This is a genomic window from Vibrio halioticoli NBRC 102217 (assembly GCF_000496695.1).
Taxonomy (GTDB): domain Bacteria; phylum Pseudomonadota; class Gammaproteobacteria; order Enterobacterales; family Vibrionaceae; genus Vibrio; species Vibrio halioticoli.
Genome location: NZ_BAUJ01000016.1, coordinates 1 through 57,671 on the forward strand (window position 1 = coordinate 1; position 57,671 = coordinate 57,671).

Below are 57,671 nucleotides of genomic sequence, written 5' to 3' on the forward strand. Positions count from 1 at the left end.
AGTGTGATTGGTATTATTTCGCGTTGCGGTTTAATTTAATCGGTTTTTTCGCGTTGAAATATTTCAATTATTTCATCGTCAATTATGACAGTTTAGTGAAAGGCTACTGCGGGGAAGTGAGTCTATTTAGCGCGAAAAATCAGTATGAGATTTGAGCAAAATCGTTAACTTTGCTTTGCGTTATGCTAAGTGAAAATTAACATGCCTCCATTTAATTATCATTTAAATCATTGTTTTTAAAAGTAAAAATAAATATAAGCTCAGCTGTTATATCAAATCCACAACCCCGTATTTCATTCTGTCCTTGACGCTTGTGCTTATTTATAGGCTTTAAAAACTCAGCGTTATGTATTGTCCTATTTGATGAAAATTGTCATTTAGCTTTCAAAGTTCTGAAACATAAGTGTCACACAACACCCTTAAAGTGTCCCTCGTCAACTAAACAAACCCACAGCATAGTAAATGTTGTGAACGTTATTCCCATTAAGGACAAACAGATGAAAAAGACAGTAATCGGTGCAGTTGCACTTCTAGGCGCACTAACAATGACTCCTGCAGTTGCAAAAGAGACTATCTCAGCAGTTGGTTCAAGCAGCGTTACTCCTCTTATGGAAGTTTTCTCTGAAACTTACATGAAGTCGAACAATAACGTATTTATCGAAGTTCAAGGCCCTGGCTCTTCTGCAGGTGTTCGTGCTGCTAAATCTGGTACAGCAAACCTAGGTATGTCTTCTCGTGCTCTTAAAGCTTCTGAAGAAGAACCTTCTCTAAAGGAACTACCTATCGCTCATGATGGTATCGCAGTAGTTGTTAACCCTGACAACTCTGTAGAAGGTCTAACTTCTAAGCAAGTTCAAGCTATCTACAAAGGCGAAATCTCAAACTGGAAACAAGTTGGTGGCGCAGACAAGCCAATCGTAACCGTTACACGTGACACAGCTTCTGGTACTCGTGGCGCTTTCGAAGACATCATGGGTCTTAAAATGAAAGTAAACGACATTACTGTATCTGCTATCTCTCAGCGTGCTCAAGTAGCAAACGGTAACGGCGCACTTAAAACTCAAGTTGCTTCTAACCCATACGCTATCGGTTACATCTCTCTTGGTACGGTAGACAGCACGGTTCACGCTTTAGCAATCGACGGCGCAAAACCTTCTGTAGAAAACATTAAGAGTGGTTCTTACAATGTTTCTCGTCCTTTCCTAGTTCTTTACAAAGAAGCGAACACTTCTGCTGAAACTAAGAAATTCATCGAGTGGATGCAATCTGCAGCAGCACAAAAACTAGTAGCAAGCAAAGGCTACATCGCTGCTCACTAATAGAAAAAGAGTTATTTTGCTCAGCCTGTGAAGGCTGAGCTTTTTCCGCGCACCTTGTTTGCGTATTTGATTTTCCCATCGCAATTTATAGTGAATTTTTCAATGAAAAATGACAATGTTCAAGCTTCGGTTATCCCTAGCTCTTCATTAAGGGAAGACCGTGGCGTTGATTGGAGAGAACGAATCTTTCACGGATTGTTCTTATCCAGTGCCGTTATCGGTATTGTTTCTCTAGCCATCATCGCTTACTTCATCGTTAAAGAAAGTATCCCAGCATTCCAAGCCGCGGGTTTTGGCGGAATCGTCCTAGGACAAAACTGGTTACCACCTGCACTGTACGGTGTTGCAACAATGATTGTTGCCTCGCTGGTCTCTACACTCGGTGCGGTGCTATTTGGTGTTCCTGTTGGCGTATTAACCGCCATCTTCATTGCTGAAATTGCGCCTAAGCGCGTAGGTAACATAATCCGCCCTGCTATCGAATTATTGGCGGGTATTCCTTCGGTAGTGTACGGTTTCTTTGGTCTGGTGATTATCGTTCCACTTATCCAGCAGATCTTCAACGTACCTGCGGGTAACACTATCTTGGCCGGTATTATCGTACTAGGCGTAATGATTCTACCGACGGTAATTACCGTTTCTGAAACTTCTATTCGCGCTGTGCCGCGAGCTTATAAAGAAGGGTCTCTAGCGTTAGGTGCTTCAAAGATTTACACCATCTTTAAGATCCTCGTTCCAGCGGCTCGCTCTGGCATTATGACGGGTGTTATTTTGGGGATTGGTCGTGCTCTTGGCGAAACAATGGCCATCATCATGGTTATGGGTAATGCCCCAGCGATGCCTGAAGGACTATTGGATGCGGCGCGTACACTGACCGCCAACATCGCAATCGAAATGTCGTACGCAAGCGGGCTTCACGCAAATGCATTGTACGCAACCGGTGTGGTTCTGTTGATCTTCATTATGATGTTAAACGGTGCTCTTTTGTATCTTAACCGTCAGAAAGCGAGATAAGAGTAATGGATACAGTAAAACTAAAACAATCTCGTCAGCGTAAAGACAACATGCTTAACGTATTTGTATGGCTTTCTGCTGGCTTAACCGTGGGCTTCTTGTTCTGGATTATCTGGTACATTTTGTCGAATGGTTTGCAATTCGTAAACTGGGACTTCGTGACAGGCGACTACAGTCGTACTGGTGATTCTCAGGGTATTTTCCCAATGATCGTGTCAACGGTTTATATGGTTGTTGCTTCGATTTCTGTTGCAGCGCCTTTGGGTATCATGACAGCTATCTACCTGACTGAATATGCGCAAGTGGGTAGTAAGTTCGTAAAAGTGATTCGTTTTTGTACTGAATCACTGGCGGGTATCCCGTCAATTATCTTTGGTCTATTTGGTATGACCTTCTTTGTGACCATTTTAGGATTAGGCTTCTCTATCTTATCGGGTGCACTAACGTTAAGTATTTTGATTCTGCCAGTGATTATCCGTGCAACGGAAGAAGCACTGATGGCGGTTCCACACACTTTCCGTGAAGGTTCTTATGCTTTAGGCTCGTCAAAAATCTACACCATTTGGCGCTTAATCCTACCAAGCGCAATGCCAGGTATTTTGACGTCTGTTATCTTGAGTATTGGTCGCGTAATTGGTGAATCAGCGCCGGTATTTTTGACAGCAGGTATGGTGGCACGTATCCCTGATACGCTTCTTGATTCAGGCCGTACGCTAACCGTTCACCTATATAAGTTAACAACAGAGCTATTTACTATTGATGAGTGGAACCAAGCCTACGGTACGGCAACAGTGCTGATTGTGGTGGTGCTTCTGATTAATATGTTAACCAAACTTATCGCTAGCCGTTTCAACAAAGCGACTTACTAATTGTTGTTAGATAGACACAAAGAATTTAAGAGATACTGAACATGAACAAATTTAATATCGAAAACCTAGATCTTTTCTACGGCGACAATAAAGCGCTAAAAAGCATCAACTTACCAATTCCTCTTCGCCAAGTAACGGCGCTTATCGGCCCATCGGGTTGTGGTAAATCAACGCTACTACGTTGTCTAAACCGCATGAACGATTTGATTGAAGGCGTAAAAATTACCGGCCTTGTGGAAATGGACGGTCAAGATATCTATGGCAACATCGATGTCGCTGACCTGCGCATTAAAGTGGGCATGGTATTCCAAAAGCCAAACCCATTCCCGATGAGCATCTATGAAAACGTGGCTTATGGTCTGCGTGCTCAAGGCATCAAAGACAAGAAGCACATTGATAAAGTGGTTGAAAAATCACTGCGCGGTGCAGCGTTGTGGGATGAGGTGAAAGATCGTCTTAAATCACACGCATTTGGTCTATCCGGTGGTCAGCAACAACGTTTATGTATTGCGCGTACTATCGCTATGGAACCGGATGTGATTTTGATGGATGAACCTACATCTGCGCTTGACCCAATTGCGACACACAAAATCGAAGAACTAATGGAAGATCTGAAAAAGGATTACACCATTGTTATCGTGACGCACTCAATGCAGCAAGCTCGTCGTATTTCAGACCGCACTGCTTTCTTCTTGATGGGAGAGTTGGTTGAGCACGATGAAACACAAGTAATATTTAGTAACCCACGTGATGATCGCACTCAAGGTTACGTAAACGGTGATTTTGGTTAATAGCGCCGTTTAAATTTGCAAGATTAACTATAATAATAAGCGATGGACTTTTGCCCCTCAATTATTGAGGGGCCTTTTTACTCTACATAATTGCAAATTTCCAGTTATATCAACCCGGATAAGTACTCGTAATCAAATACTTATGTGGACTGATATTACGTTGTTGTCAAAGTGGTCCCGTTTGACTTGTCAGGGACCGCCTAGAGAACGATAGCGATAAGATTGACCTTCTATTCAGGTCTAAGTACACTCAATTTAGTTTCGATATGAGGTATTAATCGTGAGTGATTTAGAGAAAGAGTTAGCATCAATGGCCGAGCAAGCCGGAGATCAGCCTGAAGAGAAATTGCCTTCAATAGAAGAGCAAAAGAAAATAGCGGCAGAATTAAAAAAACTTGAAGAAGCGGGTGAGTTAACGCCAGAAATACTAGAACAGTATTTTGGTAAGTTTTATTCAGAGTCAGAGACTCCTGTTCATTAAGTGATTACGTGATTAGTGAAAACCGAGCGCTTATATAGCTCGGTTTTTTTATGCCTTAGAAAAAGGTTCGTGGCTTTGCCTGTGCTCTCGGATGACTGATCTTAGTTAATGTGAATTAAAACTGATTTTTATATGCCATATTGGTCTAAGAGCAACAAAATGGAAGATCTTATAAAGTATCAATAGCTTAGTCGTGTCTCCTTTACAGTCATTCAAGAGGTGAATGACGGAACACGTTTAGATATTGAATTACTTCAATAAAGTCCTACCTTTAATAGCAATCACCGTAATTAAGTGAACATAAATCCCATCGCTGTCTTCAAGTGTGTTAACACGCTAGAGCGATCAGTTAATTACGATGATTGGTATACATTGCCTTCAAGTGGATTAGAAAGGCGATCTCCTGATTTTAAAGCGCTATGGATACAGTCGCTTTAAAATGATAAACGGATCATCTACTTGCTGGCGAGACGTTTAGGGAGGAACTATGTCTCTTATATACGCAAGTGGCTATGTGATTACACGTTCAGAAGAATTTGCCAACGCCTCAACCGCAATACTCAATCAACACTTTTCAACTCCTAGGTTTTCTGCCTTCACTAGCGTGAACGACTGCTTTTGCTCTGCCGATAGTTTTAATGAAAGAAGTATTTATCTAATTGATACCCAAACAGTAAGTAATCCCATGCGCAGTGGAATCAATCCAGTGCATGAACAAGGCGATTGGCTAGCGGTTAACATTGATGAATCGGGATTTCAGGTTGGGGATTGGATTTTAAATGGCTTTTCTGGTGTGGTAATGAAAAAGCGTTGCTTAGAGCAATTAGCACCTGCAGTGGAAGCGGTTAGCCATGGTGAATTATGGTATAGCCGACAAGACCTCAGTAAGTTGGCTAAGGCATACGTGACCAATGAGTTTGACCCTTATATTGCAGCCGATGATTTTGCTCAGGTCCATTCGTTGACACCCAAAGAGAAAAACATCTGTTTTATGATCCTAAAAGGATTGAATAACCCGCAAATAGCGGAATCCATTAACGTGAGTGTTAATACAGTCAAAACACATGCTTCGAGTGTAATGCGTAAGTTGAATGTGCATTCCAAAGCCGAACTGATTGCCCGCGCGGTACAACAAACATCAAATTCACCCAAAAATCATCCTATGAATGGCGCGTAATTCACCATTTTGGGTGACGTGAAAAATGTTAAGCCACACTAAACTTTCCTCGCAACGTGCTTAAAAGCACAACATTAGCGAGGGACTGAAAATGAAGAATGCATTATTTGCGGCTGTATTGGGGTTAGCCATGTTTGGCTTAATTATCCCAGATGCCGATGCTGGCCGAAAACATAAAACCAAAATATGTCACGGAGGCTATCCTGGCGGAGACGATGAGCCAGGCGATCCACCAGAGACTTTTTGTGAAGTCGATTTACCCCTAGAGATTTCCGGTACGGTTCCATGTGAGTGTGAACTAGAAGTGGTAGACAGTGATATTGACGTATTTGCAGACAGTAAATCAGTGTCAGGGTTAGCGATTGGTTCGATCAGTGCATACTGTAATACCACCGATGGCTTTACAGTGACAATGACTTCTGGCAATGGTGGTCTAGCTCACAATAAATCACCAGCATTACTGCCTTACACGTTAGACGTTGCAGGAACAGCGCTTTCGTTTTCTCCTTCGGTAGGGGATCTAGAAGTAGAAGAAACCATTGCTGAAGCGGATGCATTGCAAGATGCTGCTGTGGAATTAACTGTTGATGCAACAGGGGCTTTAGAGGGTGAATACTCAGATACAGTGACTATTGAGGTAGCCGGTATTCTGTAATGGAGTTCACTTTAGTTAATCGCACTGCATGATTTAGCGCGATTAACACCAATCGTTACGATTGGTCAAATATAAGTCACGTAACCTTAAATGAGGCGAGTATCACTGTACTAGCCTCATTTTGATTCATTGGAGGAAACATGAAGGTTATATTGGGTGTGTGTTTGATGTTGCTTTGTTCGGTTCGCTATGCGTTTGCTTATCAAGTTACTCCTATGTATATGGAAATGGAGTATGTAGGCTCAAAGGCTCAGTCGAGTTACCAGGTAACCAATACTTCAAACAAAGAGGTTCGTGTTCAAGTCTCAGTGCAGCGCATAGAAATAGATCCAGAGACCAATGAAGAAACCACTTTAGAAGCCGATGAAGACTTTCTGATCTTACCCCCCCAAGCGATTGTTGCCGCAAATAGTGTGCGTCGATTTAGAGTGCGATATTTAGGCTCAGAGCAAGTGCAATCTACCCATACTTACCGAGTATTATTTGAAGAAGTTCAAACCAATGATGGTACGGTTGATGATGCGCAAGTTAAGTTCTTATTCAACTTTTCAACGGTAGTTTTTGTGTCTCCGACTGCGGAAGAGTGCTCAAATAGTTTGAGTTATAAGGTTCAATCCGATTATTTAATTTTGATTAATCAAGGAAATTGCGTTTTAAACGTAAGCCAAGCACAGCTGACATTTTCAAAAAATGGTCAACAAAAAACCATGAGTTGGAACGAGCTTGAGTTTGAGAACAAATCAAATTATTTGCTGCCAAAGGTCATTAAGAAATACAAACTATCACAAGGTAATAAAGGCAGTGCTATTGTCGAATTTTCTTTGAATTAGCGCCATTATTCTATATGAAATCTCATATAGCCTTTTTATTATTGTGGGTTAGTTTTTCTGCTTGTTCGCAGAATTGGAATTTTCCTGTGCCTTTGTATCGCGGACAAACTTTGTTATCTGAAGTGAATATCATCACCGATGGAGAAAACTTAATTGGGGTCAATGCGACTGAATTACACAGTCATTTGAAAAATCAAATCACATCAGAAGTGTCGCAACAATTGCTCACTTTTGGTAATAAAATTGTCACTCAAGAAGAGTTATACAATATTGGGATTGATCTCAGATTTGATTATTTAGATTTGAGCTTAAATTTGCATTTAAATAAAGACAATGCCAAACAAAATGACTTAAGTTTTGATATTCCCTATGAAACGCCTGTTTATACGGAGTCTGGTTTTTTTGCTTGGCACAATATCTTTAATCTCACCGCCAATTACGTGGACAGCACTCAAATTATAGACCCTGTAGATTGGCGTGTTGAATGGATAACCGCCACTAATTTTGGTGGATACAAGGGCTTAAATTTAGACGGGTCAATTTACGCTTCGCCGAGTAATTCAACGCAAAATAGCGAGATAGAAGTGTACCGCGGTGATTTACGAGCGTTTGTCGACCGCCCCAGTTATCCGCTCCGACTGACAGTTGGAGATATTCAGCCTTATACCACAGGGCATTTACCCTCAGTCACATTGGGCGGGATAGCGTTAGAAAGGTTATGGAATCGATTACAACCGAGCCGAAATATTCAAAGTGGCGGTTCGCAGGAAGTGTATTTGGTCGAGAGTGCCACTATTGCCGTTTATATAAACGATACTTTTTATGGTGATTTACGTTTAGCGCCGGGTCGATATAGCATAGATGATTTGCCGTTACGCCAAGGAAATAACGATATTCGTTTAGAGATCCGCTATCAGTCAGGGCGGCGTGAAGAAATTTCTTATAGTCAGTTTTTTAATACTCGATTATTAAAAATGGGTTTTAGTGATTATGGGATTTATACGGGGTTGTCTTCAAACGTTGATAATCGGAAATATCAATATGACCAAGAGCAATACTTAGTTCAGTCTTATTACGACTACGGTCTTACGCAGTGGTTAACGGTTGGTATCAACGGTCTTTATCATCCTTTAGGGCAAATCGGTGGTATCAGCCTAGGGTTGGGGACAGGTGCATCAAGTATCGGGTTTCGAGGAAGCGTACTTAATTACGATGATGTGGATGTGATAGGAGGGGTAGCCTCAATCGATTACTCCAGTACATTTTTGGAAGGGGTGAGTTATGGGTCTCCCAATTTTAGAGCCAGTGTTGAGTCATTCTATGATTATCGCCCAATCCCTTGGGATATCACTCGCGACTTAGAAACCGGAACCAGCGCCATTGTTGATTATACTTATCGATTTAGCTCAAATTTAAATTTAAGCCCTTCTTTTCAAATCGATTATTTGCACTCCCCAGATAGGTACGATCTGGCGGCGCAATTAGAATTGCAATGGATCTATCAAAACTTTGATATCACTCTTGGCGCAGAGTATCTCGAAGCAGGGGGGAGCACTGAGACAAGCGATACCAATTTCTATTTTGTGGTGGAGTGGGATTGGTATTCGGATAGTGGGGATTACGAAGCACTTGCGCAGTATTTTAGCCAAGGTAATCGTTCGCGGGCCAGTTTTACTAAATACAGTTCTAACAGTGTTGGCGGTTATGGCTATCAAGTTGCTGGAGAGTATAGCGATGCTTTTGAAAACTATGAGGTGCGAGCAGATTATATAGGCAACCGTTATTCAGCTGAGGTTGATGTCGAACGTTTAGTTGATAGAAATGCTGATGTGGAAACAAATGCGGTATCTGGGCGAATTTCCAGTGGTTTTACTATGGTGGATAGCCATTTATCTTGGAATAGAGGCTATCGTGGGCCGGCGGTTATCGTTAACGTTCATGATTCACTTGATGTACCGGTCTATATTAATGAATTTACAGATTCCTCCCCAGAAGCGATAGCCACCACTGGGTTAAGCAATGCCGTGCCTTTATATGGTGGTCATTCTGCCAGTTCGTTTGACGTTACTATACCGCAGGCGCCGATTGGTTATGATTATGGTTCTGGGTACTATCAAATTACGGCGGGCACTTATACTGGGCACTCTGTGGTTGTCGGCTCCGATAATACCAAAACCGTTATTGGTTCGTTAGTGGCGGCTAATGGTGATGCTATTGCGCTGAGAAACGGTGTGGTTGTTGGGCAAGGGTTGCGGCGCAGTATCTTTACCAATAAAGCAGGACGATTTGCAATTGAAAGGATGAGTGATGGTGAGTTTGAAGTGACCATTATCGGAGATCCTTCGTTTAAAGGCATATTAGTGATCGAGAATACGCAAAGTAATCTCATTTATTTATCGCCTTTGAGTTTAGAAGAGGTGAACCCATGAAGTTTTTGATTGGTCTAATAGTGGTGATGTATTCGCAATTTACTTTTGCCGAGTGCCGAGGTAGTTGGGGGATATCGACTCAAAATGTACACAGTAACGATATAGAGAGTACCCCGAAAATTCGCGTTGAAATCGAGCTCAGTGATGCATTGCGAAAGTGTGGTTTAAAAGGGTTTTTATTAAAAACCGAAGAAAATGGGCAGATACGTTTTAAACAAAAGCAAAGCAGCATGTTAGCTAATGTTACTGATGAACAAGGCAGGGCTTATAATGCTCTGAAGAATAAGCAAATATTCATTCCTATTATAGGAAATAGTGCCAGACAATCTTTTCAACTTTGGTTTGCAGATGATGGGCATCATCGCCCCGGCATTTATTCCGCAAACCTCACATTAGCGTTATTTGATGTCAAACGTTCAGCTAAAAAACGAAAAGCATCAGTGCAAATATATCCTTATTTATCGATAAACTTGTATAGCCCTTCCATCAAGAATAACACCCTAGATTTTGGCGTTTTAACCTCGGGGAGTCGCAAACGAGTAGAGCTTGGGGTGTATTCTAATACTTCATACTCCATTGAAGTTGAGTCAAAGAATGGCGCATTAATCCACAGTCAGAACGAAGGGGAAGTGATTCGTTATTCTGTTAGTTTAGATGGCAAGCCCATTCATTTTGGTTCTGCTATTCCTTTTTCACCACCATCGGCATCAGGACATAGAAAAGAAATGGAGTTTCGTGTGGGCTCTGTGGAAGGTGCTATAGCGGGCCGTTATAAAGACACAGTAACGATTACAGCAACCGCCAGACCATAAAAAGACCCCTTTAATTCCTATCTGATGCAGAAATTAAAGGGGTCTTAGTGGGGTTCTAGCTTTCGTTGGCTTTAAGGCTTTATTACATACAGTCTGTAAACTTATGCCTCAGGAATACTCGCGCCAACTTCTTGATGTAAACGGCGGCAAGCGCGTCCATCATCGTGGAATAGGTGACAGCGTTTAGGATCAATGCCGATGGCGTAGTGATCGCCAGGCTCAACTTCTAAGGTATCAGGTTGTCTAAAGTTGATATCAGTATCTGCGCTTTCCACCGACAAGTACACTTGCGTTTCTTGCCCAAGTTTTTCAACTATGGTCACTTCACCTTCAATGGTTGCTTCTGAAGAATCAGACATTAATAAGTGCTCTGGGCGGATGCCTAATGACATACGTTCACCGACGATGACCGTGGTACCATCGACAGGAATATTAAACGCCACTTTGTTTTCTAGCTCAACTTTGACATGCGTTGAAGAAGCTTCGATAGCGTGCACACTAATGAAATTCATTTTAGGTGAGCCGATAAATCCAGCCACAAAGCGGTTTTGTGGGTAATGGTATAAATCTAGTGGTCGGCCAACTTGAGAAACATGGCCTCCGTCTAATACCACGATTTTATCGGCCATGGTCATAGCTTCAACCTGATCGTGGGTTACGTAGATCATGGTACAACCTAATTGACGTTGTAACTTAGTGATTTCACTGCGCATTTGCACACGCAATGCCGCATCAAGGTTAGATAACGGTTCATCCAATAAGAAGACTTCAGGTTGTGATACTAAAGTACGACCAATTGCTACACGTTGGCGTTGACCGCCTGATAGCGCTTTCGGTTGTCGGTCTAAAAGATGTGTCAGTTGTAGAATATCAGCGGCGTGCTTAACGCGTTTTTCTGTTTCGGCTTTGTCTGCTTTTGCCAGCTTCATACCAAAAGACATGTTGTCGTATAAATTCAGGTGCGGGTAAAGAGCGTAAGACTGAAACACCATACCAACGCCACGTTTAGAAGGCTCAACATCATTCATTCGTTGTTCGCCGATGTACAGATCGCCTGACGTAATGTCTTCTAGGCCGGCAATACAACGTAACAGAGTTGATTTACCACAACCTGATGGACCAACGAACACGACAAATTCGCCTTCGTGAATATCTAGGTCGACGTTTTTAGAGATCTCTACGTCACCGTAGGATTTACATACATTTTTTAGCGTGACACTGGTCATTTGAGTGGATCCTCAATATTAATTTTACCCATTAGCACTCATTTATGGTTATTGATTATTCCATGAGCACTAAAATAGAAATTCAGAAGTAATTGTTCAATATATTCTTTAGAGAACAGGAAAGAAAAAAGGTGATGAACACAAAACACGAAGATTAATGACTCACCCTAAGAGTCAATAACTTCAGCCTGTTTTGGTCACATCACCTGACCATCTCCAATTCTAGCTAATATCCCCCGCATCTTAGTCTCCGTGTTCCCCGTAATGATGTTCATTGCGCACGTCAATTAAGTTACTACTAGCCAGGTTTGAAATGTAATCCCAACAAACAAGTTAGAAAAGGGTTCTTACCATCCATATCTCGGATGTTGTTAGTTTGTGCAATTTGGTGGTGTCATACATCCTCCCGAACGGCTTTTTTGTGGGGGGAGTAGCAGGGGAGGAGGGGTAAATCACCCCCTATTGAATAAACGGATCAACCTCTCTTTTATTCGGGTATTTCTGTTGATTTTAATCACATTTATAGACTTTATGTGATTCGCGTCACTGTTACTAAGAGAGCTCGATCACGAAAATGCGTTCATTTATATAGGGCGTAGTAGTCAGGATGATGATGATTCATAGCGACTAGCGGATGATAGATGCTGAAATTTGGCTTTCAGGAATAACTTTGATAGCCCTACACATATAATAAAAAGGATTACACACATGAAAAAAGCTCTAAGTACAGTGGCACTTGGAACACTTGTTGCGCTTGGTTCTTTTGGTGCTCACGCAGCAATTCAAGAAGGTCAACTGACTATCTGGATCAACGGCGATAAAGGTTATAACGGACTGGCTGAAGTGGGTAAACGCTTTGAAGAAGATACAGGCATTAAAGTGACTGTAGCTCACCCTGATGGCTTAGAGTCTCGCTTCCCTCAAGTGGCTGCAACTGGTGACGGTCCAGACATTATTTTTTGGGCACACGATCGCTTCGGTGGTTACGCAGAAGCCGGTTTACTAGCTGAAATTAAACCATCTAAAGAAATCAAAGACGGCATTGTTGATTTTGCATGGGATGCAGTGAACTTCCAAGGCAAAACCATCGGTTACCCTGTAGCTATCGAAGCTCTAGCTCTTATCTACAACAAAGATCTTGTACCTAACCCACCAAAAACTTGGGAAGAAGTAGCGGCTCTTGATGCTAAGCTAGCAAAAGATGGCAAAAAAGCGATCATGTGGAACCTAAAAGAACCTTACTTCACATGGCCACTAATGGCCGCTGACGGTGGTTACGCATTCAAACATACTGATGCTGGTTATGATGTTAAAAACGTAGGCATTGATAACGCTGGCGTTAAAGACGCAATGAACTTCATCAAGTCATTAGTAGATAGCAAAGTGATCTCTGCGGACATGGATTACTCTATTGCGGATTCTTCTTTTGCTAAAGGTGATGTTGCACTTACCATCAATGGTCCTTGGGCATGGGGCGGTTATGACAACAAAGTGAACTATGGCGTAACGACGCTACCGACGTTCAAAGGTCAGGCTTCTTCACCGTTTGTTGGTGTATTAACGGCTGGTATTAGCACTGCGTCACCAAACAAAGATCTTGCGGTTGAGTTCCTTGAGAACTACTTGCTGACTAACGAAGGCTTACGTGACGTAAATAACGATAAGCCACTGGGCGCGGTTGCACTAAAATCGTTCCAAAAAGAATTAGCTGCTGATCCGCGCATTGCTGCAACAATGGCAAGTGCTGAACACGGTGAAATCATGCCGAACATTCCGCAAATGAACACTTACTGGAGTTCAGCGAAAAACGCCATCATCAATGTTGTCGATGGTCGTCAATCGGTAGATGCGGCTCTAGAAGACGCTAAAAAACAAATGCTTAAGTAAACCCTTTAAGGAGGGGGTAACCCCTCCTTACTTTTCTCTATTTATTATTCGCTAGTAGGTTCTTTTTATGCAGACAGTTCAATCTTCTGGTTCTGTTGAGACTCCTTCCGTTGCCGGAAATACTAAATCAGTATTGAAATGGGCAACCCTTGGCTTAGTCGGAATTGTAAACGGTTATGCAACCGTCTTGATGTATTCTCGTGGAGAAGTAGCTTTTGCTATTCTCACACTGATTTTAACGGCGTTAGCGCTATATATCTTCGGTAGTAAGAAAACCTACGCACATCGCTATATTTATCCTGGTATTGCGGGAATGATTTTATTCATTCTTTTCCCGCTGGCTTATACCGTTAACTTGGCATTCACTAACTACAGCGCGAAGAACCAACTGACACTCGACCGTGCGCAAACGGTTCTGGTTAATCGCACTTTCCAAAGTGGTGACAGCTATCCATTTCAACTGCTCAAAACCGCTGGTGGCCATATTATTGCGCTGCAAGACGGTGAGCATACTCTAGTTACGCGAGAATTTAGCTTAACTAAAGATGTGACCAGTAAAGATCTACAACTCACCGCCATTGATGCGAACTCAGTTCAAGGTACTAAAGAGCCAATTAAAAGCATTATTAAAGCTCGCCCGATATTGAGTAACATTGATCTGATTAAGCCCAACGGTGAAGCTGTCCGTATGAGTGGGTTGCGTAAATTTGCTGGTGTCGAACCGCTGTTTACGTTGCAAGCCGACGGTCAAACTATGCTCAACAACGAAACCGGTGAAACCTTCATGCCCAATATGGACGTGGGTTTTTATCAACCGGTAGATGCCAATGGAGAATTTGTTGGTGATACAGTTTCGCCTGGCTTTATTGTTGGAATAGGCACTGGCAACTTCGAGCGTGTTTGGAAAGACGATGGTATCAAAGAGCCATTTATCTCGATATTCATCTGGACCGTAGTGTTCTCAGTATTAACGATTATTTTTACTCTTGTGATCGGCTTGGTATTGGCGAGCGTAGTGCAGTGGGAAGAACTGAAAGGACGTGCTATTTATCGCGTGTTGCTCATCTTACCTTATGCGGTGCCGGCGTTTATTTCCATATTGATATTTAAAGGTTTGTTTAACCAAAGTTTTGGTGAAATAAACTTGGTGCTCAGTCAGCTGTTTGGTATTTCGCCAAATTGGTTCTCTGACCCGTTCTTAGCCAAAACCATGGTGTTGATTGTGAACACTTGGCTCGGTTTCCCGTACATGATGATTTTGTGTATGGGGCTATTAAAAGCTATTCCTGATGATTTGTATGAAGCTTCTGCAATTGATGGTGCAGGTCCATTTAAGAACTTTTTCCACATCACAGTGCCTTTGATGATTAAACCAATGACGCCGCTATTGATTGCCAGCTTTGCGTTTAACTTCAATAACTTTGTCATGATTCAGCTATTGACTAATGGTGGTCCAAACATGATAGGTACCTCAGAGCCGGCCGGTTATACCGACTTGTTGGTGAGCTACACCTACCGTATCGCCTTCGAGGGCAGTGGTGGTCAAGACTTTGGTCTAGCAAGTGCTATCGCAACGCTTATCTTCCTATTGGTGGGTGGTATGGCACTACTTAACCTTCGTTTCACTAAGCTATCTCAAGATTAAGGAGCAATAACAATGGCTATGGTACAAGGCAAAAACCTTAAATACCGTGTTTGGGCAACGCATATTGCTCTGTGGATCTTCTTGTCGTTGATTATCTTCCCTTTGTTGATGGTTATCGCCATTTCATTTCGAGAAGGTAACTTTGCAACAGGTAGCTTGATTCCTGATAATCCTTCTTTAGAGCATTGGAAGTTAGCGCTTGGTTTATCTGTGACCCACGCTGATGGTAGCGTGACACCGCCACCGTTCCCTGTGTTGTTATGGTTATGGAACTCAGTGAAAGTTGCAGGCATTACTTCAATTTTGATTGTGGCGCTGTCTACCACCGCAGCATATGCGTTTGCTCGCATGCGCTTTAAAGGCAAAAACACCATCTTAAAAGCGATGATGATTTTCCAAATGTTCCCTGCGGTGTTGGCGTTGGTGGCTATCTATGCACTGTTTGATAAATTAGGTCAGTACATTCCATTCTTGGGGCTAAATACCCATGGTGGCCTTATCTTCTCGTACCTTGGTGGTATAGCGCTGCACGTTTGGACCATTAAAGGTTACTTTGAAACGATTGATAATTCGTTGGAAGAGGCGGCAGCTCTGGATGGCGCAACCCCTTGGCAAGCGTTCCGTTTGGTATTGTTACCTCTGTCTGTGCCAATTTTGGCAGTGGTGTTTATCCTATCTTTCATCGGCGTTGTGGGTGAAGTGCCAGTGGCATCATTGCTACTTTCGGATGTGAACTCATACACGCTAGCGGTAGGCATGCAACAATATCTTTACCCGCAAAACTACTTATGGGGCGATTTTGCTGCAGCCGCTGTATTGTCAGCATTGCCGATTACGATTGTGTTCTTATTGGCACAGCGTTGGTTGGTTGGCGGCTTAACTTCCGGTGGTGTGAAAGGCTAAGCGGATTTATTGCTTACTCGAAAATGAAAAAGGAAGCTGCAAAGCTTCCTTTTTTAATGGCTTAAATATTTTCAATATTGGATGGTGCATGCCCTAAGTGCCGCATCAGTACGTATACGCTTTCCTGATGCAGAGCGACTTTTCTAAATAAGTGAGAGAAGACAGGATCGCCCCCAAAGCATTCATTGATGTAGTGATCAATGCGTTCATTCGAATAGCCTTCAACGTACATGGTTCTTACCCATTGATACTCGACGGCTTTTTTATCCTTTATGACATCAATTCCTAGTTTTATCTCGTGCATGTTATCTCTTAACTTATGTCTTTTTATAGAAGCGATCCGTGAGGCATGATCTTGTAATAATGTGATTCAAGGGCTTTATGTTTGGTTGTCTAAGTTTTAGAATCCAATGCGTTAATCCCTTACTCCTATGCTGATGGCAGATTTAAACAGAGTTAAATGAAAATATGATTACAGTTAAGTTTCATTCTTATGTATTCATATGAATATTTAACTATGAATCACAATTCATTATTTTTTGACGAAAAACACACTAAATAATAAGTCGGATTGGGAGAGGGATCGCAGGCTTGTTGAAGAAGAACATAAGCAATTTGATTGTGAATCAAAAACTTAAGCAATGTAGTTAAACACTGTATTGCTGTTTGTGGTATATGCAATCAAAGATTGACAAAACTCTGTTATAAAAATAGATATAGCTTGTTAGAATACGCGCAGCGAAAGCCTTGTTTAGATGCATATGGCTTAGAACACAGATTGGTTAAGTCACATGTTAAATATTTTGAAAGTCGCACTGATAGGCTCTGTATTGATGGCGGGAGTCGCAAACGCAGATTCATATACTAAACATGACTTAAAACATAGCGCCAAGCTGTACAAAGTAAGCGAAGTACATTTAGACAGTCGTTGTGAGCACTCTCAATTTAACCTGCCTAAATCTCTGGTGGTAAAACCCGGTGCGCTCAATGATGTCATCATTCAATCTAGCGTACAGTTTCATCGAGGTATTCAAGACCCTTACCTATATGAATCTGATTATGTCTATAACCAAGTAAAAAGTAAGCTGTTACTGAGTACTCATTGGTTATGTGAAATCAAACAAAATAGAACAAACCCTCGATTGTGGTTGGTTCCGTCTGTTGTTCGAACTTCAGGAAGTGGCGCATTTTATTATTTGGATGTAAATCAAAAGCATCAAGGCCACTATTCTATCGCTCAAGAGTTGTTCTTAGGTGATCGCATCGAAATTGAATCTTTAGTTTATAAACAGAATACGGTCGAGCTTAGTTTTAAACAACACAGCCTCAGCCAATCTATGGCAGAAAAACCTAACCAATTGATTACGAGAAGATTTACGCTTTCTGACAGTCGACTTTTTGAACGCAAGAATTGAACTTTTTTGTGTAGAGTGGCTCAAACATTTACTAACAGCCAGCACTGGAAAGAGTATACGACTGCCATTAAATCTATTCATCAATATTGAGTTAAGTTAATTAACGAATGCGAGCTCATTTAAGCTCATCAATTTTTACAATGAACAGGCTAGAATTTACATAAGATTCTATGGGTTATAGCGTGTTCAATTATATTTTCAGTAGGTACTTCGGTGTTAAAGCTAAATCAACTTAATCAACAATCTCGGTCCAGAATCAAAAAGGGAGGGTTGATTTTTCTTTTAGTGTTAGTGGTAAGTCTGGTGTTGTCTCACAACACAGATGAGCGAAAATTTGTACCGCTAAATATCCAAAGCACTGCCGCCCCAGCTCCCGAGACGAAAGTTGAACATAACGCTTACGCGTCTATCCCTACTTATAGCTACACCATTAAAAATGGTGACAACCTCAGTGTGATTTTCTCTAAGCTAGGCATCTCTTATGCAAGTTTATTGAGCATAATGGAAGAAGATCTTAACCATCTAGCATTAGATACCCTAAGCCCTGGTAACCAACTGCTATTTTGGGTAAATGACAAATCCGGTGTATTGGAAAAAATGCAGCTGAAATTTAACCCCGCTGATAGAGTGCAATATTCTCGAGTTAAAAATGGTGCTTATGCTTTTAAAGATATTTCAGTTAAAGGCCAATGGGATACCACTGCATTAGTGGGTACGGTTTATGGCAGTTTTTCTAAATCAGCGCATAAACTAGGCTTGAGCATTAATGAAATTCGCACCATTACGACCTTAATGAAAGACAAGCTGAATTTTGCTCGTGAACTGCGTGCGGGTGACAAATTTTCTGTGGTGCATAAAGTGCAAACAGTCGATGGAGTCGAAACTGGCAGTCGCGAAATTGAAGCCGTTAAAATATTTAATCGTGGCCGCACTATTAGTGCATTTCTTCATACTGATGGTCAGTTTTATGATGAAAATGGCGAAAGTCTGCAACGTGCTTTTATGCGCTACCCAGAAGCCAACCACCACGTGACGTCACCGTTTAATCCAAAACGACGCCACCCTGTAACGGGAAGATTATCTCCTCATAATGGTACAGACTTCCGTGCACCTGTTGGCACTCCTGTATTGGCTACGGGTGATGGTAAAGTGATCATGATTCGTAACCATCCATATGCGGGTAAGTACGTTGTGTTAGAGCACGGCTCTATCTATAAAACACGATATTTGCACCTTAGCCGTATATTGGTGAAAAAAGGGCAACAAGTTAAACGCGGTGAGCGCATTGCATTGTCTGGCGCTACTGGACGTATTACAGGGCCACACCTTCATTATGAACTATTGATCCGTAATCGCCCTGTTGATCCGATTACCGCAAAAATCCCAATGGCAGAATCTGTGCCGAAAAATGAGATGACTAAGTTTGCTGCGCGTCGTGATAATTTGATTCAGATGATGAAAGAAGAGGAAGTATTGCTTGCGAGTCAGCATGATTCACAGAATAATAAGCCTCAAGAGTCTCTTTAATTTAGGTATAGTAAATGAACCAAAGCGAATTTACCCAACTGGTAATGCTTGCAAGTCAATGTGACGATCTTCCACAAGCTTTGCAACTACTGCAAGAGTGCGAGTATGAAGAAGTGTCCGAAGTGGCTTTATCTTTAAAAGGACAGTTTGCGGTTGCTGAAGTAGAAGGCGAACAACGTGTTTATCATGTAACGACTCAGCAAGAAGGTGATGATCTGCAAGAGTTTGTAGAACATGTCATGAATACTGATGAACATGTGATTCGTTTTGTTGCTTGGTTCTTTGATGCCTACTTTGACGTAAAGCAGAGCGATACGTACAAAATGGCCGGTAAAACTTACCAGCAGCCAAAAAGAAAATAAGCAGACGCTATATTAAATCGTCATAGTTAAAAATCCGCCTCTTGAAAGTTGAAGTGGCGGATTTTTTTGTTTTAGAAGTGACAGGGATTAATCACTGCCTGTTCGCGCTGGAATATCGACCACATTATCCGGCAGTACAGTATTACTTGCACTGGGTAGCCATTTCTCTAGGTTATCAGCGCCCCCAATATATTGCCCATCCATCCAGATTTGCGGAACAGTGACGGGTGTTTTTTGTCCGATGTGAGCTTTAACCTCTGGGATCATTCGATATAGGGCGGCGCTGTCTTTTACTACATCAAAATAGGTGTATGAGATCCCGGCTTTATCCAGTAATGCTTTCGCTTTGACGCAGTAAGGGCAGGTGGCTTTGCCAAAAACGATGTTGCCCTTTAAATCGTCTTGTTTGGTCCAGTGAGCGATGACCGATTGTACCAACACGCCTCGGTTTAATGCTTCGCCTTGGCTGATCACTTTACCTTCAACTACTAGAATGGGTGCATGCCATGCGCCCATTTTTAAAGGCTCCCACCAATGCGATAGCCAATCTTTTACTTCGAGCTCAATAGGCACGTCTTTGAGTTCATTGTCGAAGGTATCTTTGAGAATGTCTTTAGTGAGAGTACATTCGCCACAAGGGATATTGACTTTAAAAGGGCCCCAACTGCCTCCCCAACGATACAGGGTGATTTTAATGGGTTTGCTCATGCTACTGTTCCTTTTGTAAATCTATTAATAAAGTAGAACATAGTTCATCAAAAAAACTTTCATCTATTGTGTAATTTATACAAAAAATTGGCATGAACAGTTTGTCAGCCATAAACAAAAAGACCGAGCACAAGGCTCGGTCAATAGCATATTCAGTTTGTCTAATCAGAAGATTAGGCGTTAACCAATATTAGAAATCGTAACGGATACCCGCTTGGATTTGGTCGTCGTCACCTTCAACTTGCTCAAACTTGTAGCCAGCGTAAGTGCGAAGGTTGCCGTTGAACTTGTAAACCGCTTCGATTGCTGCGTTATCAACAGTTGCGTCGTCAACACTTTCAACGTCTTGGTAGTTGTATACTGCTGCGAATGTCCACTTGTCTAGCTTGTAAACTGCAGAAACTTCAAATGCGTTTACGTCTTCGTCAGCTACAGAACCTAGTGCGTAGAAACCGCCTAGAGTGAAATCTGCAATTGAGTACTCAGCTGCAAAGTTGATTTGGCTGTCGTCATCGTTGCCGTTTGCTTGAGCAACGTAACCAAGACCTAGCGCTAGACCGAAGTCAAAAGAGTACATAGCTGCTGCGCCGTAGCTGTCAGCGTCTTTTTCGTCGTTTGCTAGGTAGTTAGCTTGGATGTCAAAACCGCCGAACTCACCAGCGTATAGGAAGTTGTTTGTACGCTTGTCTTTGTTACCAGAAACGATGTCAGCTGCGTCTGCGCCAAATGTTGCCATTACATCAGTAACGTCAGTTAGCATAACTTGAGCTGTGTCTTGCTTACCGTAAGAGAACTCACCGATGTTAGTGCCGATACCTGCGAAAACGTAGCGGTTAGTGATGTCTGCATCAGTATCAAATTGAGCTTCATACTTACCAAAACCGTAAAAATCTTCGTTGATTTGAGTTTTGCCAACGATGTTTAGACGAGCACGAGACTTATCTTCGAAAGTGCTGTTAGTCGTAGATTCGTTGTTGTCAGAAATGTTGAAACGAGCTTCCGCACGACCGCCAATTTTTAGCTCAGAAGCATCATCTTTGTATACAGTTGCCGCTGCTGCAGAACCTGAAGCCATTAAAGCTAGAATCGCGGTAGTTAGTGCTGCCTTTTTCATTTTGAAATTTCCTATTTTATAAAGTTTGAGTTGTTACTCAGGAGTTATTTTTTCGAGCTGATGCCCGTTTGATTTGCCGCTAATTTAGATTCGGAATATGAATGTCTAATGACTCAAATATGAATGAGCAGTGACGCTTTGATGACGAAATGATGAATTGAATGATTATTAACCACTTGATTTATAAGGAATTTTAAGGCGTGAGAATTGTTTTTAAATGTGAATAGCTATTTGTAAGCTATTGAAAAATAGTTATTAAGTAGTATTTATTGGTAGGGGTGTTTTTCGGAAATTGAGGAGCTTTAGCGAAGCAAAATAGAAAATAGTGGGATTTCCTTTGTGCCAAAATAGATTGAGAGCTAGCTCTAATTATTAATAGAAAATGTGATCTAGATCGGCTGTGGTGTGTTCGATATTTAAGCAATATATAAAAATAAAGATGTGCTTATTCAATTGTGAGCGTATAGGTGAAAGCTTATATTTGTAGTGGTTTCATCAAGTAATGAGCAACAGCGGTTGATATTGCAGATCAGAAAACCGCAATCTTGTGTATCTCTTTACGGTTAGACCCTTTAAACTTGGGCTCAGTTACCGAGTTTCACTTGCAATTAGCGTGTCTACCCTTTAGGGTCATCAACCTTGCAATACCTGCCAACCCTTAATCTACAAAAGGAATCTCCCTTGAGCGACAATAAATTTTCTAAGTTACCTTTATCTCAGCCATTGCTTGATAATTTGGCGTCGATGGAGTATTCCGAGATGACCCCAATTCAGGCACAAAGTTTACCGCTAATGCTAAACGGTAAAGATGTGATTGGTCAGGGTAAAACAGGTTCAGGTAAAACAGCTGCATTTGGTTTGAGCTTACTGACTAACCTTAACGTGAAGCGATTTCGTGTTCAGTCTTTAGTATTGTGTCCAACGCGCGAGCTGGCTGACCAAGTAGCCAAAGAGATCCGTAGATTAGCGCGCACCATCCACAATATTAAAGTATTGACTCTTTGTGGTGGCGTTCCTATGGGGCCGCAAATTGGTTCACTTGAACACGGCGCTCATATTTTGGTGGGGACACCGGGCCGTATTTTGGATCACCTAGAAAGAGGGCGCATCAACCTAGCTGAGCTGAATACCTTAGTATTAGATGAAGCCGACCGCATGCTAGACATGGGTTTCCAAGATGCCCTAGACGCTATCATCGCAGAAGCGCCAAAACAGCGCCAAACCTTGCTATTTAGCGCCACTTTCCCTGAAAAAATTCAACAAGTGGCTTCTCGCATCATGCAAGATCCGCAGCTAGTTAAAGTTGAATCAACCCATGATAAAAGCAGTATTACTCAACACTTTTATAAAGTAGAAAACAATGATCAACGCCTGAAAGCGCTGGAAACCATTCTGTTAGCGTATCAACCTGAGTCTGCAGTGGTTTTTTGTAACACTAAGCGTGAAGTTCAAGAAGTGGCAGATGAGTTGCATTACAAAGGCTTTAGCGTTATCGATTTACACGGCGACCTTGAGCAAAGAGAACGCAACCAAACTTTGGTTCAGTTTTCTAACAAAAGCGTATCTATCCTAGTGGCCACCGATGTTGCCGCTCGTGGATTAGACGTAGAAAACCTAGATGCGGTTGTTAACTACCAGCTATCACGCGATCCAGAAGTTCACGTACACCGCATTGGCCGTACCGGTCGTGCCGGCAGCAAGGGTGTAGCCTGCAGTCTGTTTAGTGAAAATGAATACCACCGCGTGGCGCTTATCGATGAGTACATGAACACAGAGATCTCTGCGGAACCATTACCAAAAGCGACGGCTACAGCCTCAGTGCAACCAAGCATGGTGACCATTGAAATCTCTGGCGGCAAAAAACAAAAAGTAAGAGCAGGCGATATCTTAGGTGCTCTCACCAGTGGCGACGGTATCGACGGCAAAAAGGTAGGTAAAATCAACCTATTCGACATGCGCTCATACGTAGCAGTAGATAAATCAATAGCAAAAATCGCCCACAAAAAACTAGAAAACGGCAAAATGAAAGGCCGCAAATTCCGCGCCAGAATCCTTTCCTAGCTGCGGGGTCAGGTCTTGAAATTTGCACCGCTGTTTGTCGGTGGTGTTAGGTCATAGATTGAATACCTAAATAGAACGTCTGATGTTTTCATCAGGCGTTTTTTTTGACATGGATTTGAGAAAAGCGGGGTCAGGTCTTGAAATTTGCATCACTGTTAGGTGATGGCAATGAATTAAATGCTATGTGGATTGGCGATTAGGTTACAGTGATCGAGGAGGGGAAAGATGAATGTGTAAATTAAAAAAGCCTCAACAATGGTCAACCAATTGTTGAGGCTTAACAATAATGTGTTTAACTTTTCTTATTACTTAGCAAAGTTTTGCGTTAAGAAGTCAATTCCAGTTACTTTATTTTGAGTCACTTGCTTAAATGATAGACCGGTAGTCATTACCCAATCAGCCATTTCATTTTGACAATGTCCAGCATGTCCAGCGAAACTATTTGCACCGGCGTTGTTGAACGTAGGGCTTACAGGGTTTGCATCTTTCACTGCTGTATAACCATAAACCGCCTTAAGTGTGCCAGAGAATGGGCTTGCACCTTGCGGGGTTACAGAGAATGCATTTTGTGTTTGACCATGTTGTTCAAAGTGACCTTGCTTATTGTTGCTTTTCTGAAGGTTGGTATTATCCATTGCGAAGTTATATACCGTATCACTCCATGCTACTGGAGAAGTTGCTGGTTGCATTCCTGCAGGGAAACTTGGCAAGTGTGCTTCACAGTATCGCTTAACAGAACGAGCACAGTTGACAGCGATCATCGTCTGAACTTTTTGGCTATTCAGGTCTAAACCTTTTGGAATATTCACAATACGACACCATTTAGCACTGGCAATTCCACTCCCCGGTTGGCCACCAAACACTGTGCCGGCAAGTAATTTTGAGTTATCTAATGTATTGTAATCAACCATACTTGCAGGAATGTGTTGGTACTTAATACGTTCATCATCTAGTTTCAAAAAGTCATTTCCAGCACTTTCCGCCCCTGCTTGCCATTGTGCTAACCATGCTTTACCAAAGGCCTGCTCAACGCCACTTTCTATACTTGTTAGTAATAGTTGATTTCCAGCAAGCGTTTTTTGGCTAAGCAGATCTTCAACACTTCCTGAATCGAAGATAAAGCTAGGATTTAGATGCGCATTCTTAAAATTATAAGAGATGATCTTTGTGTTGCTAGCTTTACAGCCCGATTGATATTGGTACTCAGTCAATGTGCCATTAATTGTCATACCTTGGCTATCAACGTCAACAGTCATAGGTGTTGAACCGTAGCAGTGCCATTCTTCTTGCTGTGTAGTTGGTGCCCCTGTTGCTGATAATGTCACGACGCGTGATGCATCAAAAGTAAGACTGGTTTGGCTACCTTTTGTGGGTAGCTTGGCAAATGCACCAGGCTTAAGGGTCATGCTAAGACCTTGAGTGATACCAGGGTTAATATTTTGTATTGTGATTTTGCTTTGTGTTGAAAGAGCGAACAGGCTATCCAATGCATTATATAAAGGGGAGTTATGACTAAAATCAAAACCATTTTGTGTATCGATATAATTATTTAATTGGCTTTTCTCATTAGCCGATAACTTAGGAACAAGTTTATCAGCGTTAATATCATTATTGCTATTACACGCACTCAGCATTAATAGACTTGATACAATAGCCGTTGTTTTGAATAGATTCATAAACACTCCATAATTTGTGAATTTAGCCTAAGTAGTACATTAATATTCCACTAGTCTGTAATCCGTTGCAGCAAAGCTATCTTCGGCAAGGAATCATTTAGGCTGATAATATGCGCTGAATTATAAATGAAACCAAGAATATGGGAGCCGTTGAAGCTATGTTCTCATATTTGATGATCGTCACAATACAACATGAAAAGATGCACTTAAAGTGACTGTTAGTGTGGGTTGGTATGCAAATTTCAAGACCTGACCCCGCACATAACAGACTTAATTGATTGAATGCACATTGAATTATGAGTTGTACTCTATTTTTGTGAAGTGATTTTTCATCGAGATTAGTGGATGTCCTTATAGGTACAATTATAGTTAAGATTTTATATGTAAGAGTTTTAGTGATAATGATTTTATTTTGGTTATGTAGTTGGATTTTTCTTTCTTTATACTGTGGTATATATGCTTCAAGAAAAGGGAGATCAGGTTTAGGGTTTTTTCTTATAGCGTTACTTTTTTCACCAATTATTAGTTTTATTTTGGCTCTAATTTTTTCTCCAACCCAGAGTAAAGTTGAAGAACAAGCCATGAGTTCAGGGGAATTACGTAAGTGCCCAATGTGTGCGGAGTCAATTAAATCAGAAGCTATAATTTGTAAACATTGTGGTTCTAAAATTGATACTGATGAGGAGTTTTTTGATGAGAATGAAGAATCAGGATATCAGTATCAAATCATGGTGAACGGTGAAGATATTATAGCCTTTGATGTGAGTAAATCAGGTACGCCGGATAATATAGACAGAGCGAAAGCGAAAGGCTTTAAAGAAAGAGGCGTCGTGTTTGCAGATAATGCGATAGAAGCCATCAAAATATATTCTGAATCTTAAAATTAAAGTGTGATGCAACGGTATTAGCAGTAAGAATTGATTCTTAGCCAAAATACGTTAAATCCGACTTTAAATAATCACCAAACATCATAGAAGGGAGTTAAATCCCTTCTATCTATTAATACCAATAATTAGGCGAACGCTGCTTTACTCGCTTCAAGAGTACGCTTTAACGAATCGGTAAATCGAGTTCTTTTGGCTACGGTTAATCGGCCGGCATAATAAAGCTCAATCAATACACCGCTGTCGCAAATATCACATTGGCTTTCGCAATGCATCTGCTCTAAAAACATTTCCATTTTGTAGGGGGATAACTGAAATCTTTCTATTTCATCGCCCCTATTGCAATTATAAATAATAACTTCCATCTTCACTCCTTGAAGAATTGCAATGATTTCCTGTGATTACTATGGCTCATATTGAGAAGTTTTTTATAGATTGAAATCACATACTTACGTTTAATGAGCGTATGTTTGATCGCGATCAATGTACGAAACTAAATGCACTAATTGTTTGTGAAGAATATCAATGTTTTCGTTGTGGATTTTTGTTGATGCAGAGAGTATTTAATTAAGAAGTAGCTGCTGATTACTAGGATAGGTAGGTAGAATCCAAATGCTCGTAACAAAATAGGCCCGCCGAAGCGAGCCTATCAATTTTAATGTGCAATCCGGCTTAAGCCGTAGCAAGTTGCAAAGATTTCTCTTCAGAAATAGGGCGCGTAACCAGAGACAGCACTACACAGATTGCCATCATTACCGCAGAGATGGTGTAAGCAATAGTGTAACCTTCGCCATGCGTCATAGAGAAGCCGACCACCGCTGCGCCAATCGCACCGCCAATGCCCCATGCTGTATACAATACGCCATAGTTAGTACCGTAGTTTTTCAGACCGTAATATTCCGCTGTAATCGATGGGAATACCGCAAGCAGTGTACCGTAGCCAACTGCCGCAATTGCGGTGCCTAAAATAAGCGCTGCTTCTGATTTGAAGGTCGCAAACAAAGCCATGTTGATGCCTTGCAGTGCAAAAGCGATAAATAGAGTACGCAGACCGCCAATCTTGTCAGATAAAATGCCCGCGCCAATACGACCGCCAGAGTTAAAGATAGCCAAGATAGAGGCTAGGTAAACCGCATTAGGCAGGTTAGCTTGCACGCTAGCGATAGTGGTGATGTTACCAATGATCATAAGACCAGTTGCAGAAGCAAATGCGTACATGATCCACAGTGAGTAAAACTGCGGTGTTTTCAGCATCACTTTCCATGAAATATCACTATTTTGCTTAATCGCGATAGGCGCTTTACCCGCTTTTACTTTAGGCGCTTGTGGTACATAGTCCGCCGGAGGGTTGGTAATAGTTGCCGCGAGAGGTACCGCGATAACCAGTACTGCAATGCCTAAAATTAGAAAACTCTGGTCGATGCCGTAATTGGTGATAAGAGCCGATGTTAGAGGCGCAAGATAAACCGCCGCAAGACCAAAACCTGCCGCTATCAAGCCATTCACTAAGCCTTTTTTCGATGAGTGGAACCACTTCATTGCTGCAGGCGAAAGACACGCATAACCAAAGCCGATGCCTGCACCTGCAACCACACCAAAGGTCATGCTTAGCATCGCTGGGGTAGTAGCAAAGCTTGAACCCATCATGCCTAAACCAGTAAGCGTTGCGCCAAGCATTAGAATCGTTCGTGGGCCCATTCTATCTTGCAAAATACCTGCGACTAAAAGAGCAATGGAGAAAGTTATTGTCGCAATGGCATAAGGTTGTGATGCATCTGCTGCGTTCCAGCCGTGATCGGTAACTAGAGCTTTGTTGAAGATACTCCAAGCATAAAGGATGCCTAAACAAAGGTTGATACAGAATCCTGCTATTAGGATGCGCATCGCTTTATCGATCTTTTTCATCGTTTTTTCTCAGTGCCATTTTGGCTAGGTAAGTTAGGTTAATTATTGGAAACGTTCAAAAATACTTTAGTTTTATCAACATTTCTAAGTGCGAGTTGCGCGAATTGTACACAAGTTATTTTTGATTTAAATCTCTTTTTACCAAAAATGGAAAATAATTTTGCAGTGTATTTGTGGGTGTTTTGATTTGGAGGAAAATTGAAAGATTTGCTTACGTTTTATCGAGCAATCGTTTGCTCTGGAACTTGTGTTTCACCCCAAATGTGAGGTAGGAAACATTTATAGAAAATAGTTTTCGATAACCATTTATTAACAATCAGTGTGATTTATTTAGCATTTTAAGGCGTTTTAAATAAAAACAAGGATTTCTTGATTTACAACAATGTTACCATGTTAATAACTTGTGAAAATGACGTGGATTTCAATGATTTATATGAAACAGCATTAAAAATTAACGATTGCAATCGTGTAGTTTTCCGTCAGAATGCAATGAAAACTTAGATTCCAAATATGAAAGGTCACTTTACTAAGCTTTAGTGAGGTTCTATATGAAAATATTTTTACTACTCTTTATTTCTGTTTCGGCGGGTGCCGCTTCTGCTGAACACTTAACATCATTTTTATATGGATTGAGCACTGCATCTCTGGCAGTGGGCGTCTGTTTTTGGTTGGCATTTCGTTCGTCTCGCTGGCCACAACTGGCGGTATTTTTGTTGTTGATGGGGATGTTATGCAAACTGACCATAACGGTGGTGTCTACCATTATGGGGGTTAAAGCAGGCCTTATTACTTCTCCGCTGATCTTCTCACTTTCATATTTGTTTTTTGCAATTGCAACAACCTACGTCTACTTCTATTTTAAGGATAAAAGTACTAATCGTAAGTTGGGCCTAGGACAGCAATAACAAAGTCTTAATTGCAGACACAATTACAATATAAGCCACAATTTTAGAACCGCTATCGCTTAATAAGCTATAGCGGTTTTTTGATCACTTAATTGCTGAGATTGGTATTATTAATTATCGCCATTGCAAAACGAGGCAACTAATGAGCATCAATACTTTATATTCCGCCGAGCAAATTAAACGAAGCGAAGCCAGTGCAGCAGAGCTTGCTGGAATAACGCTGTACGAATTAATGGAACGTGCAGGGCAGGCCGCGTTTGAACGTGTGCAGGTGATGCTTCCCGATTTAGGCAAAATATTGGTGTGTTGCGGCTCTGGCAATAACGGCGGAGACGGCTTTGTTGTGGCGCGCTTAGCACTAGAGTCGGGCTATGAGGTCGATGTTTTTCAACCAACTTATTGCACTTCCCAAAATCCCGACACTCAATCTGACGCTTATAAAGCCAAACAGAAGTGGTCTTTGCGCAGCCAAAGTATTCTTAACACCATCGAAAGTAATGACAGATACGATCTTATTGTGGATGGTTTGCTCGGTACTGGTCTTGTCAATAAGGTCAGGGATAACCTTGCCTTCGATATCATCCGCATTAATGCGCTTAACGTCCCTATATTGAGTTTAGATATTCCATCAGGGCTACAGGCCAATACTGGTGAGATCTTAGGTAGTGCAATAAAAGCGACTGAAACCATTACCTTTGTCGGCAATAAACTCGGATTAGTAACCGGTAAGGCGCGCAATGTGGTCGGCAATTTATACGTAGCTGACTTAGGTGTTTCGCCTCAATTTTCCCATTTAGAGTCAAGCCACACGACCATTTTTGCGAAGCCGCAAGCACAAGCACTTATTCCACAAAGGGAAGCATCTGCTCATAAAGGTAACTGCGGTCGCGCTTTGTTAGTTGGAGGTAATCAAGGAATGAGCGGCGCTATTATTATGGCCGCGCAAGCCTGCGCTCGAACTGGAGCAGGCCTAATTAATGTAATGACTCATGCCGATTCCATTATGCCTTTATTAGTGCGTCAGCCTGAGATCATGTCAATGGCCATCACAAATAAAAACCAACATGCAATAGATGAGCTCATTAGCCATAGCGCACTTGCGAGTAGCAGTGTGATAGCCATTGGCCCGGGATTAGGGACAGACCTTTGGTCAAAGACCTTATTTAATTGGGCGATGGCACAAAACAAACCCAAAATCATCGATGCTGATGGACTTAACTTGCTAGCCAGTAGCGCCGAACCATTTGAATTACACGATTGTGTCTTAACGCCGCACCCAGGTGAAGCGGCGCGTTTATTAGGCGTTACCGTCGCAGACATAGAAAAAGACCGATACGCAGCGGTTAATCAGTTGCAGGCAAAATTTCAATGCGTGGTACTTCTTAAAGGTGCGGGCACATTAATATGCGATGGAAAAAACACGCAGGTGATTACTGCAGGTAATTCGGGCATGGCAAGTGGTGGCATGGGAGATGTATTAACAGGCGTTATTGCTGGATTGGTGTGCCAAGGGTTGCATGCAATGCAAGCGGCTTGCTTAGGTGCGTGGCTGCATTCTACGGCGGCGGATAATAAGGCTAAAAAAGAGGGGACCATAGGGATGCTTGCGTCAGATTTATTGCCTGAAATTCGTACGTTAATAAACCAAAATTAGAATTAACATCAGAAATTTAAGAAAAAGTAGCAAAATAAGCAGAAAAGTCAGCTATAAAACGTGCAATTTCAATAAGGAAAATACGGATTTTACTTCACTTTAGTGATTCAGGTCACGCTATAACAGAGCGCATAATGTAACTAAAAGTATCTGGGAATAAGTTAAGGAATATAGGTTGTTGATTTAAAAGAATAAACGAATTTAGGAAGGGCGCAGATTTGCAAGTTTCAAGATAGTAGCACAAATAAAAACAAAAAATCAGTCTTGCGACAATTTAATCTGAACCTATAATGCTGAAAACCGGAGCGTCTGCCAACGCTCCGGTTTTTTTGTGTCCGAAGAATGGTCAACGCTTCTGCCAAAGCACGACCTGCATTGTAATTGGCACGTCATTTATAAGAATCAAGGAAATGCACAATGCGTATCGAACAAGAACTTAAGTTAGGCTTTAAAGATGTACTGTTTCGCCCTAAGCGCTCAACACTAAAAAGTCGTTCCCAAGTAAATTTAACCCGCGATTTTACATTCAAGCATAGTGGTCGTCAATGGTCTGGTGTACCTGTTATCGCCGCCAACATGGATTCTGTTGCAACATTCGAAATGGCCGCCGCATTAGCCGAGCACGACGTAATGACAGCCGTACACAAACACTACACAGTAGAGCAGTGGGCAGATTTCGTTAAAAACGCAGACAGCAAAACACTGAAAAATGTGTTTGTATCAACCGGCACTTCAGAAGCCGAGTTTGAGAAAACTAAACAAATTATGGCACTGTCAGAAGAACTTATTTTCATCTGTGTTGATATCGCCAACGGCTACTCAGAACACCTTGTCGAATACGTAGAAAAAGTGCGCGCCGAATTCCCAACTAAAGTCATTTCAGCAGGCAACGTTGTCACCGGCGACATGTGTGAAGAGCTAATCCTTGCCGGCGCAGACATCGTAAAAGTCGGCATCGGCCCAGGCAGCGTATGCACCACTCGCGTTAAAACAGGCGTAGGCTACCCACAACTTTCAGCCATCATCGAATGTGGCGATTCAGCCCACGGCCTTGGCGGCATGATCATCGGCGATGGCGGCTGTGCCTGCGCTGGAGACGTATCAAAAGCCTTCGGCGGCGGCGCAGACTTCGTCATGCTAGGCGGCATGCTAGCCGGCCACGAAGAATCAGGCGGCGAAGCCATAGAAAAAGACGGCAAGCAATACATGAAGTTCTACGGCATGTCATCAGAATCAGCCATGGCGAAACACTCAGGTGGCGTAGCAAAATATCGCGCAGCAGAAGGCAAAACCGTACTATTGCCATACCGTGGCAGCGTTCATCACACTATCTCTGACATCTTAGGTGGCGTACGTTCTACATGTACTTATGTGGGGGCGGCGAAGCTGAAGGAATTGACTAAACGTACTACGTTTATTCGCGTGCAAGAGCAAGAGAATAATGTGTTTGGGAAAGAGTAAATCTCAGATATCTCGGAGAGTGTTAAAACAACTATAAATTGGTTGTTTTAACCGGATATTCCGAATTAAAGGGAGCACTCCAATGGTTAGCTTGAGCGCTATTGTTGTTGATCCGTCCTGATATAGGTTATTAAAACGCTCGATGCATTTCATTGGGTGTTTTATATTATAAAGCTGTATGTGGTCTCATCTAAGTCTCTTTGTCCTCTATTTTCATTGATGCACTTTGTTAAAGTATTTTGGTAGCAGTCATACCCATAGGTTATAGGGGAGGTTAAGCGGTGCTTCTTATGACTATCTTGTTATTTCTTTTGGTAGTGAGATTTTTAGGTTTCATTGGACAAGCTTTAGAATCTAATCTGAGCAGAGAAAACATGGAAAGTGTGATAGTAAAGATATCTGTCATGAAGAAAGTATTTTCCTAATTTCACGCTCTTCACTAGGCAACTCAAGTCTCTAATCGATTTGTACTTAAGGGCAGTCAATTGATTTGAGCGACAAACCACAAATTTAAGAGAATAGAACTGAATTTTGCTAAAATTAAGAGTAAGCTAGTTGAATCTATGAACAGTGAAATACAAGAAGAATCTGAACTTTTTAGTGAGTTTGAAATAATTGAGCCGGATATAGCTGGTCAGTCAGACAATAAATTGATAAAACAGATTGAGGACAAGCTTAATGTAGGTGATTTCCAACAGTATTTACCTAGTTTAGATGTAGATTTAAATTTGTGTCATTCTCGTGAAGAGTTTGTTGTTTTGCCATTGTATAGCATGGCCCGTGGTAAGAATGTGCCGGAACGTTCTGGGTTAAATCAATGGAATGCAAGGGGGCGATCTCGCCATCCGGATGAAGTTTATATACCCATACCTATGGCAGTTCATAAAAAAAATCCAAGTTTTTTTCCTGAACGTGATGATCCTTTTGATTTAGTGTTACCGAATGGTGAGGTTCTATGCGCTAAAGTATGCCAGCAAGGGCGTAAAGCTTTAATGTCAGATCCAAACCGAGCTCTAGGTAATTGGATTTTGCGAGATCTTTTGAATCTTCAAAAATATGAGTTATTGACCTTGACTCAACTAATCAAGGCAGGTTTTGATAGTGTAAAAGTAGCAAAAATAGGAGAATTGTTTTATTTATATCCTAACATACCTTTGTAATTTTCTTTTTATGTTTACAAATAAATGAAATTTATGTGTGTAATTGTTATGTTTTTTTGCAGTAGTATGTAAAATGCTTGTTGGTGGCGTAAAGTGATAACAAAGAAAGAGTAGTGTCATTGTATTATTTAAACTTAGTTTTAATTAATGTTTACTATTAGAATAGCTATTAATGATATGTGTAAAAATGTGAAATTTGAGGGTTCAATCCAGAAAGAGAAAAATACATTTAGGTTAGTTGATGTCCCGGTTTCACTTCGAGGTTTTGCTAGTTTAATTTCTGAATACCATCAGTTTAATATAAATCTCTTAGAAACTATCGAACCGAATCAGTTTTCTGTTTCCGATCAAGCGCGATTAGAACGTTTGAAAACAAGTATTTTAAAGCAAACTCTACATAAAAACTCAATTAACGGGAAGAAGACTTCACAATGTAATAATATGGATGAGTCAGCCTTTAGCTCGTATGTTAAAAAATTAAATGAGCAGACAGTCAAGACTTCCACTCCCTTATTGTCCATGAAGTTTCCTATTGAGTTGGCTGATGCGGTCTGTATTCTCACAAAGCATTATCCAACGCTTTCTGCCGGGGCTTTGCGTGGGTTGGAAACTAAAGTTATAAAACGGCCTGAACTTACTGCGATAAGAAATTTTTGTCATAAATGTATTAAAAGGTCCAAGGAAACGAAAGTAAGCTCATCGACTACATGTAACAATACTAAATCTGGTAAGTATTATATCAATCGGAATAGAAAAGCCCCTCTTCCTGTTGTTCAAGAAAGAAATGATGTCCGATGTGAAACAAGCCAAGCTGTGTTCAATTCATATTTATATAAACTAAGAGAGCAACAAATATTTGTTAATACAAAACTAATAAATATTAGTTTCCCTAATGAGTTAATAGTTTCGGTAGGAGTACTATTAAAAGCATACCCTGCTATTATAGTCGAAGAAATAATTGAAATAAGAACTTGTTTAATTAAACAAAGTGAACTAAAAGCTATTAAAGCATTTTGTCGTAAATGTTTAAAAAACTCGTCGTTACGTGTTGCTAGTGAAGTTGACTCTAATTTGGCTATTAATAAAAGAAAATCAAAATCAGGAAGTATTAAAGACAAAATCAGTAAAAAAAGTAATAACAAAAATGTTTTTGTTGATGGTGATGATTTTGCTGAAAAACGAATATACACACATCCAGTAATTTATTATTCGACGCTCTTTGATGAGGTGCTTGTTCCTAGTGAGTTGAATGCTATTAAAGACAAGACAGAGCTCTGCTTGAGCTTACAGGCAACTATCGGTGACTTTTTGGCAGCAGACTCTGCTTCATTTCGGTATGTATCTAAAGAATCTGTAAATAGACTAAAACTGTTTTATCAATCGTGCTTATACAAAGAAGATCATGAAAACCTCCCCCTATCTACGGTAGTTAAAACTAAAGTGAGTAGCGAGTTTGCTGATAGTACTATCGATATGAATCAATGTAATACTAGTATTGTAGAAGTCAATTTCCCTGAGTATCTGACTGAAGTAAAAGAGGCCTTAGTATCAGCTTTCCCAGAGGGATTGACTATTAAAGATTGTTTAAACTTAAATGAACTGAAATCAAGATTGAGGATAAAAAACCAAACATTTCCTTTTATTAGCCTAACTGCTTTTGCCTCGCATATCAATAAGCGCTTTGATTCTAATAGTATTGAAAGCACTGTCGGTAGCGGACCTGAGGAATCGTTAAAGCATGATGTTGAACGTAAGCGAGAAAATATTGAAATTATGGATCTTGGAGAGAAGATTGTTCACATTACTCGTAAAGGAAAAACTCTACGAGGCTGGGCTAGATTTGACATAGATAAAGAGGAAGCTTTTTCAGTTGATAAATATACATTTTACAAAAACGGTGGATGGTTTATTAGAGAAAAACATGAAGACATTCTAATTAACTTTTTGCGTCGTCGGCAACAAGTTTTTACCGAGTTTGATATTGATGATATTGCTGTACAAGAGAAAACTGAAGAATCAGCATCTGAAATACAAACTGTTGAAAAATTGAATTCTACTCAGAGTAGAATTGGTGAATTCTCTGGTGATAATCTCCCGGAAATTAGTTTAGAGTAAACGTTATGGAACAAGATAACTATGAAATAATCCCACCTAACGCTGCGATTTTATTGCAGTCTCTGCGAGGCATGGGTTATACAACTGAAACTGCAATAGCAGATGTTGTTGATAACAGCATTACTTCTGGTGCGGGAAATATTGATATAAATCTATACTGGGATAGCGATAAATCTTATCTAACTATCCTAGATGATGGGTGTGGGATGGATTATGATCGGCTATTACAAGCAATGCGTCTTGGTGACAAAACCTCAAAAAGTAGACGTTTAGACGATCTGGGTAGGTTTGGCCTTGGAATGAAAACAGCGTCATTTTCCCCAATGCCGAAGCTTAACTGTATCATCTAAAATGAATAAGAATGATTTTAACTGCTTACGTTGGGACCTTGACGAATTGAGCAATAGATCTGATGGTGCATGGGTTTTATTAAGAGGGTGTATCTCTGGTGATGAAGATAAGCAAAAACAATTAAAAAAACAAAGGCAAGGAACACTTGTTGTTTGGGATAAACTGGACAAGTTGTTTTCAACAGATATGAGTGAGCAACGTCTTTTTGAGATATTAGATGTTCTTGAAGATCACCTTTCAATGGTGTTTCATTTATTTATTGAAGAAGACGGGCTCAATCTTACGTTGAATGGGAAAAGGATTAAAGCCAGAGATCCATTCTTGACTGGCCATCCAGCTAAGATATTTGATTCATCTTCTCAAAAGCTTCCTTTCGCACAGGGTGAGAGATTGAATGTCCATGTTTTACCTGACTTTGAGCAATTGGATGAATCAGAGATTAAATCATTGGAGGGGACTAAGGGATTACTTGCTCAGCAAGGTTTTTATATCTATCGCAATCGACGTATTTTAGTTGCTGGAGATTGGCTGGGGCTATTTCGTCGTGATCCGAAAAATAATGCTGTACGCATTAAAGTTGAAATTACGAGTAGTCAAGATGATACTTGGCAGATTGATATTCTTAAATCTAAGGCTACCGCGCCACCTCATTTAAGAGGTATTTTGAGCACTTATGCAAAAAATGCGATACAGCGTCTCGATGTAGTAAACCCAAAGCGAATTAGGCGATCTCAGAGTGAAAATAAAGAGGGGGACCTTTGGCACATTAAAGAAAACGGTGATTTTAAAATCAATCGTTTATATCCCGTTATATCTGTTCTATTAGATAATTCTGACATCAAAAAAGAACTTGAAGTCTGCTTAAGGCTTTTAGAGGGGAACCCCCCTGTGCGGGAAATTTGGGCGGATGATCCAGAACCAAAGAGACATAGCGAGTATGAACAAGAACGGTTGATTCCGATGTTACAAACCGTCTATCAACAAATGATTACAGGCATGAACATGAGCAAAAACGAAGCTATTCGTCGTCTAAAAATTACCGAGCCGTTTAAATATCACATAAACTTAATTGACGAATTGGAGCTTTAAATATGAATTCAATTCAGCAGAACTTACTGACCGTTGCTCAAGTTTTTTTGAATATGGCTACGGAGCAAGGTATCGAAATAACACCGGACTTAATCGCTCAAAACGTTGATATAGCATCAGCAAATATGCCTGCTATAAATCGTGAAGATAAAGAGACTGTCATAAACGAACTTATTCGTAGGTCTTCGGCTTGGATGGAGAAAGATAAGGTTATTTCTGATGAAACTAATCATGTCGCTTGGTTAAATACCGAGCGTAAAAATGATTGGCGATATTGGCCTCGTTACAAGCAATTGATTTCTGAGAAGCTACCCGATGCGGCTGTTTCTGGCCTAGATGAGTCAACTGATAACATTTTAGGCTTGCTTGAAGATCCTAAGCGTACAGGGAACTGGGATCGAAGAGGTATGGTTGTTGGGCATGTTCAATCAGGCAAAACTGGGCATTACACTGGGCTTATTAACAAAGGTGCTGATGCAGGATACAAAATTATCATTGTGCTCGCTGGCCTTCATAACAATCTTCGGGCACAGACTCAAATGCGCTTAGATGAAGGTTTTCTGGGGTATGAAACGAGTCCAGAAACAATAGACAAGAGACGTTTAATAGGAGTTGGGCGAATAGATACTGATTCAAGTATCCGGCCTAATACAGCTACTCATAGACTGGAAAATGGAGACTTTAATAAACGTACGAGTAGTAATTTGAATGTTGCTCCAGAGGAGCGACCGTGGTTATTTGTTATCAAGAAAAATAAGTCGGTACTCGAAGGTTTACTTGAGTGGATTCAGAAAAATGTCGCTTATAATGTCAACTATAACGCCAAGAAACCAGTGCTTAATTCGGTACACAATTTACCACTACTATTAATTGATGATGAAGCCGATAATGCATCGATTGATACAAATGATGTGGATTCTGAAGATTTAGAGCACAACCCAACAGCAATTAATAGTGGGATTCGAAAGATCTTAAATTCTTTTGATAAAAGTGCCTACGTTGCGTACACAGCGACTCCCTTTGCTAATGTATTCATTAATGAAAAAAGCAAGACGAAACTTGAAGGGGAAGATTTATTCCCATCTGCGTTTATTGTGAACCTTTCGGCACCTTCTAACTATATGGGACCGGATAAGATTTTTTTTGATGAAACAAAAGAAGAAAATAAAAATAAAAGGAATATTAGGCGTGTAGTTAATGATCATTATGATTTTTCTTTAAAAGATGGTTGGTTGCCACCCTCTCATAAGTCACATCATCAGATAGATGATTATTTACCTATATCTTTAAAAGAAGCAATACATAGCTTTATTTTGACAACGGCTTTGAGAGATATTAGAGGACAAGGTGATAAGCATGCATCAATGCTTGTTCATGTAACTAGATTTACAAATGTTCAAAATCAAGTAAAGGAACTTATAGTTAAGCATATCAAACATATAAGACAAAATGTTGAGCGTAAGTTAGGGAGCCACAGAGATATCTTTAATGAATTTAAAAACGTTTATAATACGGAATTCTGTGAATCAAATGATTTTGGCCGAATTGGGTGGGTAGAATTAGAGAATGCCATTACAAAATCAGTCCTTGATATTCAGGTTAAGGAAATCAATGGTACAGCTAAAGATGCATTGGATTATTCAGATTCAAATATCCCACAAAAGGTTATAGCGATTGGTGGTGATAAGCTTGCCCGAGGCTTAACTTTGGAAGGGCTCACGACTAGCTATTTTCTGAGAAGTTCAAAAATGTATGACACTTTAATGCAGATGGGGCGCTGGTTCGGATATCGCGATGGCTTTGATGATATTTGTAGGATTTATACCACTGAAGAGTTGATTGAATGGTATGAACATATAGCAACAGCTGCCACAGAACTACGTGAAGAATTTGATTTAATGGCTAGACAAGGTTCAACACCTAAAGATTTTGGTCTTAAAGTATGCTCTCATCCCACGTTACTTGTTACATCGCGGTTAAAGATGAGAAGCTCAGAGACCCTGCGTTTGTCGTTCAGTGGCACAACAGCAGAGACTGTGACCTACTTTAAACATAACATATCAAATATAAAGTCAAACTTTGATGCTTTTAATCAGCTCGTTGGCAACTTGAATTTGTCTCGAGCAAGTAACTTGTTATTGCCTAATAACCTGAGTCGTTCAAGTGGGAAGTTTTGGTCAGATGTCGATTACAAGTATGTAACAGAATTTCTTAGTGCTTACAAAACTCACCCTGATGCTGTGAAAATTGATAGTCGTATTATGACTAAATTTATTCAAGATGTGGTAAGTACTCATGATGAATTGAATTCTTGGGACGTAGCTTTGATTGGGGGCAATGGAGAAAAGTTCAAAAATATAAATGGTATGAGCTATATAGTGCGTACCAAAAACCGTGCGGTTCAACCTGATTCAGATAAGATTGATATAGGTTCAGTGACGTCTGGCAGCTTTGAACTTTATGGGTTGAGTGACGATGACTATAAATTTGCGATGGAGCAAACAATGCTCGCTTTTAAAGACGCACAGGGTACGGATCCTGACTTTGAAAAGAAAATGCCGAAAGAGCCTAAAGGTATACATATACGGCAGGCTAAAGGACGACGTAAAGATGCCAAAGGACTTTTGTTGTTGTACGGATTTGTACATGAGGACGATGTTAGTAATATAGATATGCCTCAAATTGGTTTTGCAATAAGTTTTCCTACAAGTCAAAGTAATATAAAAGGGACAGAATATCGTGTTAATAACATTTATCAGGATAATGAGTTTTGACCAAAGACTACGGACTAAAACGTGCATGGCAAGTACATGCAAAAACAAATATTGAACTAGATGCGGTTTGCTATCGTTCAATTTTGATACATAGTTCTGGGGAAACTAAGTATTATGCGACAATGCAGTTTCCTGAGAAACTTGAAGCACTTAGCATTCAATTACCTCGATTCTCGAAATTTAAAGAAATTGACGCCAAGGGATTTGCAGTAGAACGAGTAGAGTCTGATGTGGGAGAAACTATTTCTATTGTTCGTAAAAGTTCGGGAAACTCAGATATCTTCCATAAGATTTGCTTAGACTTACTTGAATTGTTAAATACGTTTCATGAGAAGATAACTGATACTTATATCTTAAATCGTATCCATAGTTGGGTACAGTTTATGGATAAGTCTAGACTAAGTATGTCAAAGTCGGCTGAGTTAGGTTTATATGGTGAGGTTGCGATTGTTCGCACTTTACTTGAGTCTGGTGTTCCAGGAAAAGACATTTTGCAGGCTTGGGTTGGCCCTGAAAGGGGGTTGCATGATTTTGTTTTTCCTAAGATAGAAATAGAAGTAAAAACTACAGCTAAGGAATCATCTAGCTGTAAGATCAGCTCACTTGATCAACTTGATAATAGTTCGAACTCCAATTTATTTTTAAGTTTAGTCAAGTTGGTAGAATCACCAGATGGCTTAATTCTTCCTGACTATGTGGAGGATACGAAAAAGTTGTTTGGATCTAACGAAGATAAATTATCGTTTGAAGCTAAGCTCATGCTTGTTGGGTTCCACTCAAACCTAAACAAAGAGTTTGAGACCCAATATTCTATTTCTGGAGCATTCAACTATTTGGTGGATGACGAATTTCCAAGGCTCACACCTGCAAAGGTTCCTATAGCTATTACGCATGTGAGCTATGATGTTAACCTAGAAGACACGAAACAAAATTCAGAACTTTATGATCAAATTCGGGATATGATATGGAATTAATAGAATTTCTAGATAAGTTACGCCAAGATATCAAAGATCAATTTCAAAGTCAGCTGACAGGCGATCCATTCAATGCACCTTATGAAGAAGCTATTTTCGTAAAAACAATGGTAGAACATATGGCTGAAGTTGGAATGACTTACGATTCTCCTCAGTTTTTAAATTATAAAGCTAAAATTGGCAATGCAAACATTCGTGTTAGCGCTTATTCCTTTTCCGAAGATAATGAAGAATTGGATGTTTTTGTTAGCCTCTATCAAGAGGTGTCAGAAATAACGCCTCTGAATAATACTGAAATTACAAAATCTCTTCAGAATTGTTATAAGTTTTTAACTTTAGCGGCTACTGGAAAGTTAGAAGGAAAGTTGCCTGCTAATTCGGATGTATTACGCTTTTCTGAAATTATTAAGCAGAAATTCTATAGGTTAGATCAAATTAGAATCTATTTAATCACTGACTGCGTTGCTAAAAATAGAGAGTTTAAACCTAAAGAGCATGATGGAAAAACAATTAAGCTAGAAGTCATGGATTTAGAACGCCTCTTCAATCATTGGCAGTCGGGTAAGCCAAGAGATGAGCTAATAGTCAACTTTACGCAAGCGTGGAATGAGCCTCTGCCCTGCGTATGGGTTCCGGGGCAAGCAACAGATTATGATTATGCGATGACTGCCATCCCAGGTGATGTACTTAGGTATCTATATGAAAGATACGGGGCTCGTATATTGGAAGCCAACGTGCGTTCTTTTCTAAATCAAACAGGTAAGGTTAATAAAGGGATTCGAGATACACTTCGCTCCAACCCTGAGCATTTCATGGCATATAACAATGGCATTGTGATAGTAGCAGATGAAATTAGTATCGAAGCAGGTTCAACTGGGATTCCTGGTATAGGAATGCTCAAAGGTATGCAAATTGTAAATGGTGGGCAAACTACAGCTTCTATATTTTTCACAAAGAAAAAGTTTAAAGATACAGATCTTACTAATGTTAGAGTGCCTGCGAAGATCATAGTATTGAATAAAGCGAACGATAATGATGAACAAGAACTAGTTGCTAATATTGCAAAATATGCAAATAGCCAAAATGCTGTTAGTCAATCTGATTTGGCTGCAAATAGCCCATTCCATCTAGCTCTTGAAAAACTATCAAATTCAACATATTTGGAAGACGGCATGAGTCGCTGGTTTTATGAGCGTTCACGTGGGAGCTATAACGTAATGCTGGAACGAGAAGGTAAAACACCTGCAGGCATTAAAAAGCTTAAGAGATTAATTCCTCCAGCACAGAAGATTACCAAAACTGATATGGTTAAGTATGTTATGACTTGGGATATGAAACCTGACTGGGTTAGTAAAGGTGGTCAAACAGCATTTTCAGAATTTATGAAGGACTACAGCCCGAAGCAAGGAGAGTCACTTAAAGAGCCAGATCAAACTAACTATAAAGAAATGATTGCTAAAGCTATCCTATTCAAAGAAACGACTAAGCTAACTAGGCCTTTGTTTAATGGTTATTGGGCGAATATAAATACCTATACCTTAGCGTGCTTGTCGAAGCATTATGGGCAAAATATAGATTTACAAATGATTTGGAAAAATCAAGCTTCATCTGAAGGACTCAAGTCATTAATCAAAAAGTATGCTGAGCAAGTCAATTTTTATTTGTTGAAAACTGGAGGTAATAAAAATATCGCTCAATGGGCAAAGCAATCAGATTGTAAAGAAACTATACTTTCCAGTGTAAAAAAAGTAACTAATACTGGTTTTATTCCGGAACTGTCTTAGTTCAACTAGATTTGATACTTCAATTTTAAAGTAAACGCTCAATAAACCAGTGAAGCTCTATTGAGCTTCACTGGTTTATTGAGCGTTTACGTAACCCGAATAACCGGATAAAAATGCTTGTGTAACCATCTCCCTAAACTAGAACTCTTCCGTTTAATGGTCTTCAAATTATAAAATAAGTTATACGAGTTTTGGTGAATGAAGTTATTGATGGGAAGTAAATTATATAAATAAGCTGATGAAGAGTGTATAATTAAGTTTTACAAAGTTATTTGTTTGATATTGATATTTATTAATTGCAGGTATCAGGAGTAAATGTGGCAGATATTATTTGGAATAAGTTTTCAAAAGAAGAAAGAGACGAGTATATTCAATATTTGAAAATCTTTGGAGCTTTGAGCGGTTTATTTAAAGACATCAAAGAAGGGAAAAATTCTCGCAAACCATATTTATATTATAGAAATCAGGAACAGTTGTTCATAAAAGTTTTTACTGTTCATGATTTAACAAGAAAAGATAGCGCTTTTGATGCATTTGCGGAATGGGAAAATGACAGAGTAGGAATCGGACTTAAAACTTGGATACATTCAGCCGACGATACATATCAAAAAGTAGCTGAATTCAATAGACTCGCTCCAAAAATTATATCTCCATTAATCGAGAGTGGCGAGCCTGAAGAAGTTATAAAGAAGGTCGCAGAGTTTAGAAATGAACGAATAATGCTAGACAAACGTTTATATAGGACAAATAGAGATATATATCATTATATTACTCGAGATGATAATGTCATGAATATCGTAGAGTCTTCATACGAATTAATTGATATCGGGAGCATCGAGCTTATTAAGAATGACAAGAAATCCTATGAATTTAAAGATAAGAATAATAGATACAAATTTTACGTAAGTAAAAGTGTACTTCAGAAAAAGTTTGATGCTTCACAAGGTGAAATCATACATAGTATTGATATCAAACAGTTTGATGATCCTTTTGAACTAATTAAGCTGATTCAGCTTCCTGATATTCCTATTGATCATAAGAATCCTAAGACTCTTATGATAGCTGAAACTAAGAAAGAGTATCTTACTAAACAACCTATGATTGCTTCCTTAGAAGAAATATACCTTCCCCTTTATATTGATAGTAAAGAAGACAGATATGTATCTTGTCGTTCAGGAATAAATATAAGGCACTCTAAACCTAAAAATAAAAATACAGATAAACCTCGTCCTGAATTTGAAGTCGAGATTAGAGTTAGCCGTTGGATACATCATATTTTTCCTGAGTTTTTTGGTTTAGATTGGAGTGATAATGAGTCACTAAGAAAATCAATACAAGACAGTGATTTTGACTTGGCTCTTCCAGACGGAAGAATATTAAGAGGAAGAATAAAGCAAGGTAAAGGGAAAAGTCTGCAGACCAAACCACAGGGTGCACTGGGTGAATGGATACTAAAAGATGTACTGGGGTTAAAAAATAGAGAAGTAGCAACTTTGGAATTACTAGATGAACTTGGTATAGATAGTTTAAAGGTTACAAAAGAGAACAATAAGTGTTTTAGGATAACAGTCGCTGAAACAGGAGCTTATGAAAAATTTAAGTTGGATAATGCAAAGAACATAGAAAAATCCGGACTTAAAGGCAATCAGAAACCAAAGTTCAGGAAACAATTGGTAGAGGAGCTTGAGATAGCAGACGATGAAGGTTAATACGGGTATAGATATGAACCGAGGCTGTACCAGATTCTGTGTAATTACCATATTAGTTAATGTGTTTTTGGAGACGATCCTCGAACTCGATAATAAACCGACTCATAGCCTGACGCCAGTTTGAATGGGCATCATCTGTATTAGGTCAGACTAGATCTGACACTTCAATTTGAAAAATTGAGAGTTACCCACTTTGATTAAAGTACTTGAAATTTCAATAGCTACTGTGCGCAGTATCAACAAGGTTAAGTATTCAATCAGCATAATTACTCTTGCTACTACAGCCTCAATTGGTAAGATGTGTCTAGTATGTATGAATGTCCAGTAATCTATATACTAATATAGAAGTACTTATCCTATGGGTGGTCGCACAGTACGGACAAATAGACGATGAATTCAAAGAATAACGATGAACATAAAAGCAAGTATATTTCACCAGATAGAAGAAACGATCAAGCCACTGGCTAGTAAACATGTTCCCGAAGGGACAGAAGTTCGAGCGGTTGTTGAACAATGGCTCCACGCTATAGCCACTGACAGCCAACTTTTCGCAGACCTCAGTCTTGCAACCCCTTCGGAGATAAAAGAAGAGTTACTCTCATTACTAAAACTAGAGGGATTATTCAGTACCAGAGATAAATTTTTCAATGACACTTTCCTACACCTTCCACTTAAAATAAAGAAAGACTTTAACTTTCGTTTTATCGATCTATTTGCAGGAATTGGTGGGGTTCGTTTAGGTTTTCAAAATGCAGGTGGAGCATGCGTCTTTTCGTCAGAGTTCGATAAAAACGCTCAAAAAACTTATGCTCTGAACCATGGAGATTTTCCATTTGGAGACATAACACAGATAGATCCAATGATGATACCCGATCATGATGTTTTACTGGGTGGCTTTCCGTGTCAAGCCTTCTCTGTAGCAGGTTATCGCCAAGGTTTTGATGATGAAAAAGGCCGCGGTAATTTATTCTTTTACATCTATGAAATTTTAAAAGCGAAAAAACCTAAAGCATTTCTATTAGAGAATGTAAAAAACCTACAGGGGCACGATAAAGGCAAAACCTTCGGAATTATAAAAGAAAGCCTAAAAGATCTTGGGTACTCTGTGAAGTTTAAGGTTATGAACTCAATGGAGTATGGGAACGTTCCTCAAACACGTGAACGTATTTACATTATTGGGTTTAAAGGCGAGAGTGAATGGGAATCCAAGACTGACAGTTTAACTAAACAGTTCACTTGGCCTGAAAAAACATCACTTAATATCAGCATTAGAGATATTTTAGAAAAAGATGTAGGTGAAATATTTTATTATGAGAAATACGCCTGTCATGAAATTCTAGAACAAAAGATGACAAGAAAAGATACTGTTTATCAATGGAGGCGACATTATGTTAGGGAAAATAAGAGTAATGTTTGCCCTACTTTAACCGCTAACATGGGAACTGGCGGGCACAATGTTCCCTTAGTACTTGATGATAATGATCGTATAAGAAAGCTCACACCTAGAGAATGTTCATTTGTCCAGGGCTTTCCTGCTGAATTTCTTCTCCCTGAAGGAGTTACCAATAGCCATCTTTACAAACAATTTGGGAACTCAGTTACTGTACCGGTTGTTGAGAAAATAGCCAAGGAAATCGCACGTCTAATTTAGGAAAAACTATAGTGGTCAAGTTAAATTGGCCACGGTTTGATAAGTTTGCCAGTAGAGTCGTTCCGACTTATTTGGTGTGAGACCGCCAGAGGCTGTACCAGATTCTGTGTAATTTTAGCGAGGGGCACCCATGTTTGTGCCCCAACTCACATTAATACCCGGCTAGTTATCTACGTAAGCGGTTAATTAACCCCACGTACCAAGCTAACTGATTGTCTGCCATAGTATCTCTTTCTAAGGAGGTACTATGAATCAACAAGATAAACGGGCGTATTGGACAGCCATTCTTGAGCAGCAACAGCGCAGCGGCTCAAGTATCAAACAGTATTGCATTGATAACAGTATTAGCTATCAAACCTTTTACTATTGGGCGAAAAAACTAAACCAGCCAGAGCCTCAAACTGAAGTACAGCCGATTGTCGTTACTGAGCCTGCTACAGATAGCTCGACGTATGTGATCTTAACCTTTGGCAATGATGCCATCGGGTAAAGTTTTTCTCATATCGGGTGTGACTGATATGCGTAAGTCTATCGATGGCCTCTCACTCATCGTCGCCGAGACCCTTGAGATGAATCCGTTCAGTGAGTCTTGGTTTATCTTTTGTAATCGAACCCGAGACAAACTGAAAATCCTATTTTGGGACACCAATGGATTTTGGGTCTATTACCGCCGCTTAGAAAAAGGCACCTTCAAATGGCCCAAACCAAGTTATGATGGGGCGATCCATATCAGCAAGCAACAATTAAGTTGGCTACTTTCAGGGCTAACGTTAAATCATGCCAAAGCTCATCGACCTTTATTTAGTCTAGAAGTGTGACCGCTGATATTGATGATCATTTTGCACTTGAACGATCTTTTTTCGCTGTCACACTTAGGGTCTTGATTTAATCTGAGCCCTGATATGACCGACCTTCCTGACGATATTGAACAATTAAAAGCGATGTTGCTTGACCTTCATCAGAAGAATGAAGCTAAAGATAAGTTACTGGCTGCAAAACAGGAAGAAGTTGCAGAGCTCAAGACTAAAGTTCAACTCTTAATCGAGCAACTTAACCTGAACAAATCAAAACGCTTCTCTGCACAGAGTGAAAAAACGCCAAAAGGCACATTTAACGAGGCAGAGCAGCAAAATACCGTATCTAAATCAAAAGCTGATGACGGAAAAAAGAGACGAGGCCGCAAACCTCTTCCTAAAGAGCTCGAAAGAGAAGTTCATAAACATGAGCTCAATGCTCCTTATTGTGACTGCTGTAACGAACCTTTACACCCATGCGGTGTTGAAACGTCGGAAGAGCTAAAAATCATTCCACAAAAGGTCAGCGTTATTCGACACGAGCGAACAAAATATGCTTGTCGACAATGTGAGAAAACGCAGACTAAGACAAAGATCGTTACTGCACCAAAACCAGCTAGTATGATCCCGAAAAGTATCGGTTGTGCCGATGCATTCTCCGCTGTCGTGACGGCAAAATACGTCAATGCACTACCACTCTATCGCCAAGTAGATATTCTCAATCGTTCGGGTATCGATATTAGTCGGGCAACCCTGGCTAACTGGTGTGTTCAGCTTGGCTGTAAAGTCCAAATCATCATTGATGCAATGAAAGAAGAGCTTCTGAAAGAGAAGCTTATCTGCGCAGATGAGACAACGGTTCAAGTGCTACGAGAAGAAGATAAAAAAGCGCAGTCCAAGTCATACATGTGGGTCTACCGCAGTGGTGAGTTCGTTAATAATCCCGTGGTCATATACGATTATCAGTCAAGTCGCAGAGCTCAATGTGTGCAAGACTTTTTGACTGGGTACAGAGGTTATCTGCTGTCCGATGGCTACAGTGCTTACGACAAACTTGAAGATGTCACTCAAGCCGCTTGCATGGCACATGTGCGCAGAAAGTTCACCGAGGCTCAGAAAGCTTCACCGTCTAAAAAAGCTGGCAAAGCAGAAAAGGCACTGAACTTTATCGGCAAATTATACGGTATTGAAAAGAACGCCAAAGAACTGGATGCCCAATCACGTTACCAACTACGACAACAAGAAGCCAAACCCATTTTGGATGAGTTCAAGCAATGGCTTGATGCTCAAAATGTTTTGCCTAAAGGGTTGCTTGGGAAAGCGATCTCTTACACTCAAAACCAATGGTCGAAGTTACTCACGTATCTCGAAGATGGTGATATCAGTATCGAAAATAATGTGACTGAACGTGATATAAGACCGTTCACGACGGGTCGAAAAAACTCTTATGACCTTTTTCAAGTTTTTCGGCAAAACCTCTCTCTCCTCTGTGAGACGAGGCGTAGTTTCAGAGTAGGTATTGCTTGAAAGTGAATTAGCAATAACTTGGATTATACATACTCTTATTCGGGGATCTTTAGCTCCAACATGGTTTTCGTAATGAGTTTACCTCTATCTGGCTGCTAGTATCTAACCAAGTGGTCGACTTAAATTTTTGACGAGGGTTACTCACCTGAGCTTCTTCACTTCCAAGCAAATTTTAAACTCTCTGATTTCGAGTGGTGACAGCAATGTCCCACATGAATCCAAGTAACTCTCTCGCAACAGCAGTAATTGCTATTTGTGACTTTTTCCCTTTAGCTACCAAGCTTCGGTAACGGAAACATAACCGCTGCTGAGCTTTCCAAGAGATATCTTTGGCTTCTTGGCAAACACTATTTGGTCGATTTGCGATTAACCAACTACCGACTTTAGCATTGTTTCTATAAGCCCATGCTGCCTCATATAAAAGCCGTCTTAACTCAACATTTCCAGCTTTAGTGATCCCTGCTTTACGAGTCACACTACCACTTGAGTGTTCTCCAGGTATTAGGCCAAGGAATGCCATTATTTGTTTCGGATTACTAAATCGGGAGAAATCACCCAGTTCAGCCACAACGGAGATTGCAATCGTACGTCCGACACCTTTTAGAGCTTGAAGTTGATTAACCAAGTTATACAGTGACCAGTTAGGAAGCAACCTATCAATTTCTTGGTCTAATTGCTCAATACGATTTTCGATTTGTTCCAAGCTTTGTCGATAGTGTTCATAAGCTATTTGTTGAGAAGCTAAGGGGAAAGATTGATTTGCTAGCCATACACGATGGCGCACAGTCCACATTTTCTTTTCATACTTTTTACCTGTTCTCAGAAGAATGCTTTGGATTCGTTGCTTGGCAACTTTAGTATCTTTCTTTGCACAACTTCTGGCTCTCACAAGATCACGCATAGCTTCATGTGTTATGTCAGGTACCCAGACATCAACTAACTCACCCGCTCTCAACAACCTAGCTAAAGCGACCGCATCACGATGATCGTTCTTGATCTTGTTGGTTGATATCTTAGGTATTCTAGAAGGAGCCACAACTGTACACTCTATGTTCATGCTAAGTAGCAATCGATATAGACCATAGCCTGTTGGGCCTGCTTCGTAGCAGACAAGGATTGAACCGTGAAGCTTGATGAGCTTCTTCATTAGACGAATAACGGCCTCTTTTGCTGAAGAGATATTCCCATAAAATCGAATTTCTCCCTGCCGTTCTGGACTTGCGATCGCAACAGCAATTGTATCCTTATGCACATCAAGCCCAATATAAGCAGAATAGTTGACGGATTCCATATTGATGACCTCCAAAAACGCACCAGTAGTGAATCTAAGTATATAAGGTCATACCATCTGGATGTTCTCCACTTCGGTAGGCGGAGCAATTGCAAGTGCAAACTTGTATAGCTTGGTGATGACTTGTCGCGCCAATGACATGAACCCATATTACTACTTCCAGCACCTTTTTACTGAGCTACCCAAGCGAAGTCCTACCGATGATATGTCGGATCTAATGCCGTGGAACGTGCAGATCAGTGAAGCTCAATAGAGCTTCACTGATTTATTGAGCGTTTACGTTTTATCCCAGTACAATACTTTGATTTTATCGCGCTGTTTGTTGGTGAACAGGAACAGTGCACCACTCCCCAAAGATAAGTCGGTGTCACTTTCAATAATCGCAGCGAGGCCGTTAATGGACTTTCTAAAATCGACACTCTCACGATACAGGTAAACCTCTGGTGCGCTGAGCATACGTTTCATGATAACGCACCGATAAGCTCTGCGAGATAGGCCACTGGCGTGCCTTGCGGAATGCTCAGCTCAACATCATTGACAAGCAGTGTCATGTTAGCCGTTGCAATTTGAGCTTGATACTTCGTCGTCATTTCGACGACTTCAGCTCTCACGAAGCCTTGATAAACCTCAGTTTTGTTGAGTTGTTTACGTTTGGCATAAAACGTTGAAGGATTGACTTCCTTGAGCTTACAAAATGCAAGTGTAGACAATGAGCTCGATTCAGATTGCTCGATAAGCGTTTGCCATTCTTGGGTGGTGCGTCGTATACCCATTTCAAATCTCCTCATGGTTGGAGACTTGATCTTATTATTCGTTCTAGGCGATTAGAATGCGGGGTTTATGACTCGCTTACTATGAATGAGTGTTTTTTGTAAATATAAAACAAAACGCACATTACATTTGATTCATATAAATATATATAAATCTTGACTAATTATGAGGCAAAGGGTGTTGTAGCCTTATATTTTCTAAATCATAGTGGTACAATTTAATACTTGAATATTTTGCATTTATTCAATTGTAAGCTTTTTATTACGCTATTCGAGTTTCTAATCGCTATGTCTTTGATTAAACCTAAGTATAGGTAGTTAAGACAGCACTAATAAAAGTCTTTATTTAGAAATGTTAGTGTGTCGAGTGGATTTGTAGTAATACATTGTGCCGGCACACATTTATAATACAGGTAATAAGTAGTTTAATTATCAACCTATTTACGTTTAGTAACTTATAAGAGCGAATAGCTATGAAAATATGCAGTTGGTTTGTTATTGCCTTAACTGTTTCTATATTGTTTACAGGATGTTCAAGTGAAATTCATAGTCAGTCAGAAGTCCCAAAAGAACCAACAGTAGCTCCTATAGTAAAACCGAATCCTGCAACGAATTCAGAGAATTCTAAAAAGAGCTCTATTGCATCAGCTAAGAAAACACTTACCAAGCAAAGTGCTCATAAAGTCGCAAAGACGATCCCTCACGAGCCAAATAAAAAATCGCATAAGCATCCTAAGGCTGCTGATAAGGCGATAGCTAAAAATACTCCGGTGCAAAAACATATAGCGCCACCGTTGCCTGAGAAAATGCCGCCAATTATGGCGCCAAAAAAAATTGGTCATCCTTTAGCTAATAGTACCAAGATAATTTTTATGCTAGGGCAAGATAACAAAGGTTATTACCTATACGGTGAAGGGAAGATTACAGAGGGTACTTACGACAAGTTCTTACGTTATGTCGCTTATTACAAAGGGAAGGGTATAGCTTTAAATCGCCTGATGATACATAGCCCTGGTGGTTTGATGAATGAGGCGATTAAAATTGGTACTTATATGCAAGAGAACAAGTGGGGATCTGCTAGTGATCAATATATGAAGTGTTATTCCGCATGCGGAATTATTTATGCTTCTGGGGTGTTTAAACAAATTGAACCAGGGGCAGAAATTGGGTTTCACCGACCATATAACCCGAGCAAACCTGATACAGAAAGTTTTAAAAAGCATGTGTATAAGGTTTACAAACCTTACTGGGAATATATTGGTGGTAGCTCAAAACTATATGATGAATTTATGCACAATTATGATCGTAATCAGATGTTGATTTTGACCGAAAGTAATATTAATAAATATATGAAAGTTGAAAGAATGTAATGAAAAATATTGGTTTTGATGACATCGAATTTAAATTGGTAACACTATTCATTTTTGGCATGGGCCTCCTCATTGTTTGGTTTAATGTTATGGGTTATGAAATCCTATTTCCGAACAGGGATTACCCAATTAATCCATTTACTGTATTACTGTTTATTACCGAATCAGCTGTACTTATTTGGACTTCGTCGGTAATCAAGAATTGGTACTCAACAAGTCGAATTTTAAAGGTCGCCTTATTCGTACTTGTGCCTGCATTTTGGTTACTATGTTATACCGGAATCAATAGTTATCTTAACAGTCTGGCTACAAATGATGTCAAAATTGTTTTAACTGCTGAACATGATAATGAGACTAGACAGAATCAAATTGAAGATATATCTCGAGATATTAAAGATTTTAATACCGAATTGATTGCCCTTCGCGCTAGAAACGTAAATATTGACCATAAAATTGAAAGTGACACAAAAGAGCTATCAGCGATCAGTATTCAAGATAGTGAAAGGCGAAAAACAGCTAGAGATTGTAGCCAAAGCCCTGATTGTGCTGCTGCAATTGCTAATTTCAAAAAACAGATCGACTCGTTAAATCGCAATATTGAAACTTCGCAAAAAGATAAAGAAGCGAATAGTGACAATATACGTAAGTTGGAATCAGATATTTTTAACTCGCGATCGACAATGAATAGCTTGCGAAGTGAGATTGCGAAAGTTAACAACACCCATTCCGGAACCAAAACAGATTATGATCAAAAGAAACAGATGTATGTATCGATCGTAAACAAAGTCAGTTCTTGGTTTGGGGTGAAATTTGACGACCCATTTGGTGCATTTATTAGTTTTATATCAGCTTTAATATACCCTGTTTATTTCATCCTAAATTTACTGAAATCACTGAGTACTCCAGAGCATAAAGAAAGAAGAAAACACAGTTTGCTACTGAAGCGAGAGCGCCGTGATATTCGAGATATTGCGTTGGCAAAATTACTCAAATATATGCGTGTTTGGGCTAGTAGGCGCACCAAAATTATTGAAGTAGAAAAAATAGTAGAAGTACCTGTTGAGGTTGAAAAAGAAGTCGAACGTACAATTGAAGTGGAAAAAATTGTAGAAGTAGAGATCGAGAAAGAAGTAGAACGGATTGTTGAGGTTGAAAAGATTGTTGAAGTAGAAATTGAGAAATTTGTCGAAGTTCCAGTCAAGGTTGAAGTTCCGGTTTATGTTGACCGAATTCAAAAGGTCAGTGAGCCGATGATAGTGAAAGAACCACAGATCATCATCCATGAACGAATTGTCCCAATTCCTGAGAATATTACCAGTGATGAACTAGAGGAACTACTCAATGCGCAGTCTAGATCTGAGCAAACTACAAGAGTCGAATCGCCAGAATTGGCTTAGATTACAACGGTTAAAAGAACATCAACGAAAGCTTGATGAAGCTAGATATAGAAAAGAACTACTTCAAGAGCAGCTAGAAGCTGAAAAAATTGCGGCCGAAATTGCAGGAGAAAAAGCGGATACTCATGTTCATGAGGGGACTATATCTCCGGAGCAATTGAATACGCTAAAAGGAAAGCAAGTTCATTCTCAAATAGTAAAAGAAGAAGTGACAGCTCAACTCGCGAGAGAGCGTGCGAATGCTGAGATTTATGAGTTAAGAAAATCGCAACGAATCCAGCAAGAAAGGGATTCGAGACGACTTAAACATCAACGTAGTAGGTGGCTGCAAAGTGCTTTGAATACAATTCTAAAGCTCATCCTTATTATTATTTTGATTTCTTTGGCTGTACTCGGTCTATACCGGATGTATCGATGGGTAACAGAAGCGCCATTGATCAAAGAGGTGGAAAAACGCGTGGAAGTGCCGGTAGAAAAACGTGTAGAGGTTCCAGTTGAAAAAGTGGTTGAGAAAAAGGTCGAAGTTATCCCCGATGAATGTACTCAAATCAGACGCAATGGAAAAATCTATATAGACTGCGATGGAGTTAAAGTCGATGGTGCAAATACGCTCGGGAATGAGAAACTAAGTCGTATGCCAGAGTTGTTACAGGAATAAAAATTAGGTTATGTACGATAGTGAACAATCATTCAAAGCTATATTTATAGAATATGATGGGGATCTTGCTAAAGATTTTAAGGTAGAACATGGAATTACTATAGATCATCGTATTTGGGGATTTGGCATGCTTATAGACGTTAAGTCTAGAGAGTATGGGGGCTGGTACCTAAACGTAAAGTTCTCTAATCACTATAAAATGATCTTGTCTGATACTATCTCTAGTTATTTTGTTAAGAGTATGGCTATAAATCGAGAGTATCTCAGTATATACAAAAATAATGCTTTATCCGAAGTCGAGGTAGTGACTGAATCTATCGTAGCGCCTAAAAACCTTAATATGATTGAAGATGAGGCGCTAAAGCGATTTGCTCAAGCGGAGGCTTTACCAGATTCTGTGTAATTTTAGCGAGGGGCACCCATGTTTGTGCCCCAACTCACATTAATACCCGGCTAGTTACCTACAATATCTCATACTGATACTCATCCACAGACCTCCAAAATCATGCTTAAATTTTATAAATCACCCACCTAACTCTCACAAAAATAACAACTTACACAACTCTTACATTCCATTGATGAAATCAATACATGCTTTTTTGCATAGCAAATTATTATGTATTGGTAGAATCTAAAAGGACGTTGAAATGAGAATTCATCGCAAGTTATTCATTCAGTTTTTCACTCTTATATATATGTTGGTTTTTGCTGGTGGTGTGTTTGCCGCTACGGTTACGAATGTGACGGAAGGCAAGATAAATGGCAAGACTAGCATTGTAGTTAGTTTGAAGGGGGCGTTGTCGCATCCTCTTGATTTACCTGTGGTTAAAGATAAGAAGCGGGTTCATCGTGCTTGGGTTTTGTCCGAAGACCGCACTTTTCAGTCATTGTCTATTGATGACTTTGGCGTTGGGGAGTATTCGGTGTCGTTGGCGGGATTTGACCGAGAGGATCTAAGTTCGCTTGAGACGATCAATATTTATGAGGCGTCTCCTTCGGTGCGGGTTTTGGGGCAGGGGCCTTTTATTAATGCTACTGGCGATCGCGCGATTCCTATTGAAAGTGTGAATGCGACGGGTGTGCTTGCGTCTATTTATCGTGTGGATGATACGCCTAAGTTGTTTGCGGATTATTTTTACTCTCAAACGCTAAGTAATTGGTCGGCGCAGCGTCTTAGAAAGAATTTTACTCATCAAACGGATTTGAGCTTTAAGCTACCGGCTGCCAAAGAAAATGCCTCTACGGTGACTAATTTGAAGTTGCCGGATAATTTGGCGAACGGTTGGTACATTATTGCGATTAAGCCATCTAACTCTTTTGATAGTCCTGATATTTTTCATGTGTTGCTGTCAGATATTGGCGTGCAAGCGAAAGTGTTTGATAAAAAAGTGTCGTTGCAAGCGGTTGATCTTGCTACTCATAAACCGTTGCAATCGGCCAAAGTGAGCATTGTGGGGCAAGATGGTGTTCGTGATACTGCCTATTTAAAGGATGGTTTCGTACAGTTTGATTACGGCGAGCGTTCTAGTGAAGATGTGTTTGTGGTGCAAAGCGGCGCGAGTGTTGCGGTATTGCCAATGAAAGAGGTGCCGCTGGATCTTTCTGACTTTAAAGTGGATGGTCAGCAGTCTAAATCGTTGAATGGTTACATGTTCTCTAACCGAGATTTGTTTAAACCGGGTGAGGAGGTACCGCTTAATATTGTATTGCGTAAAGAGTCAGGTGAAATAACGGCGCTGAATTCTCTGTTTATGGAGGTGATTGCGCCTGACGGAAAAGTGATACTGTCACGTAATATTGAGGAATCACAAAAAGGCTTCTTTAACTATCGCTTTACCATTCCTGCTTCCGCAAAACTGGGTAAATGGAGCGTGGTAGTACGTTCGACTCGTCAATCAAAAGCGGTGATCGGCAGTTTTAATTTTAACGTGCAAGAATTTGTTCCTGAACGGATGGATTTGACGGTGTCTGTTCCTCATTTAGTTATGGCTGGTGAGCCAATAAAAGGGCTGGCGAGTGGGCGTTATTTGTTTGGACAAGTGGCGGATGGCAATCGCTTAACCATCAGTTCAACACTGCGTTCTATTGCTTCTTTCCCGGGCAAATACGCTCATTATTTGGTGGGTAAGCAAAAATACATTTCAAGCTCGAATGCGCCAGATGATATTGATTTAAAACTGGATAAACAGGGTAAGGCGCATTTTTCTCTTAGTGCGATTTCTAAAGACGCATTAGACGGTCCTGCAATGTTAACGACTAATAATCAGTTGTTTGAAACGGGCGGCGCAACCACTACGCGCGTTAATAAATTACTGGTATCAAATGGAAAATCCATTGTCGGTTTAAAACCTAACTCCGAGGATTTTGGCTATTTCACAGAGGCTAAATTCAGTCTGTTGCTGCTTGATGATAAGGGTGAGAACACTTTGTCAGGTGATGTCCGTATTAAGGTTGAACGCAACCGAGGTGGCTATTACTGGGTGTTTAACCAAAGCTCTGGTTGGGATTTGCGTCGTGACGATAACTGGCGCGTGACAGAATCTAAAGTGATGCATGTTAATGCTCAACACAATGAGCTTGTGGTGCCTGTAGAGTGGGGCGATTATCGCATTACCGCGGTAGCGCCAAGTGGCCAAGAAACCGTGTATTCGTTGTATGCAGGTTGGGAAGATGGCGATACGCAAATTCCAGTTAAGCCTGATCAACTGTCAATGAAATTGGATAAAGAAAGCTACTTAGCTGGCGATTACATCAATGTGCAAGTGGCGTCGCCAAGGGCTGGGTTGGTATCGTTAGAATTGGTGGCAGATAAAACCTATTTGCACAAAACGGTGCAAGTAAAAGGTAAACAAAATATTCGTTTACGATTGCCGAGCAATATTGATCGTCACGATCTATATCTGATTGGTTCGCTAGTTAATTCTGATAAGGCGTATGTGCGTCGCTCGTTAGCGGTTGCTCCGGTAAAACTGTTCCGTGATCATCGAAAACTGGCTGTGTCTATTCAAGCGCCGGAAAGATTGGAACCTTTTACAACTCAAACAGTTAAAGTCAAAGTGGATAATGCTGCCAACCTTAAAGATGCATACGTAGTGCTAACCGTTGCCGACAAAGGAATCATCAATATGTCCCACTATAAAGTGGCCGATATATTCAATTGGTTCTACGGACAAAAACGTTTAGGGGCGGATATTATTGATTTGTACTCCCGACAATTTGAGTCTCGTCCTTCACCATTTATTCGTCACCGTTATGGTGGTGATGAAGGGATTAATTCCAGTAAACCGCTTAATAATTTGGTGGAAAGCAAAACCTTTAACCAGGTATTGCCAGCAGTGAAATTAAACCAAAGAGGTGAAGCGAATATTCAGCTACAAATACCCGATTACAACGGCGAAGTGCAAATGGTCGCGACAGTTTTTGCTGGGGCTAAATTTGGACAAAAAGTGCAGGATTTGACGGTAAGTGCGCCAATTGTCGCCGAACTTTCAGTACCTAGATTCTTTGCCACTAACAATCAAAGCCAAGTGATGGTAGAGGCGTCAAACCAAACCAAAGAAATGCAGAAAGTGACGCTTAGCTTGCGTGCCGACGATGGTATTCGATTAGTTGGACAAAGCGCGAAAGTGTTAGAGCTTGCACCACAACAAAAAGCGCACTTTGCGGTGCAGGTAGATGTTGGTAATAAAGTGACCATGACTAACCTGGCTTTATCAGTGAACAGCCGCACTTATCAGATTGAGCGAAATTGGCGCGTTCCAGTGCGTTCGCCGTCACCGTATGTGACTAAAAAGACCACCAGAACGTTAGCGGCAGGGGATTTTGTCAATATCACGCGTGCCCAGTGGCAAGGTGTGTTACCTAAAGATCATGGCATTAGCACAGTTTCGTTTAGCCGAGTGCCAGAGATAGAGCCAACCGCTTTTGTACAAGGTTTGTTTAACTACCCTTATGGTTGTGTAGAGCAAACCACCAGTACTGGCTACCCTTGGTTGCTTGATGATGCCTCACTAGTGCCACTGAAAAAAGAGGTGTTAGAGGAGCGAAGTGACGTTGATATGCTGCAAAAAGCGGTGTTGCGCTTGGCTGATTATCAAAATGGCAAAGGTGGGTTTGGCTTGTGGGGATCGTATTCGCAAGAAGAACCTTGGCTGACAAGTTATGTGGCAAGCTTCCTGTTTACGGTGAATGAGCGTTACCCAAATCTGGTCAGTAACTCAGTGTTGGATAAAATCACTAGACGCATGCGTCAGTATATTTACGGTGACCTTAACCAAGAGGTTGGAATCAATGATCAAGCGTATGCCGCTTATGTGTTAACTCAAGCAGGGAAACTGTCATTCTCTGATGCTAAGACGTATTTAAAAGAGGTGCCTGTATTTAATAGCCTCAGTAATGCTTATCTTGGGGCTGTGTTCTATCGCCTTGGAGATATGCGCAGTAGCCGAGACTACTTTAGACAAGCTGAATACGCTATTGAGCTACATGATGATAATTACTACGATTCGTCGTTATCGGCGCGCGCTAAAATTGTGTCGCTAGTCAGT

47 protein-coding genes and 2 pseudogenes (1 of these 49 running past the window's edge) are annotated in these 57,671 nt (G+C 40.4%); 39 read left to right on the forward strand and 10 right to left on the reverse strand.

Annotation, left to right across the window (positions count from 1 at the left end):
- The first annotated feature begins 497 nt into the window (after nucleotides 1-497).
- From VHA01S_RS06295 to VHA01S_RS06340, 10 genes are all read left to right on the forward strand, one after another.
- Nucleotides 498-1,319 (forward strand): phosphate ABC transporter substrate-binding protein, encoded by an 822-nt coding sequence (locus VHA01S_RS06295; protein ID WP_023403515.1) that lies wholly within the window; start codon nucleotides 498-500, stop codon nucleotides 1,317-1,319.
- Between the two features lie 102 nt (nucleotides 1,320-1,421).
- Nucleotides 1,422-2,333 (forward strand): phosphate ABC transporter permease subunit PstC, encoded by a 912-nt coding sequence (pstC, locus tag VHA01S_RS06300; protein WP_023403516.1) that lies wholly within the window; start codon nucleotides 1,422-1,424, stop codon nucleotides 2,331-2,333.
- Nucleotides 2,334-2,338: 5 nt separating this feature from the next.
- Nucleotides 2,339-3,202, forward strand: a complete 864-nt coding sequence (gene pstA / locus VHA01S_RS06305; protein WP_023403517.1) for a phosphate ABC transporter permease PstA — start codon at nucleotides 2,339-2,341, stop codon at nucleotides 3,200-3,202.
- A gap of 41 nt (nucleotides 3,203-3,243) precedes the next feature.
- Nucleotides 3,244-3,993: a phosphate ABC transporter ATP-binding protein PstB gene (gene pstB / locus VHA01S_RS06310; RefSeq protein ID WP_023403518.1), complete on the forward strand. Its 750-nt coding sequence runs from the start codon at nucleotides 3,244-3,246 to the stop codon at nucleotides 3,991-3,993.
- A 280-nt stretch (nucleotides 3,994-4,273) separates the two neighbouring features.
- Complete coding sequence (locus VHA01S_RS06315; RefSeq protein ID WP_023403519.1) at nucleotides 4,274-4,474, forward strand: hypothetical protein; 201 nt, start codon at nucleotides 4,274-4,276, stop codon at nucleotides 4,472-4,474.
- A gap of 487 nt (nucleotides 4,475-4,961) precedes the next feature.
- Nucleotides 4,962-5,651 carry a helix-turn-helix transcriptional regulator gene (locus tag VHA01S_RS06320; RefSeq protein ID WP_023403520.1) on the forward strand — a complete coding sequence of 230 codons (690 nt, stop codon included), beginning with the start codon at nucleotides 4,962-4,964 and terminating at the stop codon, nucleotides 5,649-5,651.
- 91 nt (nucleotides 5,652-5,742) lie between these two features.
- The gene (locus VHA01S_RS06325) at nucleotides 5,743-6,306 is read left to right on the forward strand and encodes a hypothetical protein (protein WP_023403521.1); all 564 of its coding nucleotides are present in this window, start codon (nucleotides 5,743-5,745) and stop codon (nucleotides 6,304-6,306) included.
- 140 nt (nucleotides 6,307-6,446) lie between these two features.
- The gene (locus VHA01S_RS06330) at nucleotides 6,447-7,136 is read left to right on the forward strand and encodes a fimbrial biogenesis chaperone (RefSeq protein ID WP_023403522.1); all 690 of its coding nucleotides are present in this window, start codon (nucleotides 6,447-6,449) and stop codon (nucleotides 7,134-7,136) included.
- Between the two features lie 86 nt (nucleotides 7,137-7,222).
- Nucleotides 7,223-9,565 carry a fimbria/pilus outer membrane usher protein gene (locus VHA01S_RS06335; protein ID WP_023403523.1) on the forward strand — a complete coding sequence of 781 codons (2,343 nt, stop codon included), beginning with the start codon at nucleotides 7,223-7,225 and terminating at the stop codon, nucleotides 9,563-9,565.
- Nucleotides 9,562-10,377, forward strand: coding sequence for a hypothetical protein (locus VHA01S_RS06340; protein ID WP_023403524.1), 816 nt, complete (start codon nucleotides 9,562-9,564; stop codon nucleotides 10,375-10,377). The genes VHA01S_RS06335 and VHA01S_RS06340 overlap by 4 nt, the downstream gene beginning before the upstream one ends.
- 101 nt (nucleotides 10,378-10,478) lie before the next feature.
- On the opposite strand, the gene malK is transcribed toward VHA01S_RS06340, so the two are convergent.
- Complete coding sequence (gene malK, locus VHA01S_RS06345; protein WP_023403525.1) at nucleotides 10,479-11,603, reverse strand: maltose/maltodextrin ABC transporter ATP-binding protein MalK; 1,125 nt, start codon at nucleotides 11,601-11,603, stop codon at nucleotides 10,479-10,481.
- A 708-nt stretch (nucleotides 11,604-12,311) separates the two neighbouring features.
- On the opposite strand from malK, the gene malE reads away from it, so the two are divergent.
- The 3 genes from malE to malG all read left to right on the forward strand — a co-directional run bounded on the left by malE (nucleotide 12,312) and on the right by malG (nucleotide 16,038).
- Nucleotides 12,312-13,490, forward strand: a complete 1,179-nt coding sequence (gene malE, locus VHA01S_RS06350; RefSeq protein WP_023403526.1) for a maltose/maltodextrin ABC transporter substrate-binding protein MalE — start codon at nucleotides 12,312-12,314, stop codon at nucleotides 13,488-13,490.
- A gap of 67 nt (nucleotides 13,491-13,557) precedes the next feature.
- Entirely contained in the window at nucleotides 13,558-15,135 is a 1,578-nt protein-coding gene (malF, locus tag VHA01S_RS06355) for a maltose ABC transporter permease MalF (RefSeq protein ID WP_023403527.1), read from the forward strand.
- Between the two features lie 12 nt (nucleotides 15,136-15,147).
- The gene (gene malG, locus VHA01S_RS06360) at nucleotides 15,148-16,038 is read left to right on the forward strand and encodes a maltose ABC transporter permease MalG (RefSeq protein ID WP_023403528.1); all 891 of its coding nucleotides are present in this window, start codon (nucleotides 15,148-15,150) and stop codon (nucleotides 16,036-16,038) included.
- 61 nt (nucleotides 16,039-16,099) lie between these two features.
- Here malG and VHA01S_RS06365 read toward each other — a convergent pair whose 3' ends face one another.
- The gene (locus tag VHA01S_RS06365; RefSeq protein ID WP_023403529.1) at nucleotides 16,100-16,342 is read right to left on the reverse strand and encodes a hypothetical protein; all 243 of its coding nucleotides are present in this window, start codon (nucleotides 16,340-16,342) and stop codon (nucleotides 16,100-16,102) included.
- Between the two features lie 487 nt (nucleotides 16,343-16,829).
- Here VHA01S_RS06365 and VHA01S_RS06370 point away from each other — a divergent pair, with 487 nt between their 5' ends.
- The 3 genes from VHA01S_RS06370 (at nucleotide 16,830) to VHA01S_RS06380 (ending at nucleotide 19,342) form a co-directional block, all read left to right on the forward strand.
- The gene (locus tag VHA01S_RS06370) at nucleotides 16,830-17,453 is read left to right on the forward strand and encodes a hypothetical protein (RefSeq protein ID WP_023403530.1); all 624 of its coding nucleotides are present in this window, start codon (nucleotides 16,830-16,832) and stop codon (nucleotides 17,451-17,453) included.
- A gap of 213 nt (nucleotides 17,454-17,666) precedes the next feature.
- Entirely contained in the window at nucleotides 17,667-18,980 is a 1,314-nt protein-coding gene (locus VHA01S_RS06375; RefSeq protein WP_174375516.1) for a peptidoglycan DD-metalloendopeptidase family protein, read from the forward strand.
- 14 nt (nucleotides 18,981-18,994) lie between these two features.
- Nucleotides 18,995-19,342, forward strand: coding sequence for a hypothetical protein (locus VHA01S_RS06380; protein WP_023403532.1), 348 nt, complete (start codon nucleotides 18,995-18,997; stop codon nucleotides 19,340-19,342).
- A gap of 87 nt (nucleotides 19,343-19,429) precedes the next feature.
- Here VHA01S_RS06380 and VHA01S_RS06385 read toward each other — a convergent pair whose 3' ends face one another.
- Both VHA01S_RS06385 and VHA01S_RS06390 read right to left on the reverse strand, forming a co-directional pair.
- Nucleotides 19,430-20,050, reverse strand: a complete 621-nt coding sequence (locus VHA01S_RS06385; RefSeq protein ID WP_023403533.1) for a glutaredoxin domain-containing protein — start codon at nucleotides 20,048-20,050, stop codon at nucleotides 19,430-19,432.
- Between the two features lie 190 nt (nucleotides 20,051-20,240).
- On the reverse strand, nucleotides 20,241-21,164 hold the full coding sequence (locus VHA01S_RS06390) for a porin (protein ID WP_023403534.1): 924 nt from the start codon (nucleotides 21,162-21,164) through the stop codon (nucleotides 20,241-20,243).
- 681 nt (nucleotides 21,165-21,845) lie between these two features.
- Here VHA01S_RS06390 and dbpA point away from each other — a divergent pair.
- On the forward strand, nucleotides 21,846-23,225 hold the full coding sequence (gene dbpA / locus VHA01S_RS06395; RefSeq protein ID WP_023403535.1) for an ATP-dependent RNA helicase DbpA: 1,380 nt from the start codon (nucleotides 21,846-21,848) through the stop codon (nucleotides 23,223-23,225).
- A gap of 305 nt (nucleotides 23,226-23,530) precedes the next feature.
- Here the strand turns inward: dbpA and VHA01S_RS06400 are convergent, their stop codons facing one another.
- The gene (locus tag VHA01S_RS06400) at nucleotides 23,531-24,901 is read right to left on the reverse strand and encodes a hypothetical protein (RefSeq protein WP_023403536.1); all 1,371 of its coding nucleotides are present in this window, start codon (nucleotides 24,899-24,901) and stop codon (nucleotides 23,531-23,533) included.
- A gap of 395 nt (nucleotides 24,902-25,296) precedes the next feature.
- Here VHA01S_RS06400 and VHA01S_RS18515 point away from each other — a divergent pair, with 395 nt between their 5' ends.
- Nucleotides 25,297-25,782: a zinc ribbon domain-containing protein gene (locus tag VHA01S_RS18515; RefSeq protein WP_174375517.1), complete on the forward strand. Its 486-nt coding sequence runs from the start codon at nucleotides 25,297-25,299 to the stop codon at nucleotides 25,780-25,782.
- Between the two features lie 131 nt (nucleotides 25,783-25,913).
- Here the strand turns inward: VHA01S_RS18515 and VHA01S_RS06410 are convergent, their stop codons facing one another.
- Together VHA01S_RS06410 and VHA01S_RS06415 are read right to left on the reverse strand one after the other, a co-directional pair.
- Nucleotides 25,914-26,150 carry a hypothetical protein gene (locus VHA01S_RS06410; RefSeq protein WP_023403538.1) on the reverse strand — a complete coding sequence of 79 codons (237 nt, stop codon included), beginning with the start codon at nucleotides 26,148-26,150 and terminating at the stop codon, nucleotides 25,914-25,916.
- Nucleotides 26,151-26,457: 307 nt separating this feature from the next.
- Nucleotides 26,458-27,690, reverse strand: coding sequence for an L-lactate MFS transporter (locus tag VHA01S_RS06415; RefSeq protein ID WP_023403539.1), 1,233 nt, complete (start codon nucleotides 27,688-27,690; stop codon nucleotides 26,458-26,460).
- A gap of 548 nt (nucleotides 27,691-28,238) precedes the next feature.
- Between VHA01S_RS06415 and VHA01S_RS06420 the strand changes: the two genes are divergently transcribed.
- The 15 genes and pseudogenes from VHA01S_RS06420 to tnpC all read left to right on the forward strand — a co-directional run.
- The gene (locus VHA01S_RS06420) at nucleotides 28,239-28,595 is read left to right on the forward strand and encodes a hypothetical protein (RefSeq protein ID WP_023403540.1); all 357 of its coding nucleotides are present in this window, start codon (nucleotides 28,239-28,241) and stop codon (nucleotides 28,593-28,595) included.
- A gap of 142 nt (nucleotides 28,596-28,737) precedes the next feature.
- A complete protein-coding gene (locus tag VHA01S_RS06425; protein WP_023403541.1) occupies nucleotides 28,738-30,249 on the forward strand; it encodes a bifunctional ADP-dependent NAD(P)H-hydrate dehydratase/NAD(P)H-hydrate epimerase in 1,512 nt (503 codons plus the stop codon).
- Between the two features lie 417 nt (nucleotides 30,250-30,666).
- Nucleotides 30,667-31,710 carry a GMP reductase gene (locus tag VHA01S_RS06430; protein WP_023403542.1) on the forward strand — a complete coding sequence of 348 codons (1,044 nt, stop codon included), beginning with the start codon at nucleotides 30,667-30,669 and terminating at the stop codon, nucleotides 31,708-31,710.
- Between the two features lie 563 nt (nucleotides 31,711-32,273).
- Nucleotides 32,274-32,870: a phospholipase D-like domain-containing protein gene (locus VHA01S_RS06435; RefSeq protein WP_023403543.1), complete on the forward strand. Its 597-nt coding sequence runs from the start codon at nucleotides 32,274-32,276 to the stop codon at nucleotides 32,868-32,870.
- Between the two features lie 147 nt (nucleotides 32,871-33,017).
- Nucleotides 33,018-34,985: a hypothetical protein gene (locus VHA01S_RS06440; RefSeq protein ID WP_023403544.1), complete on the forward strand. Its 1,968-nt coding sequence runs from the start codon at nucleotides 33,018-33,020 to the stop codon at nucleotides 34,983-34,985.
- Nucleotides 34,986-34,990: 5 nt separating this feature from the next.
- Entirely contained in the window at nucleotides 34,991-35,335 is a 345-nt protein-coding gene (locus tag VHA01S_RS17800; RefSeq protein WP_023403545.1) for an ATP-binding protein, read from the forward strand.
- A 1-nt stretch (nucleotide 35,336) separates the two neighbouring features.
- On the forward strand, nucleotides 35,337-36,425 hold the full coding sequence (locus VHA01S_RS06445) for a hypothetical protein (protein WP_023403546.1): 1,089 nt from the start codon (nucleotides 35,337-35,339) through the stop codon (nucleotides 36,423-36,425).
- Nucleotides 36,426-36,427: 2 nt separating this feature from the next.
- Nucleotides 36,428-39,199 (forward strand): Z1 domain-containing protein, encoded by a 2,772-nt coding sequence (locus VHA01S_RS06450; protein WP_023403547.1) that lies wholly within the window; start codon nucleotides 36,428-36,430, stop codon nucleotides 39,197-39,199.
- Nucleotides 39,196-40,173: a PD-(D/E)XK motif protein gene (locus tag VHA01S_RS06455; protein ID WP_023403548.1), complete on the forward strand. Its 978-nt coding sequence runs from the start codon at nucleotides 39,196-39,198 to the stop codon at nucleotides 40,171-40,173. The genes VHA01S_RS06450 and VHA01S_RS06455 overlap by 4 nt, the downstream gene beginning before the upstream one ends.
- Nucleotides 40,164-41,957, forward strand: coding sequence for an AIPR family protein (locus VHA01S_RS06460; protein WP_023403549.1), 1,794 nt, complete (start codon nucleotides 40,164-40,166; stop codon nucleotides 41,955-41,957). The genes VHA01S_RS06455 and VHA01S_RS06460 overlap by 10 nt, the downstream gene beginning before the upstream one ends.
- A gap of 317 nt (nucleotides 41,958-42,274) precedes the next feature.
- Entirely contained in the window at nucleotides 42,275-43,666 is a 1,392-nt protein-coding gene (locus VHA01S_RS06465; RefSeq protein WP_023403550.1) for a type II restriction enzyme, read from the forward strand.
- 409 nt (nucleotides 43,667-44,075) lie between these two features.
- Nucleotides 44,076-45,317, forward strand: a complete 1,242-nt coding sequence (locus tag VHA01S_RS06470) for a DNA cytosine methyltransferase (protein ID WP_023403551.1) — start codon at nucleotides 44,076-44,078, stop codon at nucleotides 45,315-45,317.
- Between the two features lie 247 nt (nucleotides 45,318-45,564).
- Nucleotides 45,565-45,807, forward strand: a complete 243-nt coding sequence (gene tnpA / locus VHA01S_RS06475) for an IS66 family insertion sequence element accessory protein TnpA (RefSeq protein WP_023403552.1) — start codon at nucleotides 45,565-45,567, stop codon at nucleotides 45,805-45,807.
- The gene (gene tnpB / locus VHA01S_RS06480; protein WP_023403553.1) at nucleotides 45,794-46,135 is read left to right on the forward strand and encodes an IS66 family insertion sequence element accessory protein TnpB; all 342 of its coding nucleotides are present in this window, start codon (nucleotides 45,794-45,796) and stop codon (nucleotides 46,133-46,135) included. Before tnpA (VHA01S_RS06475) ends, tnpB (VHA01S_RS06480) begins: the two co-directional genes overlap by 14 nt.
- Nucleotides 46,136-46,219: 84 nt before the next feature.
- A pseudogene (gene tnpC, locus VHA01S_RS06485) lies at nucleotides 46,220-47,554 on the forward strand (IS66 family transposase); the annotation flags it as partial.
- Nucleotides 47,555-47,810: 256 nt separating this feature from the next.
- On the opposite strand, the gene VHA01S_RS06490 reads toward tnpC, so the two are convergent.
- On the reverse strand, nucleotides 47,811-48,929 hold the full coding sequence (locus tag VHA01S_RS06490; protein ID WP_023403555.1) for an IS110 family RNA-guided transposase: 1,119 nt from the start codon (nucleotides 48,927-48,929) through the stop codon (nucleotides 47,811-47,813).
- A gap of 46 nt (nucleotides 48,930-48,975) precedes the next feature.
- Between VHA01S_RS06490 and VHA01S_RS06495 the strand changes: the two are divergent.
- Nucleotides 48,976-49,182, forward strand: a pseudogene (locus VHA01S_RS06495) (transposase domain-containing protein); the annotation flags it as partial.
- A gap of 23 nt (nucleotides 49,183-49,205) precedes the next feature.
- Here VHA01S_RS06495 and tnpB (VHA01S_RS06500) read toward each other — a convergent pair.
- Together tnpB (VHA01S_RS06500) and tnpA (VHA01S_RS06505) are read right to left on the reverse strand one after the other, a co-directional pair.
- On the reverse strand, nucleotides 49,206-49,394 hold the full coding sequence (tnpB, locus tag VHA01S_RS06500; protein ID WP_023403557.1) for an IS66 family insertion sequence element accessory protein TnpB: 189 nt from the start codon (nucleotides 49,392-49,394) through the stop codon (nucleotides 49,206-49,208).
- Nucleotides 49,391-49,702 (reverse strand): IS66 family insertion sequence element accessory protein TnpA, encoded by a 312-nt coding sequence (gene tnpA / locus VHA01S_RS06505; protein ID WP_023403558.1) that lies wholly within the window; start codon nucleotides 49,700-49,702, stop codon nucleotides 49,391-49,393. Before tnpA (VHA01S_RS06505) ends, tnpB (VHA01S_RS06500) begins: the two co-directional genes overlap by 4 nt.
- Nucleotides 49,703-50,172: 470 nt before the next feature.
- On the opposite strand from tnpA (VHA01S_RS06505), the gene VHA01S_RS06510 reads away from it, so the two are divergent.
- From VHA01S_RS06510 to VHA01S_RS06530, 5 genes are all read left to right on the forward strand, one after another.
- The gene (locus tag VHA01S_RS06510; protein WP_023403559.1) at nucleotides 50,173-51,069 is read left to right on the forward strand and encodes a hypothetical protein; all 897 of its coding nucleotides are present in this window, start codon (nucleotides 50,173-50,175) and stop codon (nucleotides 51,067-51,069) included.
- A complete protein-coding gene (locus VHA01S_RS06515; protein ID WP_023403560.1) occupies nucleotides 51,069-52,466 on the forward strand; it encodes a hypothetical protein in 1,398 nt (465 codons plus the stop codon). Before VHA01S_RS06510 ends, VHA01S_RS06515 begins: the two co-directional genes overlap by 1 nt.
- Complete coding sequence (locus VHA01S_RS18520; RefSeq protein WP_023403561.1) at nucleotides 52,411-53,124, forward strand: hypothetical protein; 714 nt, start codon at nucleotides 52,411-52,413, stop codon at nucleotides 53,122-53,124. The genes VHA01S_RS06515 and VHA01S_RS18520 overlap by 56 nt, the downstream gene beginning before the upstream one ends.
- Before the next feature lie 10 nt (nucleotides 53,125-53,134).
- A complete protein-coding gene (locus tag VHA01S_RS06525) occupies nucleotides 53,135-53,527 on the forward strand; it encodes a hypothetical protein (protein WP_023403562.1) in 393 nt (130 codons plus the stop codon).
- A 244-nt stretch (nucleotides 53,528-53,771) separates the two neighbouring features.
- On the forward strand, nucleotides 53,772-57,671 hold the 5' portion of the coding sequence (locus VHA01S_RS06530) for an alpha-2-macroglobulin family protein (protein WP_023403563.1). It continues 747 nt past the right edge of the window; only the first 3,900 of its 4,647 coding nucleotides appear in the window; its start codon is at nucleotides 53,772-53,774; its stop codon lies off the right edge, out of view.

What these genes read in the sequence shown, in the direction of transcription:
- VHA01S_RS06295 (WP_023403515.1), top strand. Translation starts at nt 498, where the DNA reads ATGAAAAAGACAGTAATCGGTGCAGTTGCACTTCTAGGCGCACTAACA.
- pstC (WP_023403516.1), top strand. Translation starts at nt 1,422, where the DNA reads ATGAAAAATGACAATGTTCAAGCTTCGGTTATCCCTAGCTCTTCATTA.
- pstA (WP_023403517.1), top strand. Translation starts at nt 2,339, where the DNA reads ATGGATACAGTAAAACTAAAACAATCTCGTCAGCGTAAAGACAACATG.
- pstB (WP_023403518.1), top strand. Translation starts at nt 3,244, where the DNA reads ATGAACAAATTTAATATCGAAAACCTAGATCTTTTCTACGGCGACAAT.
- VHA01S_RS06320 (WP_023403520.1), top strand. Translation starts at nt 4,962, where the DNA reads ATGTCTCTTATATACGCAAGTGGCTATGTGATTACACGTTCAGAAGAA.
- VHA01S_RS06325 (WP_023403521.1), top strand. Translation starts at nt 5,743, where the DNA reads ATGAAGAATGCATTATTTGCGGCTGTATTGGGGTTAGCCATGTTTGGC.
- VHA01S_RS06330 (WP_023403522.1), top strand. Translation starts at nt 6,447, where the DNA reads ATGAAGGTTATATTGGGTGTGTGTTTGATGTTGCTTTGTTCGGTTCGC.
- VHA01S_RS06340 (WP_023403524.1), top strand. Translation starts at nt 9,562, where the DNA reads ATGAAGTTTTTGATTGGTCTAATAGTGGTGATGTATTCGCAATTTACT.
- malK (WP_023403525.1), bottom strand. Translation starts at nt 11,603, where the DNA reads ATGACCAGTGTCACGCTAAAAAATGTATGTAAATCCTACGGTGACGTA.
- malE (WP_023403526.1), top strand. Translation starts at nt 12,312, where the DNA reads ATGAAAAAAGCTCTAAGTACAGTGGCACTTGGAACACTTGTTGCGCTT.
- malF (WP_023403527.1), top strand. Translation starts at nt 13,558, where the DNA reads ATGCAGACAGTTCAATCTTCTGGTTCTGTTGAGACTCCTTCCGTTGCC.
- malG (WP_023403528.1), top strand. Translation starts at nt 15,148, where the DNA reads ATGGCTATGGTACAAGGCAAAAACCTTAAATACCGTGTTTGGGCAACG.
- VHA01S_RS06365 (WP_023403529.1), bottom strand. Translation starts at nt 16,342, where the DNA reads ATGCACGAGATAAAACTAGGAATTGATGTCATAAAGGATAAAAAAGCC.
- VHA01S_RS06370 (WP_023403530.1), top strand. Translation starts at nt 16,830, where the DNA reads ATGTTAAATATTTTGAAAGTCGCACTGATAGGCTCTGTATTGATGGCG.
- VHA01S_RS06380 (WP_023403532.1), top strand. Translation starts at nt 18,995, where the DNA reads ATGAACCAAAGCGAATTTACCCAACTGGTAATGCTTGCAAGTCAATGT.
- VHA01S_RS06385 (WP_023403533.1), bottom strand. Translation starts at nt 20,050, where the DNA reads ATGAGCAAACCCATTAAAATCACCCTGTATCGTTGGGGAGGCAGTTGG.
- VHA01S_RS06390 (WP_023403534.1), bottom strand. Translation starts at nt 21,164, where the DNA reads ATGAAAAAGGCAGCACTAACTACCGCGATTCTAGCTTTAATGGCTTCA.
- VHA01S_RS06400 (WP_023403536.1), bottom strand. Translation starts at nt 24,901, where the DNA reads ATGAATCTATTCAAAACAACGGCTATTGTATCAAGTCTATTAATGCTG.
- VHA01S_RS06410 (WP_023403538.1), bottom strand. Translation starts at nt 26,150, where the DNA reads ATGGAAGTTATTATTTATAATTGCAATAGGGGCGATGAAATAGAAAGA.
- VHA01S_RS06415 (WP_023403539.1), bottom strand. Translation starts at nt 27,690, where the DNA reads ATGAAAAAGATCGATAAAGCGATGCGCATCCTAATAGCAGGATTCTGT.
- VHA01S_RS06420 (WP_023403540.1), top strand. Translation starts at nt 28,239, where the DNA reads ATGAAAATATTTTTACTACTCTTTATTTCTGTTTCGGCGGGTGCCGCT.
- VHA01S_RS06425 (WP_023403541.1), top strand. Translation starts at nt 28,738, where the DNA reads ATGAGCATCAATACTTTATATTCCGCCGAGCAAATTAAACGAAGCGAA.
- VHA01S_RS06430 (WP_023403542.1), top strand. Translation starts at nt 30,667, where the DNA reads ATGCGTATCGAACAAGAACTTAAGTTAGGCTTTAAAGATGTACTGTTT.
- VHA01S_RS06435 (WP_023403543.1), top strand. Translation starts at nt 32,274, where the DNA reads ATGAACAGTGAAATACAAGAAGAATCTGAACTTTTTAGTGAGTTTGAA.
- VHA01S_RS06440 (WP_023403544.1), top strand. Translation starts at nt 33,018, where the DNA reads ATGTTTACTATTAGAATAGCTATTAATGATATGTGTAAAAATGTGAAA.
- VHA01S_RS17800 (WP_023403545.1), top strand. Translation starts at nt 34,991, where the DNA reads ATGGAACAAGATAACTATGAAATAATCCCACCTAACGCTGCGATTTTA.
- VHA01S_RS06445 (WP_023403546.1), top strand. Translation starts at nt 35,337, where the DNA reads ATGAATAAGAATGATTTTAACTGCTTACGTTGGGACCTTGACGAATTG.
- VHA01S_RS06450 (WP_023403547.1), top strand. Translation starts at nt 36,428, where the DNA reads ATGAATTCAATTCAGCAGAACTTACTGACCGTTGCTCAAGTTTTTTTG.
- VHA01S_RS06460 (WP_023403549.1), top strand. Translation starts at nt 40,164, where the DNA reads ATGGAATTAATAGAATTTCTAGATAAGTTACGCCAAGATATCAAAGAT.
- VHA01S_RS06470 (WP_023403551.1), top strand. Translation starts at nt 44,076, where the DNA reads ATGAACATAAAAGCAAGTATATTTCACCAGATAGAAGAAACGATCAAG.
- tnpA (WP_023403552.1), top strand. Translation starts at nt 45,565, where the DNA reads ATGAATCAACAAGATAAACGGGCGTATTGGACAGCCATTCTTGAGCAG.
- tnpB (WP_023403553.1), top strand. Translation starts at nt 45,794, where the DNA reads ATGCCATCGGGTAAAGTTTTTCTCATATCGGGTGTGACTGATATGCGT.
- VHA01S_RS06490 (WP_023403555.1), bottom strand. Translation starts at nt 48,929, where the DNA reads ATGGAATCCGTCAACTATTCTGCTTATATTGGGCTTGATGTGCATAAG.
- tnpB (WP_023403557.1), bottom strand. Translation starts at nt 49,394, where the DNA reads ATGAAACGTATGCTCAGCGCACCAGAGGTTTACCTGTATCGTGAGAGT.
- tnpA (WP_023403558.1), bottom strand. Translation starts at nt 49,702, where the DNA reads ATGGGTATACGACGCACCACCCAAGAATGGCAAACGCTTATCGAGCAA.
- VHA01S_RS06510 (WP_023403559.1), top strand. Translation starts at nt 50,173, where the DNA reads ATGAAAATATGCAGTTGGTTTGTTATTGCCTTAACTGTTTCTATATTG.
- VHA01S_RS06515 (WP_023403560.1), top strand. Translation starts at nt 51,069, where the DNA reads ATGAAAAATATTGGTTTTGATGACATCGAATTTAAATTGGTAACACTA.
- VHA01S_RS18520 (WP_023403561.1), top strand. Translation starts at nt 52,411, where the DNA reads ATGCGCAGTCTAGATCTGAGCAAACTACAAGAGTCGAATCGCCAGAAT.
- VHA01S_RS06525 (WP_023403562.1), top strand. Translation starts at nt 53,135, where the DNA reads ATGTACGATAGTGAACAATCATTCAAAGCTATATTTATAGAATATGAT.